We start from the raw sequence: 57,671 nt of genomic DNA on the forward strand, positions 1-57,671 counted from the left end.
GCGGAAGGGAAAGATTACATCGTTAAAGATGGCGATGTGATGAACTTCCTGTTCAACGTTTAATTTGTTTGATCGAAAAAAATCCACGCCCTGGCGTGGATTTTTTTATTCCGGGGTTAAAACACATTTTTTAATAGTTCTGTTTTCATGCTGGGTTCAAAGGGAATGATCTCAACAGTCGCAAGCTTTAATTTCTGAAAAGGATCCTCGCGTAGTCGCTCTTCAAGAGAGGCAAGACTCTCAGATTTAGCAAGAATGACGCCACCGTTTCTTGGGATCCGTCTACCGGACGCCAGGAAAATCCCCTCTGAATACCCCTTTTTTAGCCACTCAACATGAGCGGGAATCGCTGCGTCAATCTCTTCGAGTGGTTTGATATAGGTTAAAATGACAATGTAAACCGTGCTCATCCTTAGCCTCTCAGTTCTGTTTTAAACCGCTTGTTGGAACTGCTTATGCGGCCCTCTTTGGCTACCGATTATTGTTATCGTTTTTTGGCGCTTTTGATGTTAATACGCAGGGCCCAATTGAGACAAAGCATTACGCTTCATATCCCAGGAATAAAACCAATCATGCCACCCGTTTTGCTTTTCCGCATAGCTACAGACTACAACCACTTCTTTTGACCGGTTGAATGTTAAGTAATAGAAAGTCGCACCTTCAGGAGGTGCAGACCAAAATAGTTTTTCGCCCTGCGCATTGAAGATGGTCAAAACGGTTGGTAGTGGCTTTGAGTGGCTTAACGCAAAGACTAACTGCCGTGTCGAGTCGACCATTGCATAGTCTAAAAATGGCATACTAATCAGTATTTTACTTTCACCACATGCCCATTGAAGCAGGTCATTTTCTTTAATACAAATGAGATTTTCAATCACAGGTAACCTAAACTTTTATAGTTTGATCTGTTTCAAATCACCGTCAAAAAGCCCCACAAGATATACCCGGTATCGGGCTGGTTGCACTTCTTTATACGTTAATACAGTGGAAAACTCTTTTAAACACTTTGAACATGAGTTTTTCGAAACATCTAATTGGCTTTCATCATAACTATATTTCTTATTTTCACTAACAAGCTTTACACCTTTCATTTTCTTAACCAAAAAGCATTTTACCTCTTCAGAGAGCGTGTCAAACTCATATGAGTTTACGACAGAGTAGACTATTACGCCCTCGCATTCAGGGCATGCTATTTTTGCGCCATAATCTATAAAGTCATTATCAATGCCATCCAGCACTAACATCTTCTTCTTCAGTCGATTAGTTAATTTCATTTTTATTGAGCCTTTAAGTTATTAATAGATAAAGTAAGGCGAGAAGAAAATGAGGTATTTTATTAATTAATGACATTATTTATGTCAAACATTCCATTAGATATAAATACCACAATCGAAGCTTTTTTCATTAGACTGTACAACAATACTTCCCCATTCATGCGCCCATTGAAATCCATATGGGGGATTGATAATTTTAAGCTTAGGCTTTGAGGTTATTTCACTCTCAACCCATGCTGTCAAACGCTGCTGCTCATCCGATAAATTACCCAGGCTTGCCCTTTTATCCCAATCATTTAGCGTTTTATAAAAACTTCCACCCTTACTAGTAAGGAATAATGATGGGGTAAAAGAAAATGCTGAGGGCATAGTTCCAAAATGAAAGTTTGATCTTTCCATTTAATATTATCGATAGCGAAATAGAAAAGAGCCTATTTTAGTCAATGGCGAGAAGAACTTGTAAAATGCGGAATTTATAAAAGTATCAACATCTTTTAATTCGATTGGATAGTTGTTGATTGCTACAAATCCAGTATGAACATTAAGTTTCATTTCTAACATATCTAAACAACCTTGCCTGGAAGTGACTACGTTATATTCCAAACTATATATATCCCATGATTAAATGACTTTATCTCATATGAGACTGAAACCCGCCCCCACTCAAAGTTCCACCTAATCATGTCTGTTTCCGTGGTATCAGGCGTGTCCAGGTTTAGTGATTCTTTCAGCCAATCAGACAGGCTTTTCACTGATTCATTTAGCATGTGAATATTAGTTCGAGCGTTCCAATCATTTAATGCGTTATAGTATTGACTGTTTTTTATCAACAAGATGAAGCATAAAAGGAAAATGATAGCACACTGTGCGTAGAGTAACTTGAAATTCTTTGTCGAAAAACGCTACTGAGTCAACAAGGTAGTGATTAGGCATGGTTTTCTTTATAGCTTTGCGCTTAACTAATTCGTAGTATAAATCACATTTACAAAAGCCTTCTTTAGTATCAATTTCCAAAGGCAGACCATCAAGATTTAGTTCACCTGTAATCGGTTTAAATTTTAATTCAATCATTTTGCCTTGTTCTACTTTTGAATGCCTAACACGAGATTATAACTAAATAAACTACAACATGATGGCATCCATATAAAGAAGCATTTCCGCGTACAGATTACACGTGTTATATGCAAGGCTCACACTGCATTTTCCACTACGCAACTAAAATACACCTGCATCAATTATTGCATTACGCCACACCGTTATAATCATTTCAATCTAATCTACATGACAATAAATCTTTATTGCCAATGGTGCAATAAATCAATCCACATTTCCTTTTCTCCAGAGATAACTTTAATGTTACCCCTATTTTCTTTTACATACTCCATGTACGTTTCATAAATAGCTCTTATAGTCACGGTTTTTTCAGAGCGAGAACCTTCAATCAGAGTCATTAGTTTTTCTAAATAAATTAATGAATCCACTCTTTCGTTGAAAAAAACTTTGAGGTAATCGAGCACTTCATTATATGAATCGTAATTCATTATTCCTCCGGAAGAATATCAATTTTATCGAAAATAATTGTCCGTTTTTCTGCATGCATTTGTTCTACGCCCCCCTTTCCGTATTGCGGATAAGCATGCGTAAATTGTTCTAATGGTGCACCTATTTCATCTCCAAACATTCTTGGATGCCTCACTTGAGGAGTACCATTTTCATAAAGTTGCAATGTATCAAATGTTCCTCTAATCCTTGCATCACTCCAAGAGACATCCGCTGGTAACGTCGGATCAACTTTATCGGGACCTTTTATCTGAAACGCATCACGAGCCGCTTTACCCGTTTCAAATTTTTCGAATCCAAAATACGTTACGGGCGCTTTTTTTGTTTCGAGAAGACCAGGCACCCATTTATCTAAACTGCCATCGTCATTCAAATATCGAACATAACGATAAGCAGTTGAAGGCATTGTAGCGCTTGGTCCCGCTGGACCGACATAGAAATCAGGCTTCGTTTTACCGCTACACTCACGGCTCAACCCCCACGGATCCACCCACCCCAGCGCATTCGGCGCATACTGGTAAAGGTTAATCCCCCCCGCCAGCCCTATCGGGTCCTGCTGCGTAAACCGCCCGCAGTCCGGGTCGTAATACCGGAACAGATTGTAGTGCAGCCCTGTCTCACGGTCCAGGTATTGCCCCTGCATGCGCAGGTTCTGAGAATATCCTGATACCTGCGTTTCGCTTTCCCGAAGCAGCTTGCCCCAGGCGCTGTTCACACCTTCCCAGCGCACCTGCCCTTCGCTATCCGTCATCCGCTCCGGCGTGCCGTTCGGCTGGCAGTGGAACCAGAAAATCTCCGGGGGATCAACGCCATCGATACGCGCCAGCGGGTCGTAGCTGTCCTGCTCGCTATAAACGTAGGTCAGCGGCACGTCTCCGTGCAGCTCCTGCAGCAGACGGAACCCTTCCCAGACAAACCGGGTGGTGACCGGCTTACCGGTTGGCTGTCCGCCCAGCATCTGGCGTCGCATTTTGCTGATGCGCCGCCCGAGCGGATCGTAGCGGAAGCTGACCTGCATCTGCGGCCTGTTGCGGTCCCGCGGCTGGCTGATGACCTCCGTCAGGCGATGTTCGCCGTCGTAGCGGTAGTGCCAGCGGGTCTGGCCGTTATCCTTCTCCACGGTGCGGCCGTGGATGTCATAGCGCCAGCGAATGCCGTTCAGCTGCGTCAGGCGGTTGTGCGTGACCTTCTCAGCAGAACCTTCGAGCGGGTTACCGGCGGCATCCCAGCGGCGGGACCAGCGGCGCGGCGACGGGCGCTGGGCATTGCCGGTAAAGTCGTCCCGGCGATACAGTCGACCAAGACGATCGTATTCGCTGCAGGTGATCGGCAGCACCTGGGTGCGACTGGTCTCGCGGTGCAGTTCGTCGCAGGTATACTGGCAGCTTATTAAGGATAAAGGTTAGCAAGGAGTGGAAGAGGCGGCTCGAATGCGTGCTTAAGGTAAAGATTACATCATAAAAGATGGCGATGTGATGAACTTCTTGTTTAACGTTTGATTTGTTTTGAATGAAAAAAATCCACGCTTTGGCGTGGATTTTTTATTGCAGGATCAAAACACATTGCCTAAAAATTCTGCCTTCATGCTGGGTTCAAAAGGAATGATTTCGGCAGTCGCAAGCTTTAACCTCTGAAAAGGATCCTCGCGTAGTCGCTCTTCAAGAGAGGCAAGATTCTCAGATTTAGCGAGAATGACTCCACCGTTTCTTGGGATCCGTCTACCGGACGCCAGGAAAATCCCCTCTGAATACCCCTTTTTTAGCCACTCCACATGAGCGGGAATCGCTGCGTCAATCTCTTCGAGTGGTTTGATATAGGTTAAAATGACAATGTAAACCGTGCTCATCCTTTTCATCTCAGCTCTGTTTTTTTAACTTTTATCCTATGATTAAATGACCTTATCTTGTATGAGACTGAAATTCGCCCCCACTCAAAGTTCCACCTAATCATGACTGTTTCCGTGGTATCACGGTTCATCCAGTTTAGTGATTCTTTCTGCCAATCAGACAAGTTTTTTTACTGAGTTAATTTCCGGTAGGCACTCGCAACCCTTAACGATTATTTACATAAAATCTTAAATGATTATAAAAAATAATTGCATTTAAATCTGATATTTCTAGCCATTAAAATACCCAAATGTATAATTTATTTTTTCTTTGAAATGACAAAATAGCCTCCCACATGGTCAATTTCAATTCTATTTACCCCATGTGTTTTTCTACACCGCACAACTGAATAATTGCGAGCATTTTTACACCAAAACTCACTCAATTCACAACTTTATATTATTCCATTTGCAATAATCCTTCCAAGATTTTTCATCTCTAAATCCTGAACGATAATTACAATAAATTGCACCTGAACAATTCCAATGATCATATGCCGCATTTATATGGCCCCATGCACCATGAACTGGGAGGTCAACATTCGTTTTATCTTTGAACCAATCCCTTAATTTTTTTGTAACTTTTCCCTCAGGTTTTTTTTGTTCTCCATCGATTAATTTATAAGGTGCGAAACTCCAACTGCCTATAATAGCATCTTCATCATTAGGTTGAATAAAGTTAACTATCAAATAAATATCACCATGCGCGTTACCTTTTATGTTAAAAATAGCTCTATAAGAGACTGTATCACATCCCTTATCTGGCCAAGCCTCCCAATTTAAATTATCATTATTCATTATTTCTTTTTTTTTTGTAAATGGTGTCAGTGCGAGCATTTTACTGAATAAAAAAGCACCTGTATCTATATCAAGATTCATAGTTACATTCCGATATCAAAAGGCTTGCCAATAGGCTCAAGCACAGTTTTATAATTTGAAAGGAAAAATTGTGTTCCTCCTCCCTGACCAAAAACAACAGGTTCTTGTGATAATGCTTGTCCCGTTCCAGCAACTGCATCACGTTTTACACGGTAGGCCTGAATTTTGCTACGGAATCCAAAAATTCTATGTGGCTGTACCTGCAAACTCTCCCATAGTTTTTGTCTACTGCCGCCAGCGGCATCAAGAGTTGCCTTATCAAAATAAAAGCCAGATTGTCCAGGAGCACCGCCATAGATGACATCACCTTCTTTTAACATTGTGTTAGACCATAAGTCGCGTCCTTTGTACTCCCCATGACCTTGCCACTGCCTTCCGAAAGCAGCCTGATTATGGTCATTTGCTTTCGTCGGCGCACATCTTGGTTTCAACCCCCACGGATCCACCCACCCCAGCGCATTCGGCGCATACTGGTAAAGGTTAATCCCCCCCGCCAGCCCTATCGGATCCTGCTGCGTAAACCGCCCGCAGTCCGGGTCGTAATACCGGAACAGATTGTAGTGCAGCCCTGTCTCACGATCCAGGTATTGCCCCTGCATGCGCAGGTTCTGAGAATATCCTGATACCTGCGTTTCGCTTTCCCGAAGCAGCTTGCCCCAGGCGCTGTTCACACCTTCCCAGCGCACCTGCCCTTCGCTATCCGTCATCCGCTCCGGCGTGCCGTTGGGCTGGCAGTGGAACCAGAAAATCTCCGGGGCATCAACGCCGTCAATGCGCGCCAGCGGATCGTAGCTGTCCTGATCGCTGTAAACGTAGGTCAGCGGCACATCCCCGTGCACCTCCTGCAGCAGGCGGAACCCTTCCCAGACAAACCGGGTGGTGACCGCCCTGCCCGTTGGCTGTCCGCCCAGCATCTGGCGTCGCGTTTTGCTGATGCGTCGCCCGAGCGGATCGTAGCGGAAGCTGACCTGCATCTGCGGCCTGTTGCGGTCCCGCGGCTGGCTGATGACCTCCGTCAGGCGATGTTCGCCGTCGTAGCGGTAGTGCCAGCGGGTCTGGCCGTTATCCTTCTCCACGGTGCGGCCGTGGATATCATAATCCCAGCGGCAGGGCCAGCGACGCGGTGATAGGCGCTGGGCATTGCCGGTAAAGACGTCCCAGCGATGCAGTTCATCAAGTCGGTCGTATTCGCGGCGGGTGGTCAGCAGTCCTGTGTGCGGAGGGAAAGATTACATCGTCAAAAGCAGCTATGTGATTAACTAGTTGTTTAACGTTTGATTTATTTTGAACGAAAACTCCATGCCATAGCGTAGATTTTTAGATTCCAATTTTAACCTAGATTTTATTAATTTTGGAAATACCTTCTTTGAGAGGATTGTCTTTAACTCCTCGCCATGGATCGTCTAACAAAAACCTGGCAATAATGGTTTATTTTGTTTGAACAAGAGTAATATCATAGTAAATTTCTCGCCTTCACACACCTCATAAAATAGCGAATAAAATTCATGTTTCACATCTATATTTAAATCGAATTTCTCACTAGCGGAAGCGATCTGCAACTTATCTTTATTTGTAATGGAAAATGGTACAACAATACAGTGCTGAGCATTTTCATCCAATGAAAAAACATTCTCTGCTTTGATATTTACGTTTTCTCCAAACGTATCTTCTGGTAATGGATCGAATATAACATAATCCTTGTGAAGGACGGCGAATTAAGAATGATTGGCCTTTCCCCACTAACTCACATTTTCGTCATAGCCTGAGGTTTTTTACAGTATTTGACTATGCGAAATGAGAAAATCAACACATTGAATATATCTCTGACTCATTATACAAAATTACCTATTTTATATTCTATCGTTATTGTTGTTATATATACACTTTCTCCTTGAACATTGATTGATCATAAAGGATAACTATTTTCATTCAAGAATAACAACCCCATGACCGGAGTTGACGGATTCTAATTCAGTGGAAAATTCGTAATAATTAAACTTGATAACTTAAAAACTGTAGGTTACTATCGAATCTTACAAAAAATCTACTCTCAAACATTAGTTACCGCATTAAATAAAATGATAACTTTTTTAAAGAAATTAAAACCCAGAAAAGTTTTCAAATTCAAATAAAAGAGCATTGTTTAACATTCAGTTAATTAACACCTCACGCACTATAATATGTTAATCTTATGAAAAGAAAGGCTTGTTTTTTCCTTCTCTAGTCTGAGTGGCTATAATAACTTCATAAGCATCATTTTCACTTTTTTGTGCTTTCAATGCTTCTTCTGGAGTAATTTTCGACTCCTTTTCAATCATAGCAATAGTTCCGGTATCATATCGAATAAAATATTCACCATCTCTTTTGATTATGTCAATACCAAAACCTGTAAAAATAACTTCATTCATTTTTCATACCTCTATTTATTTATAATTGGTGTAATCAAAGCATCACCGACAGGTGTTTGATCTATTACGGCCTCAGGGATACCACCCGACGTCTTACCACCAGGAACCCAAAAATCATTAGCTCCACCCTCGTTGCCTGAAGGCATTCTAAGCCCTTGAGGTTTAGGGATATCTATTCGAACCGGTGAATCACCGAGATCTCCAGGGTCTAATCCTAGCATTTTCTCTAACTTCCCGACATCTCCGCCAGCTTTCTTAATGATATTATCAGCAACTGATTTTGGCATCACAAAATGACCAGATGGAGGACCAATCTCAGCTCTATTTACTCCCCAAGCAATTTTAGAAACACCATCGTTAAATAATGCAAGATGTTGCTTAACATAGGAAGGATTTAAATAGGTTTTTGGGTTTGGCCGATTGGGCTTAATCGTGCCTTTTAATGAATTATATGCCTTTGCTGCCCATGCCCTACTTGAGAAAACTCCTTTTGTCTTATTCTGGAAATCATTCCAGCTATTTCTGCAACTCAACCCCCACGGATCCACCCACCCCAGCGCATTCGGCGCATACTGGTAAAGGTTAATCCCCCCCGCCAGCCCTATCGGGTCCTGCTGCGTAAACCGCCCGCAGTCCGGGTCGTAATACCGGAACAGATTGTAGTGCAGCCCTGTCTCACGATCCAGGTATTGCCCCTGCATGCGCAGGTTCTGAGAATATCCTGATACCTGCGTTTCGCTTTCCCGAAGCAGCTTGCCCCAGGCGCTGTTCACACCTTCCCAGCGCACCTGCCCTTCACTATCCGTCATCCGCTCCGGCGTGCCGTTCGGCTGACAGTGGAACCAGAAGATCTCCGGGGCATCAATGCCGTCAATGCGCGCCAGCGGATCGTAGCTGTCCTGATCGCTGTAAACGTAGGTCAGCGGCACATCCCCGTGCACCTCCTGCAGCAGGCGGAACCCTTCCCATACAAACCGGGTGGTGACCGCCCTGCCCGTTGGCTGTCCGCCCAGCATCTGGCGTCGCGTTTTGCTGATGCGTCGCCCGAGCGGATCGTAGCGGAAGCTGACCTGCATCTGCGGCCTGTTGCGGTCCCGCGGCTGGCTGATGACCTCCGTCAGGCGATGTTCGCCGTCGTAGCGGTAGTGCCAGCGGGTCTGGCCATTATCCTTCTCCACGGTGCGGCCGTGGATATCATAACGCCAGCGAATGCCGTTCAGCTGCGTCAGGCGGTTGTGCGTGACCTTCTCAGCAGATCCTTCGAGCGGGTTACCGGCAGCATCCCAGCGCCACTGCTCCTGTCCGGGCAGCGTGCCGTCCTGAACCAGCAGGCGCCCGGCGCTGTCGTACTGCCAGCGGTACCAGCTGAACGGGTTATCGTCCCGCTCTTCCCGCACCAGATTATTGCGGTAGTCGTAATCCCAGCGGCGGGACCAGCGGCGCGGCGACGGGCGCTGCGCATTGCCGGTAAAGACGTCCCGCCGATGCAGTCGGCCGAGACGGTCGTATTCGCTGCGGGTGGTCAGCAGCCCCTGGGTGCGGCTGGTTTCACGGTGGAGTTCGTCGCGGGTAAAATCGGAGACCGACAGCTTATCGAGCGCAATGCTGAGCAGATGCCCGCTGCCGTAGTAGAACTGCTTCAGCTCGCGACCGTCGGGCAGCGTGACGGAGGTGCGGTTGCCCAGCGCGTCGTACTCCCACGCCAGCTCGCCGTGCTCGCCCGCCTCGCGCGTGACGCGACCGAGCGCGTCATACTCAAAGGCGAGCTCCTGCTCTGCCTCGGTGGTCCACGCGTCGGCTGAAAGCGCAGGATGCAGCCCTATCCGGCTTAAAAGCCCGGACGGAGTATAGTGGTAGCGGGTCTGGCCTTCCGGCGTGGTGCGGGCGACCAGCTGGCCGCTCGCGCTCCAGGCGAAGGCGTGGGTGATAGCCTCCGGATGACCGGCGGCAAAGGTGCGCGCAATCGTGCGCCCGCAGGCATCATAGCGATACTGCGAGGCTACGCCATCGAGCCCCACCTCTTCCAGCAGCAGCGAGTCTGGCCCCCAGCGGAACCGGTACGCTTCGCCGTTCTCGTTTTCCAGGGCGATCAGACGCCCGCGGCTGTCCCAGCGGCGACGCACCTCTTCCCCCTGGGTATTGCGCGTCGCGGTTAAGCGCCCCGCCTCGTCGTACCGGAATTCGCTCTCTTTCCCGTCGGCGCCCGCATGCTTCACCGGCAGGCCGCGTTCGTTCCATTTAAGCGACTCCGTCCAGCCTTCCGGACGATCGAGCTGCACCGGACGCCCTGCGGCGTCGTAGCGGTAGCGCGTCTCTTCACCGTCGGCGCCAGTCTCGGCCACCAGCCAGCCCAGAGGGTGATAGCGGTAGCGGGTAATACGCCCGGAACAGTCCGTCGAACGAACAATCTGCCCGGCCTCGTTGTACTCCTGGTAGCGGCTGTTTCCGGCGGCATCGACCTCTTCCACGACCTGGCCAAACTCGTCCCGGCGCAGCTGCGTGGTCTGCCCCATCGGGTCCACCACGCGCTTCAGCCCGTGATGTTCGTCGTACCAGAACCGGGTGGCGCTGCCGTCGGCTTCGATAATCGCCGCCGGAAGCGCGCGGTGCTCCAGCCAGGTGGTGGTGCGGGTATTGCCGTCGGCGTCGGTCTCCTGCACCCGGTTGCCCATCTCGTCGTAGACGAAGGTGACGGCGTTACCGAGCGGATCGATGCGACGCGTCAGAAGCTCGTTGTCGTCCCACTCGTAGCGCCAGTTTTCACCGCGCTCGTCAACGTAGCGGACGATCAGATTTTGCGCGTTCCAGTAGTGGCGGCGCGTCTGACCATCGTAGTGCTCGACGGTCGTCAGCCCGGCGGCTAAATCGTAGCTAAAGCGGCAGCCGTCGCCGGTGCTGGTGCGGTTTTCCACCACGCGCCAGTGGTCCAATTTTTTCCAGCGGTATTCGCTCTCCAGACCGCCCGGCATCCGGTGCCAGACCATCAGGCCATGGTCGTTGTAGCGGTATTCACGCGTCACCACGCCGGAGGCATCCGTCGCGCTCGCCAGCTGGCCGCGCGCGTCGTATCCCCACTGCATCAGCGGCCATGCCTGGTCGCCGTCGAAATGGCTGGCTGCGGTCACGCGCAGCGGGAAGCGCTCATCTTCATAGCGCAGGGTGACGTCTATCGCCCGCGGCTCATCGTGAAGGCCGACCAGCCTGCCGTGCTCGTCCCACGCCGTCAGCAGCGCGTTGCCGTATTCGTCGCTGAGGGAGGCCAGGCGCAGTATGGAGGGATTCGCCCGTGTTGGCTTATACAGACGCCACACCGCGCCGTCATCGTCGGCAATTGCCACGTCGCCGCTCTCGTTGCGGCGGATAATGATGCCTTCGCTGATGCTGTAAAACGCGCGGTCGACCGGCGGCAGCTCAAAGCTCAGCTCGCGCCCGGTTTCATCAAACCAGGTGGCGTTGTTGTCTTCCAGCGTCAGATAGCTGTCAAAGGGGGTTGCCCAGCCCAGACCAAACAGACCTTCGCGGGTGGTCAGGCTGTTGTAGCTGCGCTGCCAGCGAAGCGGGAAGCGCCCCGGCAGCGAGAAGTCGAGCTCGTCATCGTCGTTCAGCACCTTCACGCCGGTGGCGGCGTGAACCGGATGCGAGGAGCCAAACACGGCGTTGACGGCCATGTCGGCCAGCATCCCGCCGCCGGCCGCCGCCAGCGCGCAGGGCATGTTTTTCAGGATCTTGCCCGGACGCCCGCGCAGCAGGGAAAGCGCGATCATCCCCAGCGCCAAACCCGGGGTTTTGCCGCTTTTGATATCGCGAACCGTGAGCGTGTCGCCGCCAATGATCACGTTTGGTGAGACGTCGTCGGAAACGGTGCCTTCACAGGTGGTGCGATCTTTCGCGCGCACCGCAGGCTGCCCGTTGATAAAGACGCTTTTGGAGCCTTCCGCCAGATACTGCGGCCCGGAGTGTTTTTCGCACGCCACCTTGTCTTCTTCCAGCGGCGAGGTTCCCGCGGCGGCAGAGGCCACGCTCGGCTGCCACATTTCGCTGCCAAACTGTCCGGCGGCGGAAAGCAGCATGCCCGCGTAGTCGGCAAAGCTGCCGGGCGACTGGGGCTCAGGTGAAGGGGTATCCGCAGGCGTCAGCGTTCCCGCCGCGCGCGCGGCAGGGATCGCATTCGTCAGAACGTTATTCGAACCGGTGGTAATTTTGCCCGCAGGCGACGGAGGGAAAAGCGCATTGCCCAACCCTTCCGCGGCGTTGCTGATATCGTCGGTGATCCCCGCCACGTTTGCCAGCACGCCGCCAATGATGCCGCTGAGCAAGCAGCTGGAGCCGATTGCCGCCACGCCTGCGGCCGCCGCCCCTGCACCCAATAATGGCGCCGCCACGGAAGCGGCCGCGCCCACCGCCGCGCCGATCACCGCATAGGCGGCACCTTCCGCCACGATGCTGGTGATGTCAGCAAAAATGCTGGAGTGAATAATCTCGTCGCCCTGACGGGCCGCGCTGTTATCGCTCATGCCTTACACGTTCCGCTTGTCGTTTAGCGTCAGACTCTGCTTAAGCGCGCTCCAGCGCACCTCGTCCTCTTCGGTGAAGGCTCTGAGCGCCGAGAGGGTAAAAATCATTAATACCGGTTTGCCCGGCGTCTGTACGGCCAGCTGTTTTTGCCACAGGCGCTGCCCGTTGCGGTCAAAGGTGGTCTCAACTTCCAGCCCGTTCGTTTTTCCGTCAGGCCCGGCTTTTACGTTCCGGAATTCGCTCTGAGCAATTTCGCCCATCTGCGGACGCAGCACGTCCCACTGGCGATGGAATTCTTGTTCGTAGTCGCTGCCATCGGGGATCGCGCCGCGGCTGACCACCACGGACAATCCGCTTTCGTCATCGCGAATAATGTTCATGCTGTTATCCTGCCAGGCAGCAGGAAAGAGGGAAAACGAACCTTCCTGGAGGGTGTATTTCATAAGTGAACTCGGGATGATTAATATTGAGAGAAATAAAAAGGCCAATCCGTGGTGGCCTTTGTCTGGCTTTATATTATTTACGCCATTGACCGGATTGTTCGACTAAAACACGGTTGCCCTTGCTGACAACCAGTTTCACAGGTGCATACGTCACGGTATAAGCGATCTCGCCATTCTTGTACGTTGAACCGATTATTTTACCTGCGGAGTCGCGTAACGTTTTTCCCTTTAAAGAGATCGTACTGTTATCGCTTTTGCGCACGCCGAGATAAACCATCTCGTCACATTCGCTCTCGAAACGCCCGCACCTGTTTATCAGCGAAATATCGAACTTTTCGGTGTCCAGTTTTCTGGTCTCCGCGTTTTGAACCGAAGCGGCTTTACGTAACGTATAACGCAGCGGAGCATAATAATTTCCTTTTTGAGGAGGAGTAACTAAGCGCCATTCCATTTCACTCCCTTTTATTTCCAGAACAGCCCGTCCACCGACGCCGCCAAACGATGAGTTGAACTCAACGTTGGCACGATTACCTGCGATCGTACCGCTAAGATTACGCTCATCCTCATCAGGGCAATCTATGCGATTTCCTCTTTGAGAGATATAACAATAAGACCCGGTGATACGGTTGCCTGATTCAGCTAATCGCAGGGTTAACGTTGAGTCGTTTTTGAATTCACCAGCCCATACCCCGTCAAACGTGACTTCTGACCGTATGTTCGCTGCAAAATGCATCGTTGTGAATCTGGCGGCCCACTGCTGGATATCAGCATTAATGACCTGAGTGTTATCAGAGGACTGGTAATGGATAACGTTTGATTCCGGAACCACCCAGGCCGCAAAGATTTTACCGTCAGGATTGATGACCAGCGCTGACGCATTCTCCTGATAAAGATCCTTTAGCCAGCCTTCAACAAACAATCCGCCACCTGCGGTGGTATGCGGTTCGCCAAAGAAATCAAAGTTAGCAATAAAGGTCTGGTAATGATTTCCCAGCGTTTTCCTGAGAATGTCAGCCACTTCGCTGTCATTAACGATGCGACTTACCGTATCGAGCTTATTGTATTGCGATAACTCAAGCGCCGATGACGTTTCAACGACGCCTGTCAATAAAGCGGTTAACAATACAGCTGCCAGATATTTTTTGGTCATAAATTACTCTGAAGAACCATTATCGTAATTCATTGTTATTTTTACAACCTTATTGTCCTTAACCTCAAAAGAGAGCAATTTCTTACCCAATTCATAGGAAATCCACTGCTCTCCGGAATCATTTTCGACCTGGCCACTACCGTAAGCGTTATTAAGTTCATTTATTGTTGAACCAATATGGATTCCGCGAGCTGTTTTGCCATCCGCAGCAGTTAGCGTAATCTGCGACACAATATAATCGTCAACGCTTCTCTCTGCCTTATCCCACCAAAGGTTGGAACTAAATATTTCTAACCCAGACCTTTGATGCTGGAAAAATTTATAATTTGTTCCGTCAAAAGGAACCTCACCGACAAAACGGCCTTCAACCGGCAACTCAACTTTATCTGCAATGTCATTAGTCCATCTGTCGCCCAATGCGACAGACTGTTTGTTTATTTGCACAGAAAAATCGGGAGTTGCTAAAAGAGTACGTGATGAATTTTCAACTTCTTTATTGATTGGAGCAGTCGCCGCATAACTGTTCAAACTGCAGAGCACCAGAACAGAACAGAAAACACTCAGAATTTTCTTAGTCATAAGTTGTTCCATTACTTAAATTTTGGAATATCATATGATAGGTTTGCACCAGGGAAATTATCAAACATTTTCTTCATGTTTGATGTTTGGGCTACAGCCCAGTTGACATCAGTTGCATACTGATGCGTTCCTGGCGAAGCTGGGTTCCATCGCATCTTATAAAGATTATTTTGGGCATAATCCGCATTATTAATGTATTTTTCGGAAATCCATTTCGCACCACCATCTATCGCTTTTTCTGGTGAAGTCCATCCCATTTTATATGCATAATTGGAACCTGTTTTAACGGCATTTCCATCTAAAGCGCCAATACCGTACATATTATAAACTTTTACACCGTTGACCTCGACACCTTTTGCCAGTTCACTCGCTCCGTTACCTGTTTCAAGAGCAGAATGCGAGGCGAGGTAAACTTCACTGACATTGTATTTCTTTGCTGCATCAAGATATGTTTTTTCTTGACCTTCAAGTACGCCTTTCCCTTTCAGGAAGGTAGCCATATCAGTTTCAGAAACACCTGATGAAGAGGAGAGATCCAGGAACTGATATTTATCAGTTCCAGTATTGAAATTGTCCGGGTTTGCATATTTCTTAATATCATCTTCAGAGGCGTTAACAAAGCCTCGTCGCGTCCACTTTTGAGGTTTAGCCTTTAAATTCTTTTGCTTATCCACCATGTCCTGCAACGAATAATCATATTCACTGGTTTTGTCTGTGCCGGTTGATGCAGCTGAATTGTTTTGCGCAGGTGCCGGTGCCGCTTTGCCCGATCCTCCGGCAACTCCAGCACCGGCAGATTTTTTAGCCTGATCCGGAGAGAAATATGCCTGCACCGCCGCATCAATATCCCCTTTATGCCCCGATCCCGGCGCCGTTGTGCCCGGCTTGGTTCCCGAGGTATTTAGATGCAGCTTACCGCCCGTGGTGATATACCCATCCCCTTCCACGAAGAAGTTAAACTCTTTGCCAATCAGGTTAATCTTGCCGTTAGCGTTGAGTTCAATGGCGCTCTCACCGGAGACCAGCCGCAGCTTCGTCCCGGATGCAATGACATACTGCTCTACCGCCGCATCCAGCTTGCCTTTGCCCGTCAGGATCTCGGTGCCACCTTTCACGGCCTGGGTCTGGTTCGCTTCCACGCGATGCAGCTCGTTTTTCTTCACGTAATGGCTGCGCTCGCCGCCGACGCTGTGCGTTTCATCATTTTTAACGCTGGTGTCCATGTTACGCTCGGCCTGGATCCACACCTGCTCTGCGCCCGCTTTATCCTCAAAGCGCAGGGCGTTGGCGTTATCGACTGAACCGTCTTTCGTCCGGCTCATAAAGCCCATCTGCGTCGCCGCTGCCGGCAGCGCCCACGGCGGCATGCTCGCGTCGTTGTACACGCGGCCGGTGATTATCGGACGGTCCGGGTCGCCGTTGATAAAGTCCACCACCACCTCATCGCCGACGCGCGGGATCTGCACCCCGCCATAGCCCTGGCCCGCCCACGCGCTCGACACCCGCACCCAGCAGGAGCTCGTGTCATCGCCCTTCGCCAGGCGGTCCCAGTGGAACTTCACCTTCACGCGACCGTATTTGTCCGTCCAGATACTCTCGCCCTTCGGCCCCACCACCTTCGCGGTCTGCGGGCCGTAGGTGCGCGGCCACGCCGTGGACTGCGCCGGGCGATAAGAGACCGACGCCGGGATGACCGTAAAATCGGTGCGGTGAACGGTTTCCCCCTCGCCGCTCGCGTAGCGGTTCTCCTCGAAGTGGTAGCCTGCGGCGGTCACCAGATACTCGCCGTTGTCGCTGAAGAACGGGGCGTTGGTCAGCGTGAAGGTGTGACCTGGCGCTATCCCCGCCGCCGTGGCGGTGGCCTGAATCTGCTGATGCTCAACCTGCCAGCGCTCCTGGCGGATGCGGGCGTAGAACTCCCCGTGCCCCTTGTCCACAAAGCGTCCCGGCCAGTCGTACACGTCGATGCTGCCCGGCTTCGGCGACGCCGGGTTCTGCTGGGCCTGGAACAGCCACGCGTTCGGCTTGCGGAAGTCATAGTCGTCGAGGCTGTAAATCCCCGGCGTCACGCTGTCCTCCAGCGCCCACTGGCCGATGCCCTCTTCATCCGTACTGCCGCCCGACGGCGTCTGGTGGTAAGGAATGACCTCATAGCCGCTGAACGGCTGATGCTGCGTCGCGGCGTCGGTGAGTACCAGGGTATGTTTGTCCGCCTCGTGGCGGAAGTGGTAGGCAATCCCCTCCAGCTCCATCAGGCGGCTGATGAAGTCCAGGCTCGACTCCTGATACTGCACGCAGTAGTCCCACACCCGGTAGCTGCCGGTGAGTTTGTCCTCAACGTTGACCTGATGCTCACCGAGCAGGGTTTTCACAATCTGCGGCACCGTCTGGCCCTGGAAGATACGCAGGTTACGGTCGCGCTTCATCGGCCACAGGTCCGGCTCCACCGTCAGCTGGTACACCGCATAGCGCGTGCCCGTCAGCTCAACAGCGCTCACCGCCACGCGGGTAATCTTGCCGTTAATATAGCGGGACGTCAGCAGGTTCTGCGTCGGGATGGTTACCGTGACAGGCTGGCCCAGCAGCTTACTGCGGTCAATGCGCGCGTCCGTGCCGAGCACGGTCAGCGTCAGGGCGAACGACTCGGACATCGCCTCGCGGCCCGTCAGTTTCCAGAACAGAAGCCCCTCCACCGGGAGCTGAACGGTAATTCGGTTGAGCATAATCTTTATTCCATCTAGCTTATGCGATGCAGGAAAGGGGTTCGCATCTGTGATAAAGCGTCATTCAAGAAAGGGGCTTTTCCCTCTTGAACATCCAAAAAACAAGAGAGTAGATTTTCAGTAACTCTGAAGTGACAAATAAGCCTACATTCAACCAGATGTTTGAAATATCAAACATACTTACTAAAAGAGGGAAAAATGAGACCGAACATCTGAATGAAATCAAGCGAAATAATTCCTGCGCAAGAGCAAATTTAATCGCTCCGATCTTTCGCTTGAAGAATAACCAGGCCGAAGTACACAAAGAGAGTAATAAAAGTAAGTCAAGCACAAAAAAAAGCATGACCAAAATGCTGAAACCATCACCTGCATAATAATGCAACGAATCACTAAACGCTTTTGCATCAGAAATGAATGGAATTCTGTCGTGGCGAACTGAATTCACGCAATAAAGCAATATTGCGAGAAGATCCATACTTCCCCAGAAATACCATAATTTGCTATTTAAATGAGCGAGGTTATTTTGTGTACGCCCGATATTGTTATTTACAAAAATGGGGAGGCACATGTTGGCTTCAACTCAACTCTCCGGGTTAGGATTAAATTCAAAACGCATAAACAGGAGAGACAATCTTCTCGCATTCCCTGGATGAAGCCTCTGGCTTCGAAGATCGCACACTTCCATAATCTCTCCTGTTTATATTCCTACGGATTCACCAGCCAGGTGCCCGGCTTGGCGATATCCAGCGTCTGGCCGCGCGTTCTTCCGTTGCCCTGCAGTTCAATCTTCACCTCACCGGCCGGCAGCTTGAGCGAGGCATAGCCGTTAGCTCCCGGGCGCAGCGCTTTAGGCTCGCCGTTCACCTTCAGCGTTTCGCCATCGAGGATCCGGATATACACCAACGCAACAGGGCTCGCGGCAGGCGGTGGCGTCTGCTGTGCCGTCGCCGGCTCGCTCACCTTCGCCGTCTCTGGCTTCACGTCCGGCGCGTTCGCGGCGGTCTCCGTTGGACGCGTCTCTGTCGGTGCCTGCGCAGCCTGCTCAGGCGCGTCATTGCCGCCGCTGAACAGCATCGCTCCGGCGACAACGCCCACCAGCACGCCTGCGGCTACCAGGCCTGGGATCCTGTAGCGACGCCAGTCGAGGAGCGACGCCGGTTTTTCATCTTCCACCGGTACCAGCATCGTGCCGGGCTTTTTCGCGGTCAGCACGTCGTTGATGCCCGCGACCGGCATCTCGATCAGCGCGGCGAACTCGTCGATGGACTGCGGACGATCCTCCATGTGCAGCGCCAGCGCGCGATCGATGGCCTGCAGCAGCGGAATGGAATAGCCCTGCGGCATGATTTCCACCAGCGGTTTGCAGGTATCCTGGATGGAGCGCACCACGCTGACCGGCGGCGGAGAGCCCACGATCAGGGTACGCAGGACGGCGCCGAGGGCGTAAATATCCGTCCACGGCCCCTGCTCGCTTTCGTTGTCGTCGGTGTACTGCTCAATTGGCGCAAAGCCCGGGCGCAGCATGGTTTCCGTTTCGTCAGAAAGGTTGCCGATGGTGCGGCGCGCTGAGCCGAAATCGAGCAGCACCGGCAGGCCGTTATCCTGGATCTGGATGTTATCCAGGGAGATGTCGCGGTGCAGGTAGCCTTCGTCGTGGATGGTCTTGATTGCGCCAAACAGCATCGGCAGCGTGCGGCGGATCCAGGCTTCGTTGATCAGCTCCGGTTTTTCTTCTCGCAGGCGCGACAGCGTGGTGCCGCTGTAAAACAGCGTCCCCATGTAGGCCGTATCGTTTTGCACCCAGAAACGCAGGACGTGCAGCAGGTTCGGGTGGTTAAAGCGCGCCAGCAGACGCGCTTCCTGAATGAAGCTGTTCAGGCCCGCGGAGAACGCTTTGCCAAAGCGCTCGCTGCGCAGCACCAGGGTCATGTCGTCGCCGCGCACGGCGAGCGAGGAAGGCATAAATTCTTTGATAGCGATAGTGCGTTCGAGCTGGTGATCCCACGCGCGATAGACAATGCCAAAACCGCCGCCGCCGATCACCTCTTTGATTTCAAACTCGTTGAAGCGGTACCCGACCGGGAGCGCGTTTGGGACAGTCCGATTGTTATCATTATCCGTCATCTTTTACAGTTCTCTTGATGATTATTACGCGGCAAACTGACAGTGAAACTCGCCCTGCTCGCAGGTGACGTGCAGACGTCGGTACAGCTCGTCGCTGCGGCTGGCGGTAAGTAAGATCTGGCTCATCTGAGGCAGTAAGGTATTGGTCAGAATAGCGTCAACCATACGGCCTCCGGACTCCACCTCGGTACAGCGCTGAACAATCTGTTCCACCACGCTGTCGTCAAACTCAGAAATAATGCTGTGATTCTCTTCCAGACGACGCTGGATGCGTCTGAGCTGCAGGCGAACAATCTGCCCCAGCATCTCGTCGCTCAGCGGGTAGTACGGCACCACCAGCAGGCGACCCAGCAGCGCCGGCGGGAAGACCTCCAGCAGCGGCTGGCGCAGGGCGCCGCTTAACGCGTCCGGTTCCGGCATCAGCTCAGGGTCGGCGCACATGGCGCTAATCAGCTCGGTGCCGACGTTGGACGTCAGAATAATAATGGTATTGCGGAAATCAATGTGCCGCCCTTCGCCGTCTTCCATCCAGCCCTTATCAAAGACCTGGAAGAAGATCTCGTGGACGTCCGGGTGCGCTTTTTCAATTTCGTCCAGCAGCACCACGCTGTAAGGGCGGCGGCGCACGGCCTCGGTCAACACGCCGCCTTCACCATACCCCACGTACCCCGGCGGCGCACCTTTTAAGGTGGAAACGGTGTGCGCTTCCTGGAACTCGCTCATGTTGATGGTGATGACGTTCTGCTCGCCGCCGTACAGGGATTCGGCGAGCGCCAGCGCGGTTTCGGTTTTACCCACCCCGGACGGGCCGCAGAGCATAAAGACGCCCACCGGCTTGTTGGGATCGTCGAGCTTCGCCCGCGAGGTTTTCACGCGGCGGGCAATGAGATCCAGACCGTGACGCTGGCCGATCACGCGCTGGTTCAGCGTGTCGGCAAGGTTCAGCACCGCGTCGATCTCGTTTTTCACCATCCGGCCCAGCGGGATCCCGGTCCAGTCAGAGACCACCGCGGCAACCACGTTTTCATCGACCGCCGCAAACAGCAGCGGCTCGTCACCCTGTAAGGCGTTCAGCGCCTGCTGCCGTTCCGCCAGCTGGCCGCGCAGCCCGGCGCTCTCTTCATCACCCGCCGCGAACAGCGCCGCGCGCAGGCGGATAATCTCCTGCACCAGGCCGCGCTCTTCTTCCCAGCGCTGGGCCAGGGCTTCGCGTTTTGCTTCATACGCCTCGCGCTCGCCGCGCAAAGCCGTCACGCGTTCGACGTCACCGGCACCCACCCGCGCTTCGCGTTCCGCTATCTCGATTTCCACGTCGAGCGCCGCAAGATGGCGCAGGCAGTCCTCCAGCTGCGCAGGCGGCGCGCTCTGGCTGACCGCCACGCGGGCGCAGGCGGTGTCGAGCAGCGCAACGGCTTTATCCGGCAGCTGGCGCGCCGGGATGTAGCGATGCGACAGCTTCACCGCCGCGCTGACCGCTTCGTCGAGCAGCAGCACCTGGTGGTGGGTCTCCAGCGGCGACACGGTGCTGCGCAGCATCAGAATGGCCTTCGCTTCGTCCGGCTCGTGCACCTGCACCGTCTGGAAACGGCGGGTCAGCGCCGGGTCTTTCTCAATGTACTTTTTGTATTCCGCCCAGGTGGTGGCGCCGATGGTGCGCAGCTGGCCGCGCGCCAGCGCGGGCTTCAGCAGGTTCGCCGCATCGCCGGTTCCCTGCTGGCCGCCTGCGCCAATCAGGGTGTGGATCTCATCAATAAACAGAATAATCGGCGTGGCGCTGGACTGCACTTCGTTAATAAGCGCCTGCAGCCGGGCCTCAAACTCGCCCTTCATGCCCGCGCCTGCCTGTAGCATGCCGATATCCAGCAGCCACAGCTGAATATTTTGCAGCGGCTCAGGCACGTCGCCGTCGGCGATGCGCAGCGCCAGCCCTTCTACCACCGCCGTTTTCCCGACCCCGGCTTCACCGGTCAGCAGCGGGTTGTTCTGGCGTCGACGCATCAGGATATCCACCATCTGGCGGATCTCCTCGTCGCGCCCGACAACCGGGTCAATCTTCCCTTCACGGGCGCGGGCGGTCAGGTCCTGGCCGTACTGGGCCAGCGTCCCCTGCGCCGCCGGTACCGCACCCGCCGGTGCGTCGACGGCGGCAGCGGCCTGCTGGGTCTCTTTGCTGTTGGCGCAAATAGCATCGAACTGCTCGATCAGCACCTCGACGTTAAGGCGGGTGAACTGCGCCGAAATGCTTTTCAGCACGTTAGCCAGGTTCCACGTTTTCAGCAGGCCGATCAGCAGATGGCCGCCGCGAATGCGGCTGACGCCAAACTTCAGCGAGCCATAGACCCAGGCGCGCTCTACGGCGCTGTCGATATGTTCGGAGAGATCGGAAACGGAGCTCGCCCCGCGCGGCAGCGCATCCAGCGCGGCCACGATATCGCGCGTCAGCTGCTGCTCGTCGAGGGCAAAGTGGCGAATGACCTGCTGCAGATCGCCATCCTGCTGCTGCATCAGCTGATGCAGCCAGTGCACCAGCTCAACGTACGGGTTACCGCGCAGCTTGCAGAAGGCGGTCGCGCTTTCCAGCGAGGTAAATAACAGCGTATCCAGTTTGCCGAAGAGCACGGCACGGCTAATTTCTGACATGTTAGTTTCCATTAACAATGATTCGGTATACGGAAGGATTACCGCTCTGCGCGATACACCAGATCGCCACGCGGGACGGGCTGCGGCTGAAGACCCAGCCAGGTGTTATAGCCCAATCGCCCGGCACCGCCGAGCGCGGTGCCCTGTACCGCGTCTTCGCGCAGGATCACCCGCGTTTCCCATTCAAACTCTACCCCGGCGTACTGACGCACCCAGTCGCGCAGCTCCGTGACCCACGCTTCGCCCGGCAGAAAGCGGTTGTACTCCTCCGCGCTCAGCGGGCCAATCTCAATGCGGAACTTATGCTGCACGTCGCGGACGGCGACGCCGAGAAAGGCGGACTCCCCCATGCGCGGCATGCGGCGTCCTGCGCCCAGCTGCGCCTGCTCGCGCGTGGAGAGCGGCATCCACTGCGGCACGTTGCTCACCAGCCTGACCGGCGCCTTAAAATAGCTGCACAGGATCTTCTCCAGCCCTTCCGGATCCCGTCCGTGGCGGGTCAGGTGCCCAGCGTGGGTAAAGCGGGCATGCGCGCTCAGGCTGCCCTTGTCCATCTGGCCCGGCTGCCCCATGCCAATCAGCGACGCCAGGTACCCCTCAAAGCGCCTGTTATCAGCGCGATCCAGGGAGACGGTGGGCTGCGCGTCCGCCCAGGCGCGGTAAAACAGCAGCGCCAGACGGTGATGGAACAGATCGGCAAACGCGCTGAGGCTGGAGTCCTGATGATGATGAATACGCTCGTGGGCGTATTCGGTCATGTGGACCGGCAGCGGGCCGTTCGGGCCGAACAGGCCGAAGCTGAGGATAGACACCTCGTGCAGCCCGCTCTCTTCCCGCAGGCGGACGTCGGCCAGCGTCGACGGCGCAAAGCTCATCGACGGCTGCTGGCCGATGCGCAGCGGCTCAAATTTCGGCAGCGGCGCGCGCCCCAGCGGGTAGCGCTCGCCGCCCTGGGCATCAATGCGCCTCAACAGCTGAAACAGGTCGTAGCGCCAGGGCGTCTCGCGAACCCCGTTCCAGAACGCTTCCGGCAGCTTCGTCAGGCGATGCACGCGCAGCGGTGCAGTGGCGGCGTCACTCATATCAGCGCCCTTTTACCCATGCGCGGGGCCCAGTAGCCAATCTCGCCGCGCTGCTGACTTTTCAGGGTGAACTCCGTAAAGCTGTTGATGGAGACCAGACGTGCCAGGAGACGCTCCATCACGCTGCCAAAAAGCCACGGGCTGGCGCCGGAAAAAGCACGCTCGTCTACCGTCAGGGTAATGCCGATCCCGCGTGCGAAAACCACCGGGCCGGGTTCTGGCACGCGGCGGTGAACCGGCTCCAGCACGCAGTGGCGCACCCCGTCGACCTGGCGCGCAACGGGCGTTTCGGCCAGGCTGGCGTACAGCCCTAACAGCTGGCGCAGGGCGGCCGCGCCCTCTTCGTTTTCGCTGTCCATCAGGCTGAGGTAGTTCATCTGCAGCTGGCTGATCAGCCGCCAGGTGCTGAACCCTTCGGCCAGCGCCGGGCGTGGCGGCGTCGGCCCCTTACGCAGGGTAAGCGATTTCACCGGCATGGAGTCGGCCATAATGAACTGCCCGAGCTCCTGCTGCAGCATTAGCGGCAGGTCGCGGCTGGTGCAGAGCACGTCGGCAGAGATATGGCGCAGGTTTTCCTGCCAGGGGGCGTGCTGTTCATCCACCAGCGAGACGAAGACCTCCGAGCCGATATAGCCGGTGCGGGTGCCGTAGCGCAGGGCGTGCTCGGACAGCACGCGCTGTTCACGGCGCAGCGAGAAATAGGCCCCGTAGTTGCCCGCATCGCCGCTCCAGGTGCTCCAGAAAGGGCGAAACGTCCGGTCATCGCGCTGGCCGTCCGCGCTGCCATAGATTTTTTTTACCGCATAGATTTCATAATCCAGCGGCCGGATGTTATCGACCACCAGATGGTATTCATGCTGGCCTTCGTTCAGCTTCTGACGCGCCGCGACCTTGGGGAACAGGTTAATCACCGGCGTGCAGTGCAGCGCCAGATGGCTGGCATCGACCACGCGCTCCAGCTGTTCATCCGACTTGTCCAGCAGAATGAAGATGTCGAAGGCTTTTTCACCCTCGCAGCGCTGGATAAGACTGCCCAGGCCGCTCAGGCTGATAAAGCGGAAGCGCGCCGGAAACGCGAAATACTCCTGCAGCAGGCGATAGCCGTCAAAGTTACGCAGATCGTCCGGAAGCAGCGCCTGGTCAGGCTCAAAGCCCTCCTGGCGCAGCGCGACCGACGCCAGCAGCTGCCTCTGCGGCTGCGGGCCGACCGTCTGACAGACGATCCCGGCGTGGTGCTCCATCACCAGCTCCAGCAGCTTCAGCGCTTCAATGTCCGGACCGGCGAGGAAAAATTCCAGACGGTCGAAATCCAGATGCCCGAGATTTTGCGGACCGTCGCAGGCGATGCGGATCCGCAGGGCGCTGCCGATCTGCCGCTGGCTCAGGCCCAGCTGCGCGAGCGGCAGATCGGCGGGCACGCCGCCCAGCTCGACCCTGTCGATCTTCAGCGGCAGCAGGTTGACCTCGTGCGCCGTGGTATAGCTGCAGGTGACGCCGGTTTTTTTCAGCGCCAGGCTGTCCATCATGGTACCGCGCGGCACGATGAAGCCCTTGCTCAGGTCGCCCCGGCTGCTGTCGGGCGCAATCTCCGCGATGGCCATCGACGGCGTGGGCGCGAGATAGTTCGGCGCAATCATCTCCAGCAGACGCTGGGAGAAGCGCGGAAACTCCGCGTCCATTTTCATCTGCACGCGGGAAGTCAGAAAGGCGAACCCTTCCATCAGGCGTTCGGTATACGGGTCCGCCACGTCGATGCCGCGCATGCCCAGCCGTCCGGCGACTTTGGGATAGCGTTCGGCAAACTCGGCCCCCATTTCGCGCAGGTAGGCCAGCTCACGGTTGTAGTATTCGAGCAGTTTACTTTCCATGATTACCCCGCATCTTTCAGTTCAAAATGGCCGTTTTCCAGATCGACATCGGTACGAAACAGAAACTCCAGCGGGTAAGGCACGCACCACAAACGCCCTTTGATCTCGATGGAGAGCACGTTGTGCAGATCCAGCGAGGAGGTATCCGACACGCAGCGGACCTGCAGCCCCTGCGGCAAAATGCGCGGTTCAAAATTGATGATGGCCTCGGTGAGCTTGCGCTGAATGTCGTGCCATTCGATGTCCGACATTCTTTTTCCGGCCAGCGGCGCGACGCCGAAGTTAACCACCGAACGGCTCACGTGCGGCAAGGCGCTCAAATCGCCGGAGGCGTCGTGATTGATGGTGTTAAACAGCCACTGCAGATCCCGCAGGACGCTGCGGCGCAGGGCGGCGTGGGTGATCAGATTGCTGTTGACCGACTCGCGCTTTTTTTCCGGGTCGTTATCGGTGAGGCGATCGAGCAGCGAGGGCTGCATTTTGTCGCGCGCCCCCACCTTCTCCTGCTTGCTGCGGGCTTGCCAGCCGCTGCGCAGCAGATCGCCTTCGCCAGCGGGATTACTCATCGGCGTCATCCGTCGCAAACGTCACGAGGCCTAACGACAGCAGCGGGCTTTCGCTCCGCTCGCTCAGCCAGGCCTTCTGGCCCATACCTGTGTAAAGGGTGCCGTCGTCATCGAGCGGCTGCCAGTCGGTGGTGCGGCCCAGCTTGACCGCATCCGAAGCATCGGCTGCAAACGGATAACGCGCCGGGATCTGGCACACCTGCTCCGTCCCGTCGGTCAGGCGCACCAGCGCGTGACGCCAGACCAGATCGGTCACGCTGGCAGGCGCCTGGAAACGGATCTCCGCGATAGCGTTAAGCGGCAGCCAGAAATAGCGGCCGTTGACGAGGGTTTCGCACACCGGGCCGAGACGGGCATCGCCGTCCATCAGCCAGTCGAAGGCCTGCGTCTCCTCGTTTTCGAGGGTGATGTGGCCGGGGTAGGCCTGCGCCTGTTCAAGGGCTTCCAGGCGCAACGCCTGCGCGCGTTCGCCCTCCTCGCCAAGCGCCGCGGCCAGCGTCGTCAGCCACGGCCACTGGGTTTCAGGCATGGCCGGACGCGCCTGTCCCGCCATCACCTGCGCGCGCTGCAGCTCGCCCTGGATGGACTGCTCCAGCAGCGTGACGGTGGGTTTCGCCTGCGGCTTCAGCGCCAGCCAGCTTTTCAGCTGGGTCAGCGCGCGGGTCCAGTTGCCGCTGAGGATTAAAAACTGCACGAACGCGGCGCGAAGATCGGCATCCGCCGGACGGGCTTTGATGTCAGCTTCAAGGCGCGCCAGCGCGTCGCTGAGCGACTCACCCGCCAGGTGTTGATAGAGCGTATTCATCGCCACTCCTTAATTCGCCGCGCGCCATGCGCCGACGGCCGGATCGCGCAGCTGAGGACGCAGGGTGTCAATCAGCACGATATTCAGCGGAGCGCCAGGTGCGACCCAGGCGCTCCACGTTTTTTTCACCGCCGCGATGCGCGCCTGCAGTTTTGCGTCATCGCTGGCGGTCTCGCGGGAAATCTCCACCGCCACGGTGCCGTTGCTCTTCCAGCTGTTCAGGGCGTTATCGTAAGGCAGAATCATCCAGCTCTGGTCGCTGTCTGGCGTGCTGAAGACCATGCGCTCTTTGTTAACGGAGGTGATCAGCGCTTTTTCCGGATCGGCGCTTTGATTCAGACCGGTCACCGGGAAGCCATGAATGTAGGTCACCGCCATCTCTTTTTGTCCGCCGCTGCGGGACAGCGACACGACGGTGTGCCCGCTCAGCCAGCTGCCGTTACCGCAGCGGGTGGTCTCAGAATCGGGAATAAAGAGCGCCGGTGCAGACGCGCCCCCTTCCCAGAAGGTGCGCAGGTGGCAGCCGTCCTGAAGGGTAAACTCCTGCCACGGCGTGCGGTCCGCGGCAACCGTGCGGGAAGCCACGTCCTGGTCCGGCGGCAGCAGCGCGCCGCTGGCGGTGGCTGCGGTGACGGTCTCAGCAGGCGCGGCCTGCTCCTGTTTCACCACCAGCGCCCAGTCCTGGGCTTTGCCTGCCGTGCCCTGCGCCAGCAGGGTCCCCGCCGGATCGTTGAGCGTCCAGCTGAGTTTACTCACTTTGCTGCACTGGTGTTCCAGCAGCGAGCCAAGACGCGGCACAAAGTTCTCCAGCACGGAGACGTCTTTCTTGCCGTTCGCCACGATGCGCAGCGCCACCTCTGGCTTACACCAGCTCTGCGGCGTGTTGTCTTTGATGTTGTCGATCCAGATATCCAGCTTCTGCGCAGGAGACTGCACGATGCGGAAATTCTCAGCCTGCGCGGTAGAGGTCGCCGCCAGAAGTGCCAAACCCGATAGCCAAAGTTTCATATCGTTCCTTGTGTGTCTAATCAGTCCCGCAGGGAAGAAATTGTGCTGCGTCAGAGAGGGTGTGCAGCAAAGTGGTGTCCTGAGGGTTGCCCATCCATACCGCCAGGGCGGTATAGTTATCCTGCGCATTCCCCTCCTGCTCGCCATTCTTTTGAATGATTTGGTTCATTAAGGTCAGCCACTCCTGCGGCGTATTGACCATATGCAGCGACTGCTTCATCTGCTCTTCGCTGACGCCGTGCCAGAAGCCGTCGGTGCAGAGCAAGAACGCATCGCCGTCCTCCACCTGCACCACGTCGCTGTAGCTCGCTTCCGGCCCGCCGTTTTCAATTCCCAGCGCCAGATAGAGCAGGTTGCTGTTCAGGTTGTCGGTCTGGTGCCCGGCATCCTTCATCTGCTGCACCAGGCTGTGGTCGGTGGTCACATGCCACAGCCATCCCCGACGGAAGAGGTAGAGGCGGCTGTCTCCGGCGTGCGCCCAGTAGGCCAGCCCGTAATCCCGGTCAATGAACAGGCTGACCAGCGTCGTGCCCATCCGGCGATAGTCCTGAACGGCCTGCTGTTCGCTGAGAATGGTGCGGTTCGCGGTCTGCACGTAGTCGCGGATATGCTGCGCATTAAGATGTTTGTCGCCATCGAAGCGGGAGATAATGCTGTTGCGGGCCAGCTCGGCAGCCACCTCACCGCCCGGCAGCCCCGCGATGCCGTCGCAGACGACAAAGCAGGCTGAACGTTCCCCAATGGTTTCTCCCGTCTGATCCTGGTTGCTGGCGCGCGTCCCCTGGCGGGAGAGAGAAGCCGTTGCGATATTCATTTGTCTTCCGATCCGCTCTGTGAGTCTTTGTACTGATTCACCTCCATGTCATACGCATGAAGGAAGGCCTCGCCGAAGAGGGTGTGGAAGTCATCCTCAATCTCGCCCGCCGTCTCGCCCGCCGTCTCGCCATAGCTGCGAACAAAATAGTCCCACAGGGCGGCTTTGCGGCTGCCCGGCAGCGCCAGACGCGAGGTCATGCCGTTCTGCTTCGCCTGCTCTTCCAGCTGCTCCGGGTTAAAGGACTGCAGCATCGCGGCGATAATGGCGCGAATGCCGGAGATCATCCCCAGCTGGTGCGCCTGCAGATCGATCAGCGCGTCGCGCACGGACTTTGTTGGCGGCATAAAGCCCGGCATCGGGGTGCCGAACATCTGGATCAGGACGGTTTTCCCGGTTGGCAACAGCTTGAACGGGTTGTTGGCGTCGTCCAGCACCATGGTCATGTCGGCTTTTACGCCGCGCTTGAGGATAGAACGCGAGGAGAGCAGCGCCACGGTCCCCTGGGAGAACATGCCGAGGATCTGTCCCAGCTGACGCATGTTTTCGCGGTCAAACTGCGGAACGGGCTGCATTTCGCTCAGCCCCATCCCCTCCAGCAGCGCCTCCAGCAGCTCACCCTGCAGCACGTCGCCCTTCTCACCGCTGTTTGCCGTGGCGGTTGGAGAGGCAGCGTTATTGACCGGGTCGATGCGCAGGCGGCCCTTCGGCGCCTGCGCGCTGCTGCGCGCAACGGCCTGTGGCGTAGGCAGGGTAAAGCCGGCGTAATCCGGGCGCGCGGGCTCTTCTTCAGCACGCGGTTCTTCCTGCGGCTCAGGAGCGAACAGCGGGGAATCGGCCAGCACGTCCTCTTCCTGCTCAGGTTCCGACACTGGCGCAGGCTTATCGTCAATCACGTCATCCGGATGGGTTAACGGCGCGCCGCCCATCAGCCCGAGCGGGTCGTCATTTCGCGCGGCCGGCGCGCTGGCCTTACCGCCAAACAGCGCCAGCGGATCGAGCTCATCCGCCGCCTCTTCCTCTGGCTTAACGGGGTTCGTCTCGCCCGGCTGCACCAGCGTTGACGGGGTAACGTCGTCGAAAATGCTCTCTTTTTTGAACAACGCTTCGTCGCTGAACAGCGTGTCCGGGTCGACATGCTTACGCTCAAGCGTGGGATCGCTGTCGTTGAACATCGCCAGCGGATCTTCGGCGTTACGCTCCGGGGCCGCAGGCTGAGAGAACGGGTCGTGCGACGCCGCAGGCTGCGGCTTTGTGCGGTTGCTTGAGATGCTGTCGGAGATGGAGAACTCCTGCATCAGGCTATCCCAGATTTCCGTTGGCACGGCGGTCGGCTCGGTTTTTCCGCGCGGTGCAGCACTGGCCGGTTTCGGCTGCGGAGCGGGCGCGGATGCGGCTGCCGGACGCGCCTGCTGCTGCATGCTGGCCGCCATACGGCTGACGGGCTGCGTGTCGTGGATAAGCTCAGCCACTTCGATACGGTAGTCGTCAATACCGAGAATGTCGCCATCCTGCAGTTCAACCTGACGCCCCCGCTCCAGCGGAATATCATTCAATACCACGCGGGTGACGCTGCCACGGTTGGTGACACGGCATTCACCATTGGCGTCAACGTGAACAATGGCCTGCAGGCGCGAGATGGTGCGGTCATTGTCCGGCAACACCAGATTGTTATCCGTACCGCGCCCAATGGTGCCGCCCGGGGCATAAAAATCACAGCTGCTCTGCGGCGGCTGATGACCGGGTTTCGTAGAAATAATCGTGAATCGCATGGCGTATTCCTGCTGGTATGATTAGCGCTCAAACGCTGCCGCTCTCGGGGGTGAAAACGGCGGCGTTTGGGGGTTAACACATTCTATTCAGTCTGCGTAAGCTTAAACTGGCCTGAAGGATCTTCTTGTAAGGTGAAACGGGCAGCATAGCGAATAGAATCGTTTTTCCCTGACACTTTCAGAGCAACATCATATTCTCCGGCTTGCCACGCAATCCCCTTCCACTGGTGACACTGTTGGGTCGTTAACGTCACCTCAGGGCTAAACGTTGACGGCGGCGATATCGCTTTCCATTCATTTCCCGCGCGTTTCATTATGGTGGGCGAATGGCTGGTGACAGGCGCGTCTAACCCGGAGATAGCGGGAATAGCAAAGCAGGGTTCGTTGTTCTTTAGCGTAACCGAAAGCGACTGATATTGTGCAGGATGAGAGACACAGGCACTCACCGTTAATGCGATTGCTACAACACTGAGTAACTGTTTCATAACCATACCCGCCGATCTTTAGGATTTTGAATAAACAACGATAACACCGGTAGGTATTTATCCTTCAGGTCGGGTCCGATAATTCCCTCAAAACCTGCGATGTTTCGGAAATCACCCAGACCGTAATTTATCAGATAATAAAAATCTGAAATGATAGAAGCCTGCTGCTCCATACCAAAGTCCGATAGTTTTTTATCGGGGGGCAGAGAATAATTATAACTTGCTGCCCAACTGAATGCCCCTCGGGTTCGAACATTCATTCCAATCTGATGCTGCAATACATGCACCATTTCGTGAATAAACCAGTGTTTATATCGCGGAACTTCTATTGAAAAGTCATCCCGATAATGCGGCTCGCGAAAATAGAGCTCACCGTTGGGGGTCATCGCGACATCTGTCGACTGCATATTAAATGGCAAATAGCTTTTATTATGGACTTTCACTTCTGAGTACTTTATTGCGTCACCAAAAACCGAGCGCGCCAGTGCTATTTCGCCAATGGTGAGAGGACGGGCGCCTCCTTCCTGCAAACTTGCCATGCTATCTTCCTTCCCGGTTGATAATGACCGGGGAAAACTCCCCGGCCACACATGCGATTACGCTTCTTTGTTCTCTTTGATGTTCCAGCCAGCGCTGCTTTCAGCACCTTTACCACCGGCAGTGGTCTGCTCCCAGTACTGCTGTTTCACTTTCGCAGCCTGGAACGCGTAGGTCACACCAACGGTATCGCCGTTGTCTGCACCGGTGTACTGAACAGAGGTCACCAGCACATCTTCCAGCGTGATGCGGGTGTATTCCACCTGCTGGCCGCCGGCTTTACAGACGGACAGTTCAACTTTGGTCAGGTGTTTACCGCTGGCGCAGTGCTTCAGGATAGCGGTGGTGGATTTGTCGATCAGGGCGTTAACGTGCAGGTCGTTAAAGTTAACTTTACCGGCACCGCCGCCACCGCCAACGCTCATATTACCTGGCTGGGAAGCGCCCCAGGAGAAGGAGGTAATATCAGTCCAGCCGGTGTGGTTAGAATCTTTAGATTCGCCCGTAACACCCTCGACCTTCAGAAACATATCAATAGCCATAATATCTACTCTTCGTGGATGAACAATATTGCTTTCGAAAAAGCACTTATATGGCAAACAGGAAAGCATGGGGCTGAATAAAACCGTCCATATTTTACCTCTGCCTCACATCAAATGACCCGTGTCATTTGACAGTCTTACATTCCCTCTGAATGAAAAGAAGGAATGTGAAGTCTTTTACTACTGCGGGTTATCCTGAATCCAGGTGCGGTCAGGATCGCCAACTATTACCTGAGGAACCAGTTTATTCAATTCGTCGCTATGATAAAGACGGAGACAATTTAACGTTACGCCTTTGATTTTTTGTGAACGTTCAGAGTGAAAGCTGTTCTTTTCGTCTTTATATTTATTTATCACAGCCTCAATTTTCCCCATGCCATTTTCAACATCGAAGGGCATCCACTCCAGAAGTGCGCTTGCGCTGAGCCCTGCATCAGCAGAAAACTGGCCACCGTCGTCTGCCACCTCTGCAAGACAGCGTGCCAGAACGTAATCTTTCATCACCTGTCTGTAAGTTTGTTGATGGAAGAATTGAAGGCCCGTATTAGCAGAATAAGATGAGCAACTAGTCAGAAAAAGAAACAGATAAAGTATTTTTTTAAACATGGCGATATCTTTTTACGGTATAGCGCTATCTCAGTTCCCAGAACCAAATCTCTTTACAGTCGGTGTAACAATCGGAATTGCACTGCATCATATTATCCCCTACCGGTTCTAATAGGTCGATGTGTCCACCGTTATAATTAGTTATACGGTTGAAGAAAATCACACCTTTGCGGTTACGGAGTTTTTGACCTGCCTCTCGAATATCAGTATAGATTTCTGCCTTGCCAAACACACTCGCTTTATAGAGCTGATCAGCCAAAAGCTTCGCACCAGGTTCAAGTTTTTTACCCTTATATGGCCCACTCTTTATAGCCAAACGCCCTTCAAATTTAACATCACACTTTAAGAGAGCAAGGCTCATTCGCACTGCGCAAGTATTCATATACCCCGGATTAGACTTAATGAGCACGCTTGCGTCGTAACCTATTTCGTTAAAGAGATCATCCCGAGGGACATAACCCGGCCGCGATTCGTTAGAGGAGTAATGTTGTGCTTTTAACTGTGCATACAACGGTTTCATGATTGAACTCCTTTTTTGCACGGTAAATCCTGTGCCAGAGCCTCGGTGATTAACAATGCTGCAGGTTCTTTCTTACGGTTTTCAGGCAATTTTTTGAAATAGCTGTAAATGCTCTCTCGTAATGAACCGGGCAATGCGACCGTATATCCACACCAGGATTTACCCTCCGTCGCATCCATTACCCCAAGCAGATACATATTCGCTTTAAGCTGCTCCTGTTCGTTATCTTTTGCGAGCCACGCTGAAAGAAACTTTTCCCCGCTCATTTGTACATCATTACGGGACAGTGTATTAGGGTCGCGTAGAAGATTTGATGAGTCATTCTGGCCATTAGCAGCCCATAATGGCGTCGCTCCCAATAGACCGGTAAACAGCAAAACATGTAGGGTAAGTAACTTCATTGTTTCTCCTGCTCCAGATTAGATTTCTCTTTCAGCATAACTAAACGTGGTCAGTGAAGGATTAACAACACTTTTTGATTTTCTCACCGGTAGCGTATATGCACATCGCAAGAGCAATACATCCGACAAGCAAAAGCCCGTGCAACATCGCTCTCAACCCCCCCTGTTGCCAGTCAAAGATTAACAGGTAGTAACCGCATGCGGTAAAAAACACCATTGCCGACATCAAAAGCAATAAATAAGCGATGAAATAGATAATGAATTTTTTCATCAACAATTTCCCTTTAAATTCATTATCTGTTTCATATTACGCGTCATAGTGCCGGCCCTTACGGACCGGCAGCTATCATCACGCATCCTTCGTCTTCAGCGACGGCAGTTTAGAAACCAGACGCAGGGAAACGGTCAGACCTTCCAGCTGGTAGTGCGGACGCAGGAAGAACTTCGCGGCGTAGTAGCCCGGGTTGTCTTCAATCTCCTGCACCTGCACTTCCGCAGCCGCCAGCGGCTTGCGGGACTTGGTCTCCTGGGAGGAGTTCGCCGGGTCGCCGTCCACGTAGTTCATCACCCAGTCGTTCAGCCAGCGCTCCATCTCTTCACGCTCGCGGAAGGAGCCGATTTTGTCGCGCACGATGCACTTCAGGTAGTGGGCAAAGCGGCAGCAGGCGAACAGGTAAGGCAGGCGGGAGGCCAGACGCGCGTTGGCGGTGGCATCCGGGTCGTGGTACTCGGCCGGTTTTTGCAGGGACTGCGCGCCGATGAAGGCGGCAAAGTCGGAGTTTTTGCGGTGAACCAGCGGCATAAAGCCGTTTTTCGCCAGCTCGGCTTCGCGGCGGTCGCTGATGGCGATTTCGGTCGGGCACTTCATGTCCACGCCGCCGTCGTCGCTCGGGAAGGTGTGGCACGGCAGGTTCTCTACCGCCCCGCCGGACTCCACGCCGCGAATCGAGGTGCACCAGCCGTACTCTTTGAAGGAGCGGTTGATGTTGGCGGCCATCGCGTAGGCGGCGTTCGCCCACGAGTAGCTGTTGTGGTTCGCGCCGTCGGTCTGCTCTTCAAAGTCAAAGCTGTCGACCGGGTTGGTGCGAATGCCGTACGGCAGGCGCGACAGGAAGCGCGGCATCACCAGGCCCAGGTAGCGGGCGTCTTCAGATTCACGCAGCGAACGCCAGGCGGCGTATTCGGTGTTCTGGAAGATTTTGGTCAGGTCGCGCGGGTTGGCCAGCTCCTGCCAGGACTCCATCTGCATCACGCCCGGCGCGGTACCGGTGATGAACGGACAGTGCGCCGCAGAGCCGATGCGCGCCATTTCTCCCAGCAGCTCAACGTCCTGCGGGCTGTGGTCGAAGTAGTAGTCGCCCACGATGCAGCCAAACGGCTCGCCGCCGAACTGACCGTACTCCTGCTCGTAGATTTTCTTGAAGATCGGGCTCTGGTCCCAGCCCACGCCCTTGTAGCGCTTCAGGGTGCGGCCCAGCTCCTGCTTGGAGATGCTCATAAAGCGGATCTTCAGCATCTCGTCGGTTTCAGTGTTGTTCACCAGGTAGCTCAAGCCGCGCCAGGCGCTCTCCAGCTTCTGGAACTCGTCGTGGTGAATGATCTGGTTCACCTGCTGCGAGAGCTGCTCGTCGATACCGGCAATCAGGTTCTGAATGGTGCGGTAGGTATCGTTCGAGAAGGTGACGGTATTTTCCAGCGCCTGCTGCGCCAGGGTTTTCACCGCGCTTTCTACGGCGGAACGCGCCTGGTCGGTTTTCGGGCGGAACTCTTTGTTCAGCAGCGCGCTGAATTCATCCTGGCTGAACGCCTGACCCGCCTGCTGCTCGTGTTGTTGAGTCTGGTTGCTCATCGATTATTCCTCGCTACCTTTCGCACTTTCGTCATTTTTCGGCAACTGGCTCAGGGATTTGAGCAGCGTCGGATCCTGCAGAATTTTAGCGATCAGCTCTTCCGCACCGTTTTTGCCGTCCATATAGGTCAGCAGGTTAGAGAGCTGGGTGCGCGCTTCCAGCAGCTTGTTCAGCGGCTCGACCTTGCGCGCCACCGCGTCCGGCAGGAAGTCGTCCATGCTGTCGAAGGTCAGATCGACGTTGAGCTTGCCTTCGCCGGTCAGGGTGTTATCCACCTGGAACGCCACGCGCGGCTTCAGCGCCTTCATGCGTTCGTCAAAGTTGTCGATGTCGATTTCGAGGAATTTACGCTCGTCGACGGCCGGCAGGTTTTCCACCGGTTTGCCGACCAGATCGGCCATGACGCCCATCACAAACGGCAGCTGAATTTTACGTTCTGCACCGTAGATCTCTACGTCGTACTCGATCTGCACGCGGGGGGCACGGTTACGTGCGATGAATTTCTGCCCACTGTTACTCATTGCCATGATGTTCTCCATCAAAGATGCGCGGTGAAGGTGAAACGGCAGGCTCCATGCCTGTCGTCATAATGCCTGGACGCGCTATTCGCGGCGCCCAAAGATGTTTTCCAGCTGGTTAACGCCGTCTGGCGCCAGGTCGCGAATAATGTCCATAAAGTTAAGTTCTGACAGCCGCTGCACCCGTTCAATCATCAGCGGCGCGGGGTGGCTCGGTTCGTACTGCGCAAAATACTGCTTCGCTTTTTCCAGCATCAGCTGCGCGTCGGCGCGGCTGGTGACCTGCACGCTGCGCCAGTCGGCGACCGGCTGAACGGGCTGCGCGGCCGCCGGTTGCGGCGCGGCCTGCGTTTGGGCCTGCGCCTCACGGTTCGGCAGCAGCGTGCTGATGTCGGTTACCTGACAGGCGCTCGCCACCAGCCCCACGGTTTTCAGCAGCTGCTCCATCTCGGGCACGCCGCTTTCACCAAGATGCCCGGTAAGCAGCTCGCGAATGGCCAGCAGCCGTTCGTTAATGACGATAACCGTGGCGGTTCCCGGCTGGTTGCCGCGAGAAAGCTCGTCAATCAGCCGTGGACGCCCGCCGGGATAGTCCGGACACTCCGTCTTGCTGCCGTCCAGAAGCGCTTGGGCATCCTTGAGCGAGATTTCATCGCCGTTTGAACGCAGCAGCGAGGCGTTTCGCACGGCGACGGTGAGGTCGGATTTATCGCTCAGCCCTGCCAGGGCGTTAATGCGGTAGAACGGGTCGGTTTCGCCATACTCTTCCAGCAGCGGATAGAGCGGCTCCCAGTAACGGGCGATGGCCTCCTGCACCAGCAGCAGCCCGTCCGCGTAGCCCGCAAGCCCGCGGCGGCGCGTCCAGGCATGGGTTAACGCCAGCAGGACGCGAAGATCTTTGGTGCGGGTCAGCAGGCCGGTGGCATATTTTTCGACCGTGTTCCAGTCCGCGGGCTCTGCCGGGATAATGGTGTCGCCAAACTGCTGTTCCGCTTTCCCAAGGCTTGCCTGACTCATTGCCTGGAAGTCAGCGTCGTACTCCAGGTTTTCGCCGCAGGGCCTGTCGGCGCTTATCGGCGCGAGAAATTCTTCGATGTTCATGAGATCCCTGCTTATTCAAACATGGGCGGATAGAGACCGTGACGTCCCGGGCGGGCGCCGCCTGCCGGGTCGAACAGCAGGGTGAAAAGCTGCCCGGTAAAGTTGCCGCTGTGCACGTGGGTGTAAAGCGGGTAACCGTCGCAGCGGTTGGTCCACCAGTAGCTGGTCTGGCGCAGCGGATCAAAACACTCGGCCGCCTGAGGCCAGCCCAGCGTGTTCTGGCCGTCCTCGTCATAGCCAATCACATCCAGGATGTCGGAGCGCTTTTGCGGCTCGACGGGCTGCGGCGCCGGAATGGTCATCAGCATTTCATCCAGCTGTGAGGCGGAAAAACTGTTGCGCACCGCGTGCAGCCCCAGGCGCCCAATCTGCTGGTACCAGCTTTCGGCCTGGCTCAGCAGGCTGGTCGACCATTCTGACGGAGAGAAGCTTAGCTGAAGGCAAACCGGGTATTGTCGGCCCACGCTGTCCCGGCCGGGCAGCAGGCAGCCCATCTGGATCATCTGGCTGCCCAGCATGGGCGGTACGACAAAATTCCAGACCGGCGCTTTGTGAAACTGGCGTTCGCCGCTGCGCTGCTCTTCCTGCTGCCAGGCCAGAAGGCCGACCTGGAACCAGTGTGACCACTGGCGCTGTAAAGTGTCAGGAAAGCGGCGCTGCAAAAAATCTCCGGCGCTGGGTAACTTGCCGTACCAGCTGTAGCGGTTCATCGCAGGGGTATTCGTCATACGGCTGTCCTTGCGGTTATGGGCATGAAAAACGGGGAAGCTGGAACGGGTTACGAATGCTGTTTGGCGCAAACTCCAGCGTGACCTGATGGCCGTCGACGTTGAAGGTGGCCTGACGGCTCAGGCTGCCCGCACCCGGGCTGGTGCTCGCCTTATCAAAGAAGCGGTTGAGCGCCCAAGACCCGTTGGTCGTCAGCGTCGCCGTGCTGCCGTTCGCCAGCCCCAGCTGCATGCGGACCTGGTTGGTGCCGCCCGGCCCCGGCCAGTTCATGATCTGCACCGCCTGCGGGCCGTGGCTGTAGCGCAGCAGCTGGCCGTCAACGTCCAGGGTCAGGTTCAGGATGGTGTTATCCATTCGCACGGTGCGAACCGTCACCTTGAAGGACGGCGTGGTTGCGCCGTTCGCAAAGAAGGCGTCGCGAATGGACTGGGCCTGCTGGAACGGCCTCAGCAGCCCCTCGCTTCCCGGCAGCGTTTTACCGTCGATGCCCGGCATAAAGCGCCAGCTGGCCTGGGTGGTATCCACCTTATTGGTCAGATTGTCGCGAAAGAAGGTGTCCATCAGCCCGGTTCCCGGCGCAAACATGCGCGCGAGATCGTCAGGGGTGACTTCCGTGCTGGCGCTGCGCACCAGCGGGTAGCGACCGGCAATCGCCTGGCGGCAGAAGCCGCCCACTTCGACGTTAATTCGCTTACGCACGTTTTCCAGATCGCGGCGCTGGGTATCGCTGCTGGCCCCCACCGCCATGTTGCTGAACATGGTTTGCAGCCCGCCCGGCAGGCGACCGGCGCTGGCCTGCAGGCGGCTGATTGCCTCCCCGCCCGGCGCGGGCATGCCGCTGTTGGCCGCATCCTGGACGGCGGTCAGGTAGCGATAGAGCTCGTCCACCTGCTTGAGGAAATCGTCAAACACGATGGTCTTCCCGCCCTTCTCCAGCGGCTGCGCCAGCTCAATCATCGGCGCATAGTGGTCGGTGACCAGCTGCTCCGGCGCCTGGGTAACCACGGCGGCCTGGGTCGGCGCCGCGTCATTGTTGCTGAACAGCGCTTCCAGCGTGCGGGTGGCGCGGTTGCTCTGATCCTGCGCTTTAGCCGCATCTTCCGGCGCTGGCGCATTGCGCGACAGGTTCAGCACCTGGCTCAGGTTCTGCACCAGACGGCGCAGCGGCGAGTTAGCGCCGGAGAGCAGGCGCGCGGTGTTGATGCGCTGGGAAAGATCGGCGCTGTTATTGAGCTGAATGTCGGCGAGGAAGCGATCCCAGCTGGCGATAAAGTCGCGCATGTAGAGCTGGCGCACGGCGTTATCGACCTGCTGTTTATCCTCCTGCGCCGTTGCGGCCCCCAGCACCCAGGCGTCGTCTTCATGCAGGGCGGTGGTGATGCTGTCAATCTGGCCGTTAAAGCTTTTCCAGTAGCCGTCCGGCGTATACAGACCCGGCACGCCCTCGCTCACCGGCTTGCCGCTTTTACGAGAAAAGACCAGCTCGCTCTGCGGTCCGCCCAGGTCGGACAGGGAGACCGGCTTGAGGTTTTCATCATGCTCCAGCAGGCGCTTGAGGCGACCGTATACGCGCGTGGAGAGCGGCTGCTGGCCGATCATCGCCCTTTCGCGGGCAACCAGCGATTCATCCTGCGCGTACGGGGAGGCCTGAATCTTCGGCTCCAGCAGCTGCGTCAGGTGCCATTCGAGCTCTTGCAGCTGCGCCTTCGTGACGTTCTGCGGCAGGTTGCGCTGCAGGTTGAGCATCACCCACGAGTGCAGGAATTTGCCGTCATAGCGCTTCGGCTGGTACAGCATCTGGTAGGCTTTCAGCGCTTCATAGCTGTATTCCACGTCGCTGCCGTTGTCGTTTCGAAGCCAGGTCGTGATGTGCATGGCGACGGCAGGCAACAGCATCTGGTCCAGCGCCTTCTGGTACAGAGACTGCGAGGCGTCGCTGACGTCATCCCCGCGATAGAGCCCCATGCGGCGGGAAATCGGCGGATCGTTCACGTCAAACGCGTCGCTTTTCGGCAGGTCGACCAGGCCGTTCAGCAGCGGCAGCAGATCGAACAGATCGCGCTGCGGCTGGTTCTGTAAGGCTTTGCTCTGCTGGTCGAGCAGCGGGACCTTCGCATCAACCTCTTCCAGGTAGGTTTTGTTTTTGGCATAGCTGGTGAGCCACAGTCCGCCCAGGATCGCGAGCACCGCCAGCAGCGCCGCATAGCCGGACCAGATGGCCGCCCGGTTGCGCAGCTCCCACCAGCGGTTTTCGCCCGCGATACCGGCTTCCTGGAAGATGACGTTTTGCAGCAGGTTCTTAATGAAGAAGCTCTGACCTTTCGCCCCCGGGATAGGCGCTTCTTTGCTGACCGAATCCCAGTTATCCGCCTCCGCCCCTTCCGGCAGCGACAGCGCGCGGTTCAGTTCGCCCATCACGCGGTCGAACGGCATCCCTTCCTGCGTCCCGCTGGCGAAGTAGATCCCGCGCGGAGAGAACTCGGTTTCGAAGTTGGAGCGGGCAAAGACCGTGCTCAGATAGTCCGCCAGCAGCGGACGCAGCGCGGCGAACTCCTGCGGGAAGAGATACGCTTCGGCACGGGTTTTCGCGTCATGCTCTTTCAGCATGGTTTCCGGCAGCCCGGCGTCGAGGCGCTGCTGCAGCAGAGAAAACTCCTGCTGGAAGTTGCCCATCAGGTCGTAATCGGCGTGCCTGGTTTGCTCCCACGGCAGCGTGAAGCCCCAGATCTGGTCGCGCTGCGCTTTGTCGTAGTCGGCAAACCAGGCGCGGAAGCCTTTAAGCAGGTCGGCCTTGGTCACCATCACGTAGACCGGGAAGCGGATGCCCAGCTGTTCATGCAGCTCGGACAGGCGCTGGCGCAGGTTCACCGCCTGCTGGCGGGAGGCCTCGGCAGACTGGGTGAGCAGGTCAGAAATGCTGATGGTAATGATGACGCCGTTGATCGGCTGGCGGCGGCGATACTTACGCAGTAACCCCATGAACTCCAGCCATTCACCGGCGTCCTGCACCTGCTCGCTCTCCTGGGTGGTGTAGCGGCCCGCGGTGTCCAGCAGCACTGCCTCGTTGGTGAACCACCAGTCGCAGTTACGCGTGCCGCCAATACCGCGCAGCGCGGTCTTACCGAAACGATCCGCCAGCGGGAACTGTAGCCCGGAGTTGACCAGCGCCGTGGTTTTACCGGAACCCGGCGCGCCGATAATGACGTACCACGGCAGCTGATAGAGATATTGCGTGCTGAAGCGCTGCGTCCACTGGGCGCCCTGTCCCGCCTTGCTGAAGTGCGCTTTTTTCAGCATCTGCGCGGCTTCATCAAAGCGGCTGGCGAGGATCTGCTCCTCGCTGTTCAGGCGCTTCTGCGGGTCCGCGGCTTCCGGGGTTTCCGCGTTCTCTTTAAGCTTGTCCATCAGCTTGCGGTTCAGCCAGGCATTGTACAGGCGCGGCAGAATGTGGCCCTGCGCCCAGAGCAGGTAGACCACGGCAATGCTGATAATGCGGTTCTGTTCAGACTCAAGCGGTCGCGTGTCCACGATGGACAGCAGGGGACCAATCATCCAGATCACCGCCGCCAGCGCCGTGACGCCGAGGAAGCTCCACAGAATGCGGTTGGTCAAAATGGAAAGAAGTGTAGTCAGCATTCCTTAGTTTCCTTGCGGCAATCCGTTCAGCTCGGCCTGGGTGTTTTCAGGCGACACCAGCAGAGTAATTTCCACACGGCGGTTACGGGCGCGGTTTTCAGGCGTCGTGTTCGGCGCCACCGGGTTAATCTCGCCCCGCCCTTCCGCCTTCACGCGGCCAGGCTGGGAGAGGCTCTCCTGCAGCATTTTCTGCACCGAGCGGGCGCGTTCCAGAGAGAGTTCATAGTTAGAGGCAAAGCGCGCGCTGCGGATCGGCACGTTGTCGCTGTAGCCCACCACCAGAATTTTGCCGCTGACGTTATTCATCGCCTGCGCAATGCGGTTGATGACCGGCTCATAGCGATCGCGTACGACGGTAGAGGCAGAGGCAAACAGCCCGTCGCCCTTCAGGATCACGACGCTGCGGTCCGCTTCGTCTTTCACCGCGACGAGGCCAGCCTCGATTTCAGGCTTCAGGAAGCCGCGCAGGTTCAGCACCGCCGGTAGCTGACGGGCCGGTTGCTGAATCGTGGTTTCCGGCAGCTGGGACTGGTAAATCTTCGCCAGCACCGGGCTGGTGTTATCGCCAAGACGCCAGTTAAGCACGATATAAAACAGACAGGCGATAAACCCGGCCAGCGCCACGCAGGCCCACAGGGGAACCATTGGCCGCCAGAGCTTGCGCAGCACCGGACGATCTTCCGGATGGGGAGAAAGCGCTGGCGGATAGCTACCGCGCACGCCGCGGATCATCTGCCACAGGCGCTGCTTGATGGTTTCAAGCTGGGTGCGGCCATTGTCGAGCACCCGATAACGGCCTTCAAAGCCCAGCAGCAGGCAGAAGTTGATCATCTCCAGCAGCAGAATATGCTCGCGCGGGTTCTGCGACAGGCGCGCCAGCAGCTGGAAGAACTTCTCCCCGCCCCAGGTTTCGTTATGGAACGTCACCAGCAGGCCGTTGCTTGACCAGACGCCGCTGCTGCCCCAGGGGGTGAGCGCGGCGGCCTCATCGAGGGCCGTACACAGGCAGTAGCGTGCCCCGACGATCACTTCGTAGGGCAGCCCCGCCTGCTGACAGCGGACTTCGAAACGGCGAATCTCATCAATCAGGCGCTGGCGGAGCGCCACCTGATCGTCATGCGACACCGAATGACGGATCTGCGGAATCGCATTGAGCAGCGGGTTGGCGGCCGCCACCAGCTGATTGTTGCTACTGGCTCCGGTAAACGCGGCATCACTGCCGGTGTCCTGTCGTTCCTGCATATTAAGCGCTCGCTTTATTATTCTGTCGGGCTACGGATGGCCCAAAACTCCATATCCAGCCCCGGGAATTCCCCTGCAAGGTGCAGGGCGAATGCGCCGGACTTATCCATCTCGTGCCACAGCTCGCTGCCCTTCTCCAGTTCAAAGTAGCTGTAGCCGGCATGCCACGGGATCTGCGGCGGCGCGACAGGCATGGCGCGCAGCATAATGCCCGGCAGCTGCAGCTGAACCAGATCGCGGATTTTCGACACCGGTGCGACCTTCATCTGCGCCGGGAAATGGGTTTGCAGATGTTCGCCCGGCACATTGGCCTTGACGGCCAGCACGAAGCCAAACTCGCGCACCATGCTGGTTTCAGGCACCGTGGCGATGTTCAGGCCGTGAGAGCGCTCGTTAAGCGGCAGCTGAATCGCGTGATCTTCCATCACCAGCGACAGCCCCTGACGCAGCATCAGCATCAGCTTGCTGAAGCAGTTTGCCAGATCGTCATGATCGTAAATCGGCAGCACGCTTTCGGCGGCGCGCTGCGAGGTCCAGGTGGCGAGTTCGGTCGCGAACGGCAGCCAGCTGCGCCAGAGCGTTTCGGGATGCAGCAGCGGGAGGGTTTTTAAATGCGATACCTCACCCAGATGACGGTTCACCAGCGAAAGCAGCGTAAATTCAATCAGCTCAGAGGTGTTAAAGCGGCCAGGCTGGCGCAAGCGACCGCCAATTTGCTGGCTGCGCTGTACCAGCAGGCCGTGCAGATCGTTGTTCATGCTGTAGATCTGCGGGCTGTTGTTGGCGTTCAGCATCGGCGGGATATAGCTGTTGTCGAGCCGTACGTGGTTGTCGTTTCGCTTCTCGGTGACAAACGCCACGCCGATGGCGGTCCACTCTGCCGTGAGGTCTTTTTCCAGCATCAGGGTCAGACGCAGGCGGCCAAACTGGACGGTAGCATCCCCCACCGACATGGCGTTATCGTCTTCCACCTCCTGCTCGAAGGCGACGAAGCGCGCCAGCGAGGACGACTCTTCGCTAAAAATCACCTCTTCTCTCTCGCCGCGACGAACCGGCAGCGCGAGCACCACCTTTTCGTTGGTGAGATTGTCAGGGATGCTGAGCGGCACAGGGCCGTTGCGCCCGTTACGCACCTGGAAGAAGGTGCCGTCCGGCAGCAGGCCGCTGCAGTAGCTCAGGGCAATGCATCCCTGACGAAGCATCGCTTCATCCAGTTCAACGTCAAGAAAACCCCAGAGATAGGACCGCTGTAGCGCACCCCATTCACGAACATGGTTGAGCAGATAGCTTTCAGTCCGCTGAAAATGGTGTGGACGCAGGAACATGCCTTCGGTCCAGACGACCTTTTCTGCTTTCGTCATGATGATGTGTTTCCTGTTTTGAAGCGCGTTACTGGCTGATGACCCGAATGCCGTTCACGTCGAGAAAAACGTTGGCCTGGAGCTCATCTGCGGACCCTTTCCAGAACTGGTAGATATGATTTTCGCCAGGCACGGGCAGAGGGAGTGAAACGCGCCATTTTTTGCCATCCAGCATCTGATACTCCGCCATCACGCCGATATAGCGGGCTTCCGGAGAGCTTTGCCCGCTGAGGGTTTTTGACAGCTGTCCCGGCATCAGGAAGAACACATCGCTGTTCAGCAGATTCGCGCCAAGCGTGGCTGACGCGTTGTTCTGCAGCGAATAGAAGTCGCTGGACATGAAATCCGCATCGGATTTCAGCAACAGCACCCGGACCTTAAGCGGCGCAGAGTCATTGATTTGTGGATGAGCCTGAAACTGCAGATTGTAGCGGGAGGGGTCGCTGTGTGAAGACGACGTACAGCCACTGACAAGGGCGAAAATCACCGCGTAAAAGAATAACCACAGCTTATGAAAATTTTTATGATTCATAAAAATGCGCTCATGAAAGCCGTTTAGTTCAGGATCCAGGTACCGTTAGCGCTGTCTTTGCAGGCCTTGCTGTTGCCATCGACGTCGACGCAGGTCGCTTTTTTACGTGCCTTCGGACGAATAGCCTGTTTACGCACGGCAGCGTCGTACTGGTCAGCCTTGATCACGGCGCGCATCGGGACGTAACCAATCAGCTGTTCATTACCTTCATCGGCAAGCGCCATCCAGTAGTGTTCAACCTGCCCCAGCACCACGTAGGTTTTTCCGGTCTCAAGATTACGGATAACTTTCCCACCGAAGTCAGGTCGACTCATCAGGGAGGCCGGGTACATAGCGCGATAAGGCTCGTTGACCGGCGTGAACTCCGCTGGCGGGGTAACGGCGTGACGGTGGGTTAAGGTGACGCCGTTGACCTGGCTGGTCTCGATCGTATCGTCGTTGATTACAGGTTTCTGCGGCGCTTTACAGCCCGCCACCGCCATTACAAACAGAAGTGAAAACAGTACGCGCATTTTCATATGCTTTTCCGTAGCGATATTTCGATGATGAAGATAAGGGGGTGAAGTTTGACTTAAGTGCTATTGTTAAAATAGCCAGGATATTTTCAGGGCGTGACTATTTTAAGGGCATAGCTACCGCACGAGCCCTTCAGAATAAGGCCCAGCGTCTTCCTGACATATTTTGACAAACGGTAAACAAGTTTACATGAGCTCCGCTTCAATTCAATATTTACCGTTACGTAACTGTTGGTAAATGAAGCAGTCGCGAAATTATAGGATTAATCTTATGAAAAAAACCCGACGCGGCCTACACTCTCTTATTTCCCCACCATGAGACCATGCAATGCATTGTTTTAAAATAAAAAAAGCGCAAAAGAGAACCACTTTCATTAACGCAATAACGCTATTATGACCACTACCATAATTAGTAGAATTCACGTTTTAGTGATAACGGATGGATAGAGTAACAATGAATTATTTGTTGCACTAACAGGGTATCTTTAATATTCCGCGCAATTCTCTGCCTGAATGGAAATATTTTACTTATGTGGCGCACGTTAATTTCACGCCGCAAAATAACTCTTTATTTCACGAAGTGATAATTACCCACTCTGGCATAAATTATACGCATTAATCATTAAGCCGCAGTTAACCTTTCCGGCACTGTGGCCAGCGAAAAATGGACGCCATCGCCCGCCAGGCGTGAGCAGCGTTTATCCTCTCCACCCTCGGGCTTCATTCGAAGTTTTACTGGTGCTACATCTTTTCCTGCTCACGCCATCTATCTCGCCTACCGGGCAATAGATAAGATTTATTATTCAAATGATAAAAAATCGTTATAATTTCTTTAAATATTTAATCACCAGAACGGGTAACACACTGTAATAGAAACATTTTAAGAAAAAGCCTTTTCACGCAACGCGTGCAATCGGCCATCCGGCCGTCATTGCTTTCGCTTATCGTTATCTGCAGTGCGCTATCCGTTCAGACGCTGTGTGACCGAACAAATCAGGAGTGGGTATGAACAAAAAGAGACGCTCGGTGCCGGGCATCAGACACTATGACGGTCCTGCCGGCGGCTGGGGCGCGTTAAAAGCGACGGCCATCGCGGTACGTACCCAAATGGATACCCTTGACGCTCCCGCGACGCTGCTGCGTACTAACCAGCCTGACGGCTTCGACTGCCCGGGCTGCGCGTGGCCCGATAAAGAACACAAATCGACCTTCCAGTTCTGCGAGAACGGCGCCAAAGCGGTGACCTGGGAAGCGACCAGCAAGCGCGTTACCCCCGCGTTTCTGGCAGAAAACAGCGTCTCCTCGCTGCTGGCAAAATCGGACTTTGAGCTGGAAGGGTACGGCCGGCTGACGCATCCCCTGCGCTATGACCGGGCAAGCGATACCTTCCGGCCCGTCGACTGGGACGAGGCGTTCCAGCGCATCGGCGAAGTGTTGCGCGGGCTCGAGCCGGATCGGGTCGAGTTCTATACCTCCGGGCGCGCCTCTAACGAAGCGGCGTATCTGTTCCAGCTGTTCGCGCGCGAATACGGCACCAACAACTTCCCCGACTGCTCGAACATGTGTCACGAGGCCACCAGCGTCGGCTTGCCCCGTTCGATTGGCATCGGGAAAGGAACCGTCTCGCTGGACGACTTCGACAAGACGGAGCTGGTGATCTCCATCGGCCATAATCCCGGTACGAACCATCCGCGCATGATGGGCACGCTCCACGAGCTGGCGCGGCGCAACGTGCCGATTATCGTCTTTAACCCGCTGCGCGAACGCGCGCTGGAACGCTTCGCCGATCCGCAAAGCGTGATTGAAATGGCGACCTATAGCTCCACGGACATCGCCTCCACCTACTTCCAGGTGAAGGCCGGAGGCGATGCCGCCGCGCTGAAAGGCATTGCTAAACACCTGCTGGAAATGGAGGCCGAACGCGGTGACGTGCTGGATCGCGCCTTTATTGCCGAGCACACCCAGGGCATTGAGGACTTCTCCGCCGATATCGCGCAGACCCGCTGGGACGAGATCGAACGCGAGTCAGGCCTGAGCCAGTCGGCGCTCAAACAGGTGGCCGAGGCCTATGCGAAATCGAATGCCACCATCATTACTTACGGAATGGGGATTACCCAGCACAATAAAGGTACGGCAAACGTCCGCCTGATCGCCGACCTGCTGCTGCTGCGCGGCAATATCGGCAAGCCCGGCGCGGGTATCTGCCCCCTTCGCGGTCACTCGAACGTGCAGGGTAACCGCACCGTCGGGATTAGCGAGAAGCCTACGCCGGCATTTCTGAACCGTCTGAAAGACGTGTTCGGCTTTGAGCCGCCGTCTCACCACGGACACGATGCGGTACAGGCCACACAGGCGATGATCGACGGCCGCGCGAAGGCGCTTATCTGCCTCGGCGGTAATTTTGCGGTGGCGATGCCCGATCACGAGCGGGGCTTCCCGGCGATGGGCAGCCTGGATTTAAGCGTCCACGTCGGCACCAAGCTGAACCGAACCCATCTGCTGGTGGGCAAGGAGACCTTTATTTTTCCGTGCCTTGGCCGCACGGAGCTGGATATTCAGGCCACCGGGCGTCAGTCCATTACCGTCGAAGACTCGATGTCGATGGTGCATGCCTCATCCGGCAAGCTGAAGCCCGCCTCGCCGCTGCTCCGTTCGGAACCCGCTATCGTCGCCGGCATGGCGAAAGCGACCCTGACGGAAACCCGCGTGGACTGGCTGACGCTGGTTGAGGATTACGACCGCATTCGCGAGCTGATCGAGCAGACCATTCCGGGCTTCGAGCACTACAATGCGCGGATCCGCGTGCCCGGCGGCTTCCGTATGCCGCTGCCGCCGACGCAGCGAATCTGGCCGACGGCGACGGGCAAAGCGATGTTCTCGGTGTTCGACGGCGTGCACGAAAACGCCAGCGGTGAAGGTGAGCACGTTCTGCGCCTGATCACCCTGCGCAGCCACGACCAGTACAACACCACCATTTACGCCCTGGACGACCGCTACCGCGGCGTTTTTGGCCGCCGCGACGTGCTGTTTATGAACGAAGAGGACATGGCGCAGTCAGGGCTGGAGCACGGCGACCGCGTGGATATCGAAACCGCCCTCCCCGGCAGCGTTCAGCGCCTGAACGACATTACCGTGGTGGCGTACAGCATCGCGCCGGGCACCGTCGGCGCCTATTATCCGGAGGCCAACGTGCTGGTACCGCTTGATTATCTGGACAAGGACAGCGGCACGCCGTCGTATAAATCCGTTCCGGTTCGCATCACGCTGCGCTCGAAAGAGATCCGCATGCTGTAGGGCTGCGCGCGCGTAAAAAAGATGGATATTAAACAGTTAAAATATTTAATCGCGCTCGACGAGACCCGCCATTTTGGCAAGGCGGCCTCGCAGTGCAACATCACCCAGCCGACCCTCTCCATGCGCATCCGCAGCCTGGAAGAGGAGCTGGGGCTGGTGCTGATTGCGCGCGGGCAGCGCTTTGAAGGGTTTACGCCGGAGGGAGAGCGCATCCTCGCGTGGGCGCGCGCTCTGCTGGCGGCGCACGACGGGCTACAGGCGGAGGCCGCGCTGTGCAAAGGCCAGGTGGTGGGCGAACTCCGTCTGGGGATGGTGCCGCTGGCGAGCGTCGATCCGATGATCTTTATTCGCCTGCTGACGCAAAAATACCCGGAGCTGACCTACAGCCTCTACGCCATGTCCTCGGCGCAGATTGCCGACGGCGTCAGCCGCAATCAGCTGGAGCTGGGCATTTGCTATCTCAACAGCGTCGACGCCAGCCTGTTCGACATAATCCGGCTGCCAAACACGAAGATGGGCCTGCTGCACGACACTCGCCGCTTCCGGCTCGCTCGGGAGAGCTTGACCTGGCAGGACCTGACGGATTTTCCGCTGGGGTTTCTGACCAAAGGGATGCACTACCGGGCCCACGTGGAGGCCAGCCTTAACGCGGCAGGCATTGAACCAACCTCCGTTTTCGAGAGCGACTCCACGTTCCAGATCATTCAGGCGGTGCAGAGCGGCGTGTGCTGCGCCGTCATGCCCCTGAACAACGGCCTGGAGGATCTGAACAGCCATTTCAGGATTATCCCCATCGCCGACGCGAACATTGACGCGCCTGTCGGCCTGATTATGCGCAGGCAGAAACCGGTCTCCTCCCTGGCGCTGCGCTGTTTTAACGACGCGCGGGAGATTTATCACGCCAGCAATGAGGCGTAGGCCTGACGCGTCACCGCGCTAAAGCCGTTGATGAGCACCGCGTCGCAGACGGCCCGGTGTTCCGGCGAGCTCACCAGCGCGTGGAGCGCGTCGCGAAGGGCCTCAAGGGTGTCAGGTTGAGTCTGCTGCGAGGTAATCAGCGGCAGTCCCGGCGTCAGCGGCGTATGGTCAATGACCGTCAGCCCCTTAAGACTTACCGGCTCGTGGCACTGCAGCAGCGCCCAGGTGACGCAGTCGATGGCCGCGATATCCCCCGCCCCGCGTTTGACGTCAATCAGCGACCGGCGATGGCTGCCGCTAAAGGACGTTTGTGCGAAGAATGGACCGTCGCTCGCCAGGGGAGCCACTTTTTTGCGCAGCGCGTTATAGCCGGACTGCGAGTCAGGAGCGTTACAGACCGCGCGTCGTCCGCGAAAATCCGCCAGCGTGAGGTGCCTATCCTCCTCGCGCACCGCCAGAAAGCTGCGGTACTGGAACCCTTCGCAGCCCGGTGCCGCGTAGTGAAAACAGCCGACCACCTGCACCTCCGGGAGCTGCGTGACCAGCGGATAGCCGCAGGTCTGGCTGAGGACAAGCCCAGGCTGCTGCCAGTGGGCCAGCAGGTCAGATTCCGGCCAGCCGGGGTCGCCGTCGACGGACACGCCCCGCGCGGCCAGTAATCCCTTAACCGCCAGCCAGAGCGCGCGGGTGTCGGCGCGATCCACCGCGTACATGGGAAACGCCAGCAGATTATTCATACCCCTCCCCCTGTTGCTTTCCGGGATGAACGGTGACGTCGACGGGCCTGACCCAGAACTGGCGCAGCCACTCACCGTAGCCCCTGACGAGAAAACCGTGGTTGCGCAGCTGGTACGCCTCCCGATTTTGCTGGTAGATCGCCTTCAGCCCGTACCACGGAACGCCGGGTAAATCGTGATGAACTGAATGGTAGTTGAGATTTAAAAACAGTACCCGCCAAAACAGCCCGGCCTCGTTAATGACGGAGCGCGCGAGCGGATCGTCCGCCGCGCGATGTTCGAAAAAGGAGCGGACCTTGGTCAGCGCCAGCGCCGGATAGCTGACCGCCAGCACGAACCAGACGGGTGAAAAACCGGTATGCGTCATCCACGCGAAGAGCGCCGCCAGCAGCAGCCCGTGAACCAGCCACATGCACATGGCCCGCAGGCGTAGATGGCGAAATGCCGCCGCGGCGCTGCCCAGCGTCTGGAGGATATCCAGCAGCGGCGCCAGCATCAGCCGCCCGGGGAAGGTGTTTCGGGCGCGAATGACGCGTTTCTGCCACGCGGAAAAACGCGCCCAGCTCTCGTCGGTAAAATAGTACGACTCCGGATCATCCACCGGATGGGTCAGGCTATGGTGCCGATGATGGGCGAGATGGGAATCCCGGTACAGGCCATACGGATACCAGACCGCCAGCGGAAGCGTGCCGAACAGCTGGTTGAGCCAGGCAAAACGCGTGGGGTGCCCGTGGATCAGCTCATGCTGCAGGGACATATACCAGGCGGTAAATCCGATCAGCAGCAGCGTGGCGGGCAGCAGGCCAAGCGTTTGCCAGAACGCCAGCGCGGCAAACCAGCCTGCATAAATAGTGATGATTAACAGCCACGTGGGCAGTTCGCTCCGCCATAAAAAGCCCGATGCGAGGTGGCGGATGCGTTCGCGCTGTTGCGGATGTAAATAGAGAGAGCTTCGTTGACCCATTCCTTCAGACGCCGTTTCGCCAGAGACAGTGCCCTGACGATCGGGGATAACGCCTGAAATAACAAAGAACTTAAATCGCTTTGCTTTGCCAGAAACAGAGGCGCACGCGCTGCTTGACTTATTCTGTGATAAAGGTACTTTTCAGGACATGAAGAAGATCCTGATTATCGTTCCCGACGGCGGCATGCTGTTTGAGGCCGCCGGTATCGCCGACATTCTGATGCAGGCCAACCGGCTGCATCCGGAAGGGCTTGCGCAGCCCCGCTACCGGATTATCATCGCCACCACGCAGCCTCACCAGGTGATCCACGGCCAGTCCGGCCTTAACCTGCTGGCGGATTACCGCCTGCCGGAGCTGGATCCGCGCGAGCCGCTGGACACCATTATCATCACCGGACGCGGGATGAACGAGCAGGAGAGCACGGCGGTGGTGGACTGGCTGCACCTCGCTGCACCGCACGCCCGGCGCGTCGCCTCTATCTGCGGCGGCGCGATGCTGCTGGCCCAGACCGGCCTGCTGGACGGGCGGCGCGCGACGACCCACTGGCGGCTGCTGGAGACGATGCAGGCACAGTACCCGTCAATCCGCGTCGAAGGCGGTCCGCTGTATATTCAGGATGGCCCCATCTGGACCTCCGGCGGCGTGAGCTCCGGGTTCGACCTGACCCTGGCGCTGGTGGAAGACGACTACGGATTCACCCTCGCCCGCGACGTGGCGCAGGATATGGTGATGTACCTGCGCCGTCCCGGCGGCCAGCTGCAGTTCAGCCGCTACAGCCTGCAGCAGCCGGACACATCAGGTCCGATAAGCGAGGTGCAGCGCTTTATCCTGCAGAACCTTACCGCAGACCTGTGCGTGGAAAATCTTGCCGGGAAAGCGGCGATGAGCCCGCGCAATTTCACCCGCGTGTTTACCCGCGACGCGGGCGTCTCTCCGGCCCGCTACGTAACCGAAGCGCGTCTGGCCGCCGCCCGCCAGCTGCTTGAGCAGACGCAGGATCCCCTTGAGCGCGTGGCGGAGCAAAGCGGATTTGGCACCAGCATTAATTTGCGACGCATCTTTGAGAAGCAGCTTCACCTCACCCCCGGCGAGTATCGACAGCGCTTCCACTGCCGCAAGATGGCGTAATCTGATCCTTTTTTGTCGTTTACGCCAAACGGCCCGACGCCTACAGTGACTCCAGACAACAGAGATAAGGAGTGCACCATGGTTAAGGTCGGTATTAACGGTTTCGGCCGTATCGGACGTAATTTCCTGCGCGCGGCGCTGGGCAACCCGGATCTGCAGATTGTGGCCATTAACGATCTGACGGACAGTAAAACCCTCGCCCACCTGCTAAAACATGATTCCCTTCTGGGTAAATTGCCCGCACCGGTCGAAGCGGCAGACGGCGCGCTGCAGGTAGACGGGCAGCGGATTGCGGTGTTTAGCGAACGCGACCCGGCGAATATCCCGTGGCGTGACGTCGGCGTTGACGTGGTGATTGAGGCCACCGGCTTCTTTACCGAGCGGGAAAAAGCGGCGGTGCATATCACCCGTGGCGGCGCTAAGCGCGTCATCATTTCCGCCCCCGGCAAGAACGACGACCTGACGATTGTGATGGGCGTCAACCACGATCGGTACGATCCCTCCCGCCACGCGGTGGTGAGCAACGGGAGCTGCACCACGAACGGTCTGGCTCCGGCCGCGCAGGTGCTGCATCAGCAGTTCGGGATTGAGCATGGCCTGATGAATACCACCCACGCCTACACCAACAGCCAGGCGCTGCACGATCAGCCGGAAAAAGATCTGCGCGGCGCGCGCGCGGCGGCGCTGTCGATTGTGCCCTACTCCAGCGGCGCGGCAAAAGCGCTGGGGAAAGTGATCCCCTCTCTGGACGGCAAGCTGACCGGGTACTCCCTGCGCGTGCCGGTGCCGGTGGTGTCGATTGTCGACTTAACGGTCACCCTGAGCCGTAACGTCACCGCCGACGAGGTGAATGACGCGTTCCGTCAGGCTGCCGCCAGCGGCCCCCTGAAGGGCATCCTCGGCTATAGCGATGAGCCGCTGGTCTCCAGCGATTACCAGGGCGACCCGCGCTCCTCGATTATCGACGGGCTTTCTACGCTGGTCATTGGCGGCAACATGGTGAAGATCCTGGCGTGGTACGACAACGAGTGGGGCTTCTCTAACCGCCTGGTGGATCTGGCGGTGCTGATGGATAAGAGAGGGCTGTAAGCCTTACTTAACTGCCGGGTGGCGCTTGCGCTTACCCGGCCTACACATTACCTCACCCTTCAGTAACATATCCCCAACCCTCGCAGAACATATAATTCAAGATAATCTTAATTTTATTCAACTTCTTTAAATTCATCGTATCAATTATAGACAAAACAGGTTCCAATAAAGAACTCGCGTTGAGGCTTGATCGCACCGTCGCGGGGGTAAAGAAGGGTGTCATAGAATATTTAAATAACTGTACCGAATAGCGCTATACTTTTGCAGCTTCAAGCTCGGAAAAATTTAGAAGTAGATAATCATCTTTTCATTTATTGTTCTCTTATACCTTTACCTTATAGTGGATTCTTTTATCATTACTTGTAGCTTGCGTTTTGCATCATTCCAATGAATGACTTTTTAAAAATCATTCGCCGCATAAATTAATAATTATGTAATATTTGGTGGTAACATAAACTTTTATATTGTGAGGGCTCTACATGTACGATTTCAGATTGATCATGGTATGGGATGCAGCAAGAGAGCTTAACCCCGAAGATTTTCAATACATACTGAGGCCGGAACTCGCTTTTGAAAGAGCAAGAATTTACTACGATCTTGATTCTGACAACTATTCTTATTTTAGCCTCCAGCAAATGCCAAATAGAAAGAATGGATTTATCAACCCCCTTTCAGCTAAGTATGATCGTAAATGTAATGATATGTACGACGGTGCTTATGATCATACGCAGCATAATATAGACATTGGCTGGTTTATTGGAATAGATGAATCTGAACAATGGGATTATTTCAAGCATCCATTTTATTTTGATGAAAACGGTGATCTTGTTTATGATTGCTTTATGGAACATTGGCATTCATGGTTTGAAATGGAAGTTAGGGAAGCATACGAAAAGTGTTTAAATGATCATCCGGGCAGGAAACCAGCACCTACACAAAAAATTCATTATTCAGACGCCCCCATACAATACGCTCAATCACCTAAAACAATCAATAGCAAAGCAGCAGGACGTTTATTAGCCTCTGGCGGGGTTTATAATGGAAATATTGAAGGATTCAGGAAAACAGCAGAACAATTAGGTGGTGAAGCTGTACAGGGTTATGATCAAGTATTGAATGAGCAAACCGCAGGTACAGCTATTGCAGTGGCATCAATTCTGTTATCGAAACGACCTATAGAGCTAGGTGATGTTCAAGATATAACTAAATTTGTAGGAAAAGTTCGAGGGGATTCTGTATTACTACAGAATGTTGAAGTAACCCAAATTAATTATGTTAAAAGAACGACAGAAGAAACTATAATATTAAGAAAGGAGTTCAATAGCACGGTAAAGAAATCTTTTCTTAAAGATCTATCTAATACCCCTGAGGCAATGAATAAATTCTCTCCCGAAATGCTTGAACGGATGACCATCGGTAGAAATCCAGATGGATGGCAAGTACATCATAAGCTACCTTTAGATGATAGCGGCACAAATTCTTTTCATAACTTAATACTAATGAAAAATGATCCATATCACCAAGCATTGACTAATTATCAGTTTAATATGACAAGAGACATGATTGTCGGTGAAAGTAGAATAGTCCCTTGGGTTAAACCTCAAGGTATAATCTATCCAAAGTGAGGGTGATGTTATGGAAAAAGTTATAGATATGATGGTGAATGAGCTTTCTAAGCTTATGGAAGATAATGGATACAGAATCTTTCCGCCAGTTAGTATTAATTTTTTGGAATCAATGACCAAAGCTAATTCTTCAAGCACTGATTTACCGCCCGTTCTTGAGGATATAAATACTGACATTTTGTTTTTTTTGAAAACGCAACCGGATTATTATTATTTTTTGACAAAAATGGATGGCTTTGAGTTCGATGGAGTAATACTTTATAGTTTTGCTCTTCAGCTTGAAGAGCATAATGTACCTGTCAATAATATCTTCCTTTACAACGATAACTTTAGAAATAATGACATATTTGTTAATACTGACTTATCTGAACGCGTTGTTATTGGCCAGGATAGTATTTCTTTTTTTACATATGACCTCAAGGAAAATGTGTATCAAATTAGAGACAATGTAGGTACAGAAAAGATATTTGGTTCGTTTGATAACTTCTCTGATTTCTTAAGGGAGATCCTTGAAACTGTAGCATAGTCTGTCATTGGGGGCTTAACAGTCCCCTCTTTTAAACATTCACTATTCTTTAACAATCCTCTTGCTTACTTAAAGCGAACAACTGGAACCAGAAATTACATTTACACAACCGCTTCCTGTTGACTTATTTTGTAATGAATATACTTTTCAGGAAATGAAGAAATACTGATTATCGTTTCTGACAGCAGTATGCTGTTGGAGCCGCCGGTATAGCTGACATTCTGATGCAAGCCAACCGGCTGCACCCGGAAGGTCTGCCTGAACTGGACCCGTGTGAACAACTCGATACCATCATCATTACCGGTCGCAGCATGAATGAGCTGGAGAGAACCGCCGTGGTGGACTGGCTTCATCCTGCTGCGTCCCATGCGCGGCGTATTGCCTCCATCTGCGGCGGCGCGAAGCTGGTCATTGGCGGCAACATGGTGAAGATCCTGGCGTGGTACGACAACGAGTGGGGCTTCTCTAACCGCCTGGTGGATCTGGCGGTGCTGATGGATAAGAGAGGGCTGTAAGCCTGAAGCCGGGTGGCGCGAACGCGCCCCCGGCAAAACATTACTCCGCTTTCACCTTCACACCCATAAACACAATCACCATCGCCGTTACCAGCAGGAAACCGCTGCCCGCGAACACGCCGCTTGCGCCGCTGAGGTCAGATACCGCCCCGCCCCCGGCCGCACCGGCGCTTATCGCCAGCTGAATGGACGCCACCAGCAGTCCCCCCGCACTCTCGGCTTCATCCGGAACGGTGGTGGAAAGCCAGGTTGACCAGCCCACCGGAACCAGGCCAAACGCAAAGCCCCACAGGGCGACAAGCAGCCCGTCCAGCATCGCCAGATGACCAAACGCCACCATCATCAGCGCGAGTACGCCCATGCCGAACGGCACGAGGGCTAACGTCAGGCGCAGATTACGGGCCAGCAGATGCCCGGCAATGGAGGTGCCGACAAAGTTAGCAAGCCCAAAGCCCAGCAGGATCAGCGAAATGGTCTCCACGCTCGCCTGCCCCACCGTTTCCAGGAACGGGCGCAGGTAGGTAAAGAAGGCGAAATGGCCGCTGAAGATCAGGATGGTCGCCAGCATGCCGCCGATCATCCCCGGGCGACGCAGCACGCGGAACAGCGTGCTCAGGCTGCCGCTGCTCTCCGGCTTCATGGACGGCAGGACCCAGAGCTGCCACAGCAGCGCCAGCATGCTCGGCAGAATGCAGAGGATAAACACATTGCGCCAGCCGATAAGGCTGCCCAGATAGCTCCCCAGCGGCGCGGCGACCACCGTGGCAATCGATACGCTGGAAAAGATCACCGCCAGCGCCTTCGGCACTTTATCCGCCGGAACCAGCCGCATCGTCGTGGCCGTCGACATCGCCCAGAATCCCCCGATGGCGACCCCCAGCAGCAGGCGCCCCATCAGCAGGACGTGCAGGTTGGGCGCAAAAGCCACCAGCAGGCTGGAGATGATTTGCAGCACCGAGAAAAACATCAGCACCCAGCGGCGGTCGATGCTTTTGGTCGCAGGCGTTATCAGCAGCCCGGTTACCAGCGCCACCAGCGCGGTGGCGGTGACGGCCTGTCCGGCCATTCCCTCACTGACGCCCAGGCTCGCGGCCATCGGCGTTAACAGACTGGCGGGCAGAAACTCTGCCGTAATTAAACCAAACACCCCCAGCCCCAGGGAATAGACGGCCCGCCAGGCGGGTTTCGCAGGCGTTAACGCCTCGCTCGCCGCGACACATGAATTCATCTGTTTTTCTCCCGTTATAAAAATGTGACAACTGTCCCAAAAGCATAGAAGGTTCACCCTGGACGATCTATGACATATAATCTCCACTTATTGATTATTCGTCCGGAGTTGCGCCATGTCCGTACAGTCCCCCGATCTCATCAGCGAACTTTTACGCGGCATGCGCCTGTCAGGTGTGAAATATCGGCGAATCGAAGCCAGCGCGCCGTTTGGCGTCGCGTTCCATCAGGCGCCGGGCAAGGCGCAGTTCCATTTTGTGAGCCACGGCAGCGCCCTGCTGCGAATGGAGAGCGGCGCGACGTTCGAACTGGGTGGCGGCGACGCCCTCTTTATTCCCGGCGGGAATTCCCATGCCCTGCTCTCTGACGAGCAGGCAACCATTACTCCTGTCAATGCCTTCCCGAGCGAGCCGATCTGCAGCTCGGTCTGTGCCATCACCTGCGAGCCCTGCCCGGAAAGCGAGAACACCCTCATCTTTAGCGGATGCATGGATTTTGAGCTCGGCGGAATGCAGCCGCTGATCAAGGCGATGCCGGAGGTGATGATGGTCAGCCGGCTGATGTCCACCTGGCCGGAAATTCATCCGCTGCTGGCGGCGATGGAGCGGGAATCCGCGGCGCGTCAGGCCGGGTATGCCGGGATACTTGCGCGGCTGGCCGACGTGGTGGCGGCGTTAATCGTGCGCGGCTGGGTTGAAGGCGGCTGTGGTAAGGCCACCGGCTGGGTGCAGGTCCTGCGCGATCCGCGCCTGAGCCGGGCCATTTACGCCATGCACCAGCAGCCTGGCCTGAACTGGAGCGTGGCGGATCTGGCAAAAGAAGCGGGCACGTCGCGATCCGTGTTCGCCGAACGGTTTCTGGCCGCGACGGGGACGACGCCGGCAAAATATCTCAGCGAGCTCAGAATGCGGCTGGCGATTCAGTATATTCGTCATGAAAATCAGCCTATTGAAACCGTCGCCCTGCGGCTGGGCTACGGC

51 protein-coding genes and 5 pseudogenes (2 of these 56 only partly in view) are annotated in these 57,671 nt (G+C 55.7%); 11 read left to right on the forward strand and 45 right to left on the reverse strand.

Going from position 1 to position 57,671, the window contains the following annotated elements; genetic code table 11:
• Positions 1–63, forward strand: partial view of a redox-regulated ATPase YchF gene (ychF, locus tag FY206_RS14135; protein ID WP_003856650.1) — the 3' end only. The gene continues 1,032 nt to the left of window position 1, outside the view; 63 of the gene's 1,095 nt are visible here — the last part of the coding sequence; its start codon lies off the left edge, out of view; the stop codon is at positions 61–63.
• Between the two features lie 53 nt (positions 64–116).
• On the opposite strand, the gene FY206_RS14140 is transcribed toward ychF, so the two are convergent.
• The 7 genes and pseudogenes from FY206_RS14140 to FY206_RS14170 all read right to left on the reverse strand — a co-directional run.
• Entirely contained in the window at positions 117–410 is a 294-nt protein-coding gene (locus FY206_RS14140) for a YciI family protein (protein WP_032641086.1), read from the reverse strand.
• Between the two features lie 99 nt (positions 411–509).
• Positions 510–875 carry a hypothetical protein gene (locus tag FY206_RS14145; protein WP_072001209.1) on the reverse strand — a complete coding sequence of 122 codons (366 nt, stop codon included), beginning with the start codon at positions 873–875 and terminating at the stop codon, positions 510–512.
• Positions 876–890: 15 nt separating this feature from the next.
• The gene (locus FY206_RS14150) at positions 891–1,271 is read right to left on the reverse strand and encodes a hypothetical protein (protein WP_032641088.1); all 381 of its coding nucleotides are present in this window, start codon (positions 1,269–1,271) and stop codon (positions 891–893) included.
• A gap of 96 nt (positions 1,272–1,367) precedes the next feature.
• Positions 1,368–1,670, reverse strand: a complete 303-nt coding sequence (locus FY206_RS14155) for a hypothetical protein (protein ID WP_229267753.1) — start codon at positions 1,668–1,670, stop codon at positions 1,368–1,370.
• A 405-nt stretch (positions 1,671–2,075) separates the two neighbouring features.
• Complete coding sequence (locus FY206_RS25580; RefSeq protein ID WP_229267755.1) at positions 2,076–2,342, reverse strand: hypothetical protein; 267 nt, start codon at positions 2,340–2,342, stop codon at positions 2,076–2,078.
• Positions 2,343–2,566: 224 nt separating this feature from the next.
• Positions 2,567–2,812 (reverse strand): hypothetical protein, encoded by a 246-nt coding sequence (locus tag FY206_RS14165; RefSeq protein WP_032641090.1) that lies wholly within the window; start codon positions 2,810–2,812, stop codon positions 2,567–2,569.
• Positions 2,812–4,209 (reverse strand): annotated as a pseudogene (locus FY206_RS14170) (RHS repeat domain-containing protein); the annotation flags it as partial. The gene FY206_RS14165 and the pseudogene FY206_RS14170, both read right to left, overlap by 1 nt.
• 28 nt (positions 4,210–4,237) lie before the next feature.
• On the opposite strand from FY206_RS14170, the pseudogene FY206_RS14175 reads away from it, so the two are divergent.
• Positions 4,238–4,330: pseudogene (locus tag FY206_RS14175) on the forward strand (DUF933 domain-containing protein); the annotation flags it as partial.
• Positions 4,331–4,383: 53 nt separating this feature from the next.
• On the opposite strand, the gene FY206_RS14180 reads toward FY206_RS14175, so the two are convergent.
• From FY206_RS14180 to FY206_RS14355, 35 genes and pseudogenes are all read right to left on the reverse strand, one after another.
• Positions 4,384–4,677, reverse strand: coding sequence for a YciI family protein (locus FY206_RS14180; protein WP_045890519.1), 294 nt, complete (start codon positions 4,675–4,677; stop codon positions 4,384–4,386).
• Positions 4,678–5,103: 426 nt separating this feature from the next.
• Positions 5,104–5,595, reverse strand: coding sequence for a hypothetical protein (locus FY206_RS14185; protein WP_072001210.1), 492 nt, complete (start codon positions 5,593–5,595; stop codon positions 5,104–5,106).
• Between the two features lie 2 nt (positions 5,596–5,597).
• A pseudogene (locus FY206_RS14190) lies at positions 5,598–6,806 on the reverse strand (RHS repeat domain-containing protein); the annotation flags it as partial.
• 978 nt (positions 6,807–7,784) lie between these two features.
• A complete protein-coding gene (locus FY206_RS14200; RefSeq protein WP_032641096.1) occupies positions 7,785–8,003 on the reverse strand; it encodes a hypothetical protein in 219 nt (72 codons plus the stop codon).
• An 11-nt stretch (positions 8,004–8,014) separates the two neighbouring features.
• A complete protein-coding gene (locus FY206_RS14205; RefSeq protein WP_032641098.1) occupies positions 8,015–12,517 on the reverse strand; it encodes an RHS repeat-associated core domain-containing protein in 4,503 nt (1,500 codons plus the stop codon).
• Between the two features lie 3 nt (positions 12,518–12,520).
• A complete protein-coding gene (locus FY206_RS14210; RefSeq protein ID WP_032641100.1) occupies positions 12,521–12,961 on the reverse strand; it encodes a DcrB-related protein in 441 nt (146 codons plus the stop codon).
• A gap of 73 nt (positions 12,962–13,034) precedes the next feature.
• Positions 13,035–14,111 (reverse strand): hypothetical protein, encoded by a 1,077-nt coding sequence (locus FY206_RS14215; RefSeq protein ID WP_032641102.1) that lies wholly within the window; start codon positions 14,109–14,111, stop codon positions 13,035–13,037.
• Between the two features lie 3 nt (positions 14,112–14,114).
• Complete coding sequence (locus FY206_RS14220; RefSeq protein ID WP_237422961.1) at positions 14,115–14,690, reverse strand: hypothetical protein; 576 nt, start codon at positions 14,688–14,690, stop codon at positions 14,115–14,117.
• Between the two features lie 11 nt (positions 14,691–14,701).
• A complete protein-coding gene (gene tssI, locus FY206_RS14225) occupies positions 14,702–17,413 on the reverse strand; it encodes a type VI secretion system tip protein TssI/VgrG (RefSeq protein WP_032641104.1) in 2,712 nt (903 codons plus the stop codon).
• Between the two features lie 64 nt (positions 17,414–17,477).
• Complete coding sequence (locus tag FY206_RS14230) at positions 17,478–17,888, reverse strand: hypothetical protein (RefSeq protein ID WP_229267760.1); 411 nt, start codon at positions 17,886–17,888, stop codon at positions 17,478–17,480.
• Between the two features lie 230 nt (positions 17,889–18,118).
• The gene (locus FY206_RS14235) at positions 18,119–19,537 is read right to left on the reverse strand and encodes a serine/threonine protein kinase (RefSeq protein WP_032641109.1); all 1,419 of its coding nucleotides are present in this window, start codon (positions 19,535–19,537) and stop codon (positions 18,119–18,121) included.
• A 24-nt stretch (positions 19,538–19,561) separates the two neighbouring features.
• Complete coding sequence (tssH, locus tag FY206_RS14240) at positions 19,562–22,177, reverse strand: type VI secretion system ATPase TssH (RefSeq protein WP_032641111.1); 2,616 nt, start codon at positions 22,175–22,177, stop codon at positions 19,562–19,564.
• A gap of 38 nt (positions 22,178–22,215) precedes the next feature.
• Positions 22,216–23,259, reverse strand: a complete 1,044-nt coding sequence (gene tssG, locus FY206_RS14245) for a type VI secretion system baseplate subunit TssG (RefSeq protein ID WP_032641112.1) — start codon at positions 23,257–23,259, stop codon at positions 22,216–22,218.
• Positions 23,256–25,127 carry a type VI secretion system baseplate subunit TssF gene (tssF, locus tag FY206_RS14250; protein ID WP_077064193.1) on the reverse strand — a complete coding sequence of 624 codons (1,872 nt, stop codon included), beginning with the start codon at positions 25,125–25,127 and terminating at the stop codon, positions 23,256–23,258. Before tssF ends, tssG begins: the two co-directional genes overlap by 4 nt.
• 2 nt (positions 25,128–25,129) lie before the next feature.
• Positions 25,130–25,693, reverse strand: a complete 564-nt coding sequence (gene tssE / locus FY206_RS14255; RefSeq protein ID WP_032641116.1) for a type VI secretion system baseplate subunit TssE — start codon at positions 25,691–25,693, stop codon at positions 25,130–25,132.
• Positions 25,686–26,498 (reverse strand): type VI secretion system accessory protein TagJ, encoded by an 813-nt coding sequence (locus FY206_RS14260; protein ID WP_032641118.1) that lies wholly within the window; start codon positions 26,496–26,498, stop codon positions 25,686–25,688. The genes tssE and FY206_RS14260 overlap by 8 nt, the downstream gene beginning before the upstream one ends.
• A 9-nt stretch (positions 26,499–26,507) precedes the next feature.
• Positions 26,508–27,506, reverse strand: a complete 999-nt coding sequence (locus FY206_RS14265) for a hypothetical protein (protein ID WP_032641119.1) — start codon at positions 27,504–27,506, stop codon at positions 26,508–26,510.
• A gap of 16 nt (positions 27,507–27,522) precedes the next feature.
• Complete coding sequence (locus FY206_RS14270; RefSeq protein WP_014884226.1) at positions 27,523–28,320, reverse strand: PP2C family protein-serine/threonine phosphatase; 798 nt, start codon at positions 28,318–28,320, stop codon at positions 27,523–27,525.
• Positions 28,317–30,092, reverse strand: coding sequence for a type VI secretion system-associated FHA domain protein TagH (gene tagH / locus FY206_RS14275; protein WP_077064192.1), 1,776 nt, complete (start codon positions 30,090–30,092; stop codon positions 28,317–28,319). The genes FY206_RS14270 and tagH overlap by 4 nt, the downstream gene beginning before the upstream one ends.
• An 83-nt stretch (positions 30,093–30,175) precedes the next feature.
• Positions 30,176–30,583 (reverse strand): putative T6SS immunity periplasmic lipoprotein, encoded by a 408-nt coding sequence (locus FY206_RS14280; protein ID WP_032641123.1) that lies wholly within the window; start codon positions 30,581–30,583, stop codon positions 30,176–30,178.
• Positions 30,574–31,116, reverse strand: a complete 543-nt coding sequence (locus tag FY206_RS14285; protein ID WP_032641125.1) for a hypothetical protein — start codon at positions 31,114–31,116, stop codon at positions 30,574–30,576. Before FY206_RS14285 ends, FY206_RS14280 begins: the two co-directional genes overlap by 10 nt.
• A 57-nt stretch (positions 31,117–31,173) precedes the next feature.
• On the reverse strand, positions 31,174–31,656 hold the full coding sequence (locus tag FY206_RS14290; RefSeq protein ID WP_014884229.1) for an Hcp family type VI secretion system effector: 483 nt from the start codon (positions 31,654–31,656) through the stop codon (positions 31,174–31,176).
• Between the two features lie 180 nt (positions 31,657–31,836).
• On the reverse strand, positions 31,837–32,262 hold the full coding sequence (locus tag FY206_RS14295) for a T6SS amidase immunity protein Tai4 family protein (RefSeq protein ID WP_032641127.1): 426 nt from the start codon (positions 32,260–32,262) through the stop codon (positions 31,837–31,839).
• Positions 32,263–32,287: 25 nt separating this feature from the next.
• Positions 32,288–32,782, reverse strand: coding sequence for a T6SS effector amidase Tae4 family protein (locus tag FY206_RS14300; RefSeq protein WP_032641129.1), 495 nt, complete (start codon positions 32,780–32,782; stop codon positions 32,288–32,290).
• Complete coding sequence (locus tag FY206_RS14305) at positions 32,779–33,183, reverse strand: Rap1a/Tai family immunity protein (protein WP_229267764.1); 405 nt, start codon at positions 33,181–33,183, stop codon at positions 32,779–32,781. The genes FY206_RS14300 and FY206_RS14305 overlap by 4 nt, the downstream gene beginning before the upstream one ends.
• Before the next feature lie 61 nt (positions 33,184–33,244).
• Positions 33,245–33,454: a hypothetical protein gene (locus FY206_RS14310; RefSeq protein WP_045890533.1), complete on the reverse strand. Its 210-nt coding sequence runs from the start codon at positions 33,452–33,454 to the stop codon at positions 33,245–33,247.
• Positions 33,455–33,532: 78 nt separating this feature from the next.
• On the reverse strand, positions 33,533–35,032 hold the full coding sequence (gene tssC / locus FY206_RS14315; protein WP_028018712.1) for a type VI secretion system contractile sheath large subunit: 1,500 nt from the start codon (positions 35,030–35,032) through the stop codon (positions 33,533–33,535).
• A 3-nt stretch (positions 35,033–35,035) separates the two neighbouring features.
• On the reverse strand, positions 35,036–35,560 hold the full coding sequence (gene tssB, locus FY206_RS14320; protein WP_008502644.1) for a type VI secretion system contractile sheath small subunit: 525 nt from the start codon (positions 35,558–35,560) through the stop codon (positions 35,036–35,038).
• A gap of 75 nt (positions 35,561–35,635) precedes the next feature.
• Complete coding sequence (tssA, locus tag FY206_RS14325) at positions 35,636–36,652, reverse strand: type VI secretion system protein TssA (RefSeq protein WP_032641134.1); 1,017 nt, start codon at positions 36,650–36,652, stop codon at positions 35,636–35,638.
• An 11-nt stretch (positions 36,653–36,663) separates the two neighbouring features.
• Positions 36,664–37,380, reverse strand: coding sequence for a type VI secretion system-associated protein TagF (tagF, locus tag FY206_RS14330; RefSeq protein WP_032641135.1), 717 nt, complete (start codon positions 37,378–37,380; stop codon positions 36,664–36,666).
• Positions 37,381–37,396: 16 nt separating this feature from the next.
• Entirely contained in the window at positions 37,397–41,017 is a 3,621-nt protein-coding gene (gene tssM / locus FY206_RS14335; RefSeq protein WP_032641137.1) for a type VI secretion system membrane subunit TssM, read from the reverse strand.
• Between the two features lie 3 nt (positions 41,018–41,020).
• Entirely contained in the window at positions 41,021–42,259 is a 1,239-nt protein-coding gene (locus FY206_RS14340) for a DotU family type VI secretion system protein (protein WP_032641138.1), read from the reverse strand.
• A 17-nt stretch (positions 42,260–42,276) separates the two neighbouring features.
• Complete coding sequence (tssK, locus tag FY206_RS14345) at positions 42,277–43,620, reverse strand: type VI secretion system baseplate subunit TssK (RefSeq protein ID WP_077064191.1); 1,344 nt, start codon at positions 43,618–43,620, stop codon at positions 42,277–42,279.
• A gap of 28 nt (positions 43,621–43,648) precedes the next feature.
• On the reverse strand, positions 43,649–44,152 hold the full coding sequence (tssJ, locus tag FY206_RS14350; protein WP_032641143.1) for a type VI secretion system lipoprotein TssJ: 504 nt from the start codon (positions 44,150–44,152) through the stop codon (positions 43,649–43,651).
• A 23-nt stretch (positions 44,153–44,175) separates the two neighbouring features.
• Positions 44,176–44,670, reverse strand: coding sequence for a hypothetical protein (locus FY206_RS14355; protein ID WP_032641145.1), 495 nt, complete (start codon positions 44,668–44,670; stop codon positions 44,176–44,178).
• Between the two features lie 1,002 nt (positions 44,671–45,672).
• On the opposite strand from FY206_RS14355, the gene FY206_RS14360 reads away from it, so the two are divergent.
• Both FY206_RS14360 and FY206_RS14365 read left to right on the forward strand, forming a co-directional pair.
• Positions 45,673–47,961 (forward strand): FdhF/YdeP family oxidoreductase, encoded by a 2,289-nt coding sequence (locus FY206_RS14360; protein WP_032641147.1) that lies wholly within the window; start codon positions 45,673–45,675, stop codon positions 47,959–47,961.
• Between the two features lie 21 nt (positions 47,962–47,982).
• Positions 47,983–48,879: a LysR family transcriptional regulator gene (locus FY206_RS14365; protein ID WP_032641149.1), complete on the forward strand. Its 897-nt coding sequence runs from the start codon at positions 47,983–47,985 to the stop codon at positions 48,877–48,879.
• On the opposite strand, the gene FY206_RS14370 is transcribed toward FY206_RS14365, so the two are convergent.
• Together FY206_RS14370 and FY206_RS14375 are read right to left on the reverse strand one after the other, a co-directional pair.
• Positions 48,858–49,616 carry a phosphate/phosphite/phosphonate ABC transporter substrate-binding protein gene (locus tag FY206_RS14370; protein ID WP_032641151.1) on the reverse strand — a complete coding sequence of 253 codons (759 nt, stop codon included), beginning with the start codon at positions 49,614–49,616 and terminating at the stop codon, positions 48,858–48,860. The genes FY206_RS14365 and FY206_RS14370 overlap by 22 nt on opposite strands.
• Entirely contained in the window at positions 49,609–50,580 is a 972-nt protein-coding gene (locus FY206_RS14375) for a fatty acid desaturase (protein WP_032641153.1), read from the reverse strand. The genes FY206_RS14370 and FY206_RS14375 overlap by 8 nt, the downstream gene beginning before the upstream one ends.
• Before the next feature lie 148 nt (positions 50,581–50,728).
• On the opposite strand from FY206_RS14375, the gene FY206_RS14380 reads away from it, so the two are divergent.
• The 6 genes and pseudogenes from FY206_RS14380 to FY206_RS25775 all read left to right on the forward strand — a co-directional run.
• Positions 50,729–51,709: a GlxA family transcriptional regulator gene (locus tag FY206_RS14380; protein WP_032641155.1), complete on the forward strand. Its 981-nt coding sequence runs from the start codon at positions 50,729–50,731 to the stop codon at positions 51,707–51,709.
• Between the two features lie 78 nt (positions 51,710–51,787).
• The gene (gap, locus tag FY206_RS14385; protein WP_032641158.1) at positions 51,788–52,798 is read left to right on the forward strand and encodes a type I glyceraldehyde-3-phosphate dehydrogenase; all 1,011 of its coding nucleotides are present in this window, start codon (positions 51,788–51,790) and stop codon (positions 52,796–52,798) included.
• Positions 52,799–53,277: 479 nt separating this feature from the next.
• A complete protein-coding gene (locus FY206_RS14390; protein WP_032641161.1) occupies positions 53,278–54,423 on the forward strand; it encodes an HNH endonuclease signature motif containing protein in 1,146 nt (381 codons plus the stop codon).
• Positions 54,424–54,433: 10 nt separating this feature from the next.
• Positions 54,434–54,949 carry a YrhA family protein gene (locus FY206_RS25320; protein WP_080283007.1) on the forward strand — a complete coding sequence of 172 codons (516 nt, stop codon included), beginning with the start codon at positions 54,434–54,436 and terminating at the stop codon, positions 54,947–54,949.
• A 189-nt stretch (positions 54,950–55,138) separates the two neighbouring features.
• Positions 55,139–55,359: pseudogene (locus FY206_RS25840) on the forward strand (type 1 glutamine amidotransferase family protein); the annotation flags it as partial.
• Positions 55,342–55,464: pseudogene (locus FY206_RS25775) on the forward strand (type I glyceraldehyde-3-phosphate dehydrogenase); the annotation flags it as partial. The pseudogenes FY206_RS25840 and FY206_RS25775, both read left to right, overlap by 18 nt.
• A 40-nt stretch (positions 55,465–55,504) precedes the next feature.
• On the opposite strand, the gene FY206_RS14400 reads toward FY206_RS25775, so the two are convergent.
• A complete protein-coding gene (locus tag FY206_RS14400; RefSeq protein WP_077064190.1) occupies positions 55,505–56,692 on the reverse strand; it encodes an MFS transporter in 1,188 nt (395 codons plus the stop codon).
• 115 nt (positions 56,693–56,807) lie between these two features.
• On the opposite strand from FY206_RS14400, the gene FY206_RS14405 reads away from it, so the two are divergent.
• On the forward strand, positions 56,808–57,671 hold the 5' portion of the coding sequence (locus FY206_RS14405) for an AraC family transcriptional regulator (protein ID WP_077064189.1). The gene runs 93 nt beyond the window's last position; the window shows 864 of its 957 coding nt (coding positions 1–864); the start codon lies at positions 56,808–56,810; the stop codon falls past the right edge of the window.

The sequence above is a fragment of the Enterobacter chengduensis genome, assembly GCF_001984825.2.
Classification (GTDB): domain Bacteria; phylum Pseudomonadota; class Gammaproteobacteria; order Enterobacterales; family Enterobacteriaceae; genus Enterobacter; species Enterobacter chengduensis.

What these genes read in the sequence shown, in the direction of transcription:
- FY206_RS14140 (WP_032641086.1), bottom strand. Translation starts at nt 410, where the DNA reads ATGAGCACGGTTTACATTGTCATTTTAACCTATATCAAACCACTCGAA.
- FY206_RS14150 (WP_032641088.1), bottom strand. Translation starts at nt 1,271, where the DNA reads ATGAAATTAACTAATCGACTGAAGAAGAAGATGTTAGTGCTGGATGGC.
- FY206_RS14155 (WP_229267753.1), bottom strand. Translation starts at nt 1,670, where the DNA reads ATGGAAAGATCAAACTTTCATTTTGGAACTATGCCCTCAGCATTTTCT.
- FY206_RS25580 (WP_229267755.1), bottom strand. Translation starts at nt 2,342, where the DNA reads ATGATTGAATTAAAATTTAAACCGATTACAGGTGAACTAAATCTTGAT.
- FY206_RS14165 (WP_032641090.1), bottom strand. Translation starts at nt 2,812, where the DNA reads ATGAATTACGATTCATATAATGAAGTGCTCGATTACCTCAAAGTTTTT.
- FY206_RS14180 (WP_045890519.1), bottom strand. Translation starts at nt 4,677, where the DNA reads ATGAGCACGGTTTACATTGTCATTTTAACCTATATCAAACCACTCGAA.
- FY206_RS14185 (WP_072001210.1), bottom strand. Translation starts at nt 5,595, where the DNA reads ATGAATCTTGATATAGATACAGGTGCTTTTTTATTCAGTAAAATGCTC.
- FY206_RS14200 (WP_032641096.1), bottom strand. Translation starts at nt 8,003, where the DNA reads ATGAATGAAGTTATTTTTACAGGTTTTGGTATTGACATAATCAAAAGA.
- FY206_RS14205 (WP_032641098.1), bottom strand. Translation starts at nt 12,517, where the DNA reads ATGAGCGATAACAGCGCGGCCCGTCAGGGCGACGAGATTATTCACTCC.
- FY206_RS14210 (WP_032641100.1), bottom strand. Translation starts at nt 12,961, where the DNA reads ATGAAATACACCCTCCAGGAAGGTTCGTTTTCCCTCTTTCCTGCTGCC.
- FY206_RS14215 (WP_032641102.1), bottom strand. Translation starts at nt 14,111, where the DNA reads ATGACCAAAAAATATCTGGCAGCTGTATTGTTAACCGCTTTATTGACA.
- FY206_RS14220 (WP_237422961.1), bottom strand. Translation starts at nt 14,690, where the DNA reads ATGACTAAGAAAATTCTGAGTGTTTTCTGTTCTGTTCTGGTGCTCTGC.
- tssI (WP_032641104.1), bottom strand. Translation starts at nt 17,413, where the DNA reads ATGCTCAACCGAATTACCGTTCAGCTCCCGGTGGAGGGGCTTCTGTTC.
- FY206_RS14230 (WP_229267760.1), bottom strand. Translation starts at nt 17,888, where the DNA reads ATGGATCTTCTCGCAATATTGCTTTATTGCGTGAATTCAGTTCGCCAC.
- FY206_RS14235 (WP_032641109.1), bottom strand. Translation starts at nt 19,537, where the DNA reads ATGACGGATAATGATAACAATCGGACTGTCCCAAACGCGCTCCCGGTC.
- tssH (WP_032641111.1), bottom strand. Translation starts at nt 22,177, where the DNA reads ATGTCAGAAATTAGCCGTGCCGTGCTCTTCGGCAAACTGGATACGCTG.
- tssG (WP_032641112.1), bottom strand. Translation starts at nt 23,259, where the DNA reads ATGAGTGACGCCGCCACTGCACCGCTGCGCGTGCATCGCCTGACGAAG.
- tssF (WP_077064193.1), bottom strand. Translation starts at nt 25,127, where the DNA reads ATGGAAAGTAAACTGCTCGAATACTACAACCGTGAGCTGGCCTACCTG.
- tssE (WP_032641116.1), bottom strand. Translation starts at nt 25,693, where the DNA reads ATGAGTAATCCCGCTGGCGAAGGCGATCTGCTGCGCAGCGGCTGGCAA.
- FY206_RS14260 (WP_032641118.1), bottom strand. Translation starts at nt 26,498, where the DNA reads ATGAATACGCTCTATCAACACCTGGCGGGTGAGTCGCTCAGCGACGCG.
- FY206_RS14265 (WP_032641119.1), bottom strand. Translation starts at nt 27,506, where the DNA reads ATGAAACTTTGGCTATCGGGTTTGGCACTTCTGGCGGCGACCTCTACC.
- FY206_RS14270 (WP_014884226.1), bottom strand. Translation starts at nt 28,320, where the DNA reads ATGAATATCGCAACGGCTTCTCTCTCCCGCCAGGGGACGCGCGCCAGC.
- tagH (WP_077064192.1), bottom strand. Translation starts at nt 30,092, where the DNA reads ATGCGATTCACGATTATTTCTACGAAACCCGGTCATCAGCCGCCGCAG.
- FY206_RS14280 (WP_032641123.1), bottom strand. Translation starts at nt 30,583, where the DNA reads ATGGTTATGAAACAGTTACTCAGTGTTGTAGCAATCGCATTAACGGTG.
- FY206_RS14285 (WP_032641125.1), bottom strand. Translation starts at nt 31,116, where the DNA reads ATGGCAAGTTTGCAGGAAGGAGGCGCCCGTCCTCTCACCATTGGCGAA.
- FY206_RS14290 (WP_014884229.1), bottom strand. Translation starts at nt 31,656, where the DNA reads ATGGCTATTGATATGTTTCTGAAGGTCGAGGGTGTTACGGGCGAATCT.
- FY206_RS14295 (WP_032641127.1), bottom strand. Translation starts at nt 32,262, where the DNA reads ATGTTTAAAAAAATACTTTATCTGTTTCTTTTTCTGACTAGTTGCTCA.
- FY206_RS14300 (WP_032641129.1), bottom strand. Translation starts at nt 32,782, where the DNA reads ATGAAACCGTTGTATGCACAGTTAAAAGCACAACATTACTCCTCTAAC.
- FY206_RS14305 (WP_229267764.1), bottom strand. Translation starts at nt 33,183, where the DNA reads ATGAAGTTACTTACCCTACATGTTTTGCTGTTTACCGGTCTATTGGGA.
- FY206_RS14310 (WP_045890533.1), bottom strand. Translation starts at nt 33,454, where the DNA reads ATGAAAAAATTCATTATCTATTTCATCGCTTATTTATTGCTTTTGATG.
- tssC (WP_028018712.1), bottom strand. Translation starts at nt 35,032, where the DNA reads ATGAGCAACCAGACTCAACAACACGAGCAGCAGGCGGGTCAGGCGTTC.
- tssB (WP_008502644.1), bottom strand. Translation starts at nt 35,560, where the DNA reads ATGGCAATGAGTAACAGTGGGCAGAAATTCATCGCACGTAACCGTGCC.
- tssA (WP_032641134.1), bottom strand. Translation starts at nt 36,652, where the DNA reads ATGAACATCGAAGAATTTCTCGCGCCGATAAGCGCCGACAGGCCCTGC.
- tagF (WP_032641135.1), bottom strand. Translation starts at nt 37,380, where the DNA reads ATGACGAATACCCCTGCGATGAACCGCTACAGCTGGTACGGCAAGTTA.
- tssM (WP_032641137.1), bottom strand. Translation starts at nt 41,017, where the DNA reads ATGCTGACTACACTTCTTTCCATTTTGACCAACCGCATTCTGTGGAGC.
- FY206_RS14340 (WP_032641138.1), bottom strand. Translation starts at nt 42,259, where the DNA reads ATGCAGGAACGACAGGACACCGGCAGTGATGCCGCGTTTACCGGAGCC.
- tssK (WP_077064191.1), bottom strand. Translation starts at nt 43,620, where the DNA reads ATGACGAAAGCAGAAAAGGTCGTCTGGACCGAAGGCATGTTCCTGCGT.
- tssJ (WP_032641143.1), bottom strand. Translation starts at nt 44,152, where the DNA reads ATGAATCATAAAAATTTTCATAAGCTGTGGTTATTCTTTTACGCGGTG.
- FY206_RS14355 (WP_032641145.1), bottom strand. Translation starts at nt 44,670, where the DNA reads ATGAAAATGCGCGTACTGTTTTCACTTCTGTTTGTAATGGCGGTGGCG.
- FY206_RS14360 (WP_032641147.1), top strand. Translation starts at nt 45,673, where the DNA reads ATGAACAAAAAGAGACGCTCGGTGCCGGGCATCAGACACTATGACGGT.
- FY206_RS14365 (WP_032641149.1), top strand. Translation starts at nt 47,983, where the DNA reads ATGGATATTAAACAGTTAAAATATTTAATCGCGCTCGACGAGACCCGC.
- FY206_RS14370 (WP_032641151.1), bottom strand. Translation starts at nt 49,616, where the DNA reads ATGAATAATCTGCTGGCGTTTCCCATGTACGCGGTGGATCGCGCCGAC.
- FY206_RS14375 (WP_032641153.1), bottom strand. Translation starts at nt 50,580, where the DNA reads ATGGGTCAACGAAGCTCTCTCTATTTACATCCGCAACAGCGCGAACGC.
- FY206_RS14380 (WP_032641155.1), top strand. Translation starts at nt 50,729, where the DNA reads ATGAAGAAGATCCTGATTATCGTTCCCGACGGCGGCATGCTGTTTGAG.
- gap (WP_032641158.1), top strand. Translation starts at nt 51,788, where the DNA reads ATGGTTAAGGTCGGTATTAACGGTTTCGGCCGTATCGGACGTAATTTC.
- FY206_RS14390 (WP_032641161.1), top strand. Translation starts at nt 53,278, where the DNA reads ATGTACGATTTCAGATTGATCATGGTATGGGATGCAGCAAGAGAGCTT.
- FY206_RS25320 (WP_080283007.1), top strand. Translation starts at nt 54,434, where the DNA reads ATGGAAAAAGTTATAGATATGATGGTGAATGAGCTTTCTAAGCTTATG.
- FY206_RS14400 (WP_077064190.1), bottom strand. Translation starts at nt 56,692, where the DNA reads ATGAATTCATGTGTCGCGGCGAGCGAGGCGTTAACGCCTGCGAAACCC.